This window comes from Phocaeicola barnesiae DSM 18169 = JCM 13652 (genome assembly GCF_000374585.1).
Taxonomy (GTDB): domain Bacteria; phylum Bacteroidota; class Bacteroidia; order Bacteroidales; family Bacteroidaceae; genus Phocaeicola; species Phocaeicola barnesiae.
In genome coordinates this window covers 115,344-173,014 of sequence record NZ_KB894646.1, presented here as the reverse complement: position 1 = coordinate 173,014, position 57,671 = coordinate 115,344, and the positions used below count along the sequence as shown (strand labels likewise).

Sequence of the window (57,671 nt, the reverse complement as noted above, 5' to 3'; positions counted from 1 at the left end):
CCGAATTCCGACCACATGCATATTACTACCGTTAATCTGGGACAGGGCGAACCTGTTCAGATTGTTTGCGGTGCCGCCAACGTAGCTGCCGGACAGAAGGTGATTGTTGCGACACTGGGTACCAAACTGTATGACGGTGATGAGTGCTTCACCATCAAGAAATCCAAACTCCGTGGCGTTGAATCGAACGGTATGATCTGTGCCGAAGACGAAATCGGTGTAGGTACCAGCCACGAAGGCATCATCGTACTGCCGCAGGATGTGGTTCCGGGTACATTGGCCAAGGATTATTACAACATCAAGAGCGATTATGTGCTCGAGGTGGACATCACTCCGAACCGTGCCGATGCCTGCTCACATTATGGCGTAGCGCGTGACCTGTATGCCTGGTTGATTCAGAACGGCTATCAGGCTACCCTGAAACGTCCGTCGGTTGATGCGTTCCAGGTAGACAACCACGATATGAACATCGACATCGAGGTGGAAAATACCGAAGCCTGTCCGCGTTATGCCGGGGTAGCCATCAAGGGAGTGACCGTGAAGGAAAGTCCGGCCTGGTTGCAGGACAAGCTCCGTCTGATTGGCCTTCGTCCGATCAATAACATTGTCGATATTACCAACTACATTGTACATGCATACGGTCAGCCGATGCACTGCTTCGATGCCGATAAGATCAAAGGTGGTAAGATTGTGGTGAAGACTGTTGCCGAAGGTACCAAGTTCGTGACACTGGACGAAGTGGAACGTTCGTTGTCGGACCGTGACCTGATGATCTGTAACGCAGAAGAGCCGATGTGTATCGCCGGTGTATTCGGTGGACTGGATTCCGGTACCACTGAAACTACCAAGGATGTATTTCTGGAAAGTGCCTACTTCCATCCTACCTGGGTACGTAAGACTGCCCGTCGTCATGGACTGAGTACAGATTCTTCTTTCCGTTTCGAACGCGGTATTGACCCGAACATCACCATTTATGCCCTGAAGGCGGCCGCTCTGTTGGTGAAGGAACTGGCCGGAGGTGAAATCGCTTCTGAAATCAAGGACAACTATCCGAATCCGATTGCCGATTTCCCGGTAGAACTTTCTTACGCATACGTGAACGGTCTGATTGGTAAGGAAATTCCGGTAGAAACCGTGAAGAGCATCGTAACGAGCCTGGAGATGAAGATTGTCAACGAAACGGCTGAAGGATTGTCACTGCTGGTCCCTCCTTACCGGGTGGATGTACAGCGTCCGTGTGATGTGGTGGAAGATATCCTCCGTATCTACGGTTACAATAACGTAGAAATCCCGACTTCTGTCAAGTCAAGCTTGAGCGTGAAGGGGGATGTAGACAAATCGGTGAAACTCCAGAACCTGGTATCGGAACAGCTGGTAGGTTGCGGATTCAATGAAATCCTGAACAACTCGTTGACCGCCGCTGCCTATTATGACGGACTGGAAACCTACAAGCCGGAGAATCTGGTTCGTATCATGAACCCGTTGAGCAACGACCTGAACGTGATGCGTGCGACTCTGCTGTTCGGTGGTCTGGAAAGTATCCAGCACAATGCCAACCGTAAGAATGCCGACCTGAAGTTCTTCGAGTTCGGTAACTGTTATCATTTCCATGCAGAGAAGAAAAATCCGGAAAAGGTGTTGGCCGCTTATTCTGAAGAACTGCACATGGGCTTGTGGATGACCGGTAAGCGTGTCAGCAATTCTTGGGCTCATCCGGATGAAAACATGTCAGTATACGAACTGAAGGCACATGTATTGAACATTTTCCGTCGTCTGGGTGTAAACTTCGGCGCTTTGGTATTCGGCAATCTGACTGACGATATCTTCGCCGCTGCCATTACGGTTCATACCCGTGGCGGTAAACTGCTGGCTACACTGGGTGTACTGCACAAAAAACTTCAGAAGAAGTTCGATATCGACAACGAGGTTTATTATGCTGACTTGAACTGGAAGGAACTGATGAAGGCTGTCAAGGGTAATGCCGTAACCTTCAAGGAAATTTCCAAGTTCCCGGCAGTAAAACGTGACTTGGCTCTGCTGATTGACAAGAAGGTTCAGTTTGTGGAAATCGAAAAGATTGCTTACGAAACCGACAAGAAACTGCTGAAGAGCGTTGAACTGTTCGACGTATACGAAGGTAAGAACCTGGAAGCAGGCAAGAAGAGTTACGCAGTAAGCTTCATGTTGCAGGACGAAAATGCGACACTGAACGACAAGCAGATTGATAAGTTCATGCAGAAGCTGATTGCCAACCTGCAGAACAAGCTGGGTGCTGTATTGCGCTGATCAGAGAAAATGATTCATTTTAAAAATAACATATTAAAACTATAATCCAATGGGAAGAGCGTTTGAATATAGAAAAGCTACTAAGTTGAAAAGATGGGGTCACATGGCTAAGACCTTCACTCGTCTGGGTAAACAGATTGCAATTGCTGTAAAGGCAGGTGGTCCGGAACCGGAAAACAACCCGACTTTGCGTTCGGTTATCGCTACCTGTAAGCGTGAGAACATGCCGAAGGACAACATCGAGCGTGCCATCAAGAACGCGATGGGTAAGGACCAGAGCGAATACAAAGGCATGACTTACGAAGGATACGGTCCTCACGGAATCGCTGTGTTCGTAGATACACTGACAGACAATACCACCCGTACCGTAGCCGATGTCCGTTCCGTATTCAACAAGTTCGGAGGTAACTTGGGTACTACCGGTTCACTGGCTTTCTTGTTCGACCACAAGTGTGTGTTCACATTCAAGAAGAAAGACGGTATCGATATGGAGGAACTGATTCTGGACTTGATTGACTATAACGTTGAAGACGAATACGACGAAGATCCGGAAGAAGGTACCATCACTATCTACGGTGACCCGAAGAGCTATGCAGCTATCCAGAAACATCTGGAAGAATGTGGTTTCGAAGATGTCGGTGGTGATTTCACTTACATCCCGAACGATCTGAAGGACGTTACTCCGGAACAGCGTGAAACCATCGACAAGATGATTGAACGTCTGGAAGAGTTCGATGACGTACAGACCGTTTATACGAACATGAAACCGGAAGAAGAAGCTGAATAATCTCTTCCATGCAAAAAGACAGGAACGGGGTGTCCGGACGCGGATGCTCCGTTCTTTTTATAGATAGATGACTAGCGTATGAAATACAGTTACAGAACATCGGGAACCTGTAGTTCCCAAATTGACCTGGAGGTAGAAGACGGCATTCTGAAGGAAGTACATTTTATCGGTGGTTGCAACGGAAATCTGAAGGGTATTTCTGCCTTGGTGAAAGGAATGAAGGTCGAAGAAGTAATCTCCCGTCTGGAGGGAATCCGTTGTGGATACAAGCCGACTTCCTGTCCCGACCAGCTTTGTCAGGCCTTGAAGACCTTGAAAGCTTGATTTTTTCCAGGAAAATCAGATAAACCTTGAAGAGTCCGGTATCTTGCCGGACTTTTTTTGTTGGAAAAGGTTGGATGCCTTGACTTTCCGACTTGCACTTGTCGGATATTCTTCCTATATTTGTCTATGCGGCCTGCTTGGGGAAGGCTGCGTACTGATCGAAATAACCCTTAAACCATACACCATGAAGTATCGAATGAAAATGACGCTGGCAGCCATAGCCATGGTTGTCGGACTGGGGAACGGAATTCCTCAGGCAATGGCACAGGACGCGCAGGATCCTGTGTCGTATGTAAATCCGTATATGGGGAATATCAGTCACCTGCTGGTGCCTACATTCCCGACCATCCATCTGCCTAACAGTTTGTTGCGGGCATATCCCGAACGGGCTGACTTTACGGGCGACCGTCTGAACGGCCTGCCTTTGATTGTAACCAATCATCGCGAACGCTCGGCGTTTAATCTGACTCCTTACCAGGGAGAAACCTCTGGCCTGAAAGCCGTTTTGCCGCTCAGCTACGATCGGGAGCAGATAGCCCCTTATCTGTATCAGGTGTATCTGGATGAACTGGAAGCCGAAGTGGAGTTTGCTCCTTCACACCAGAGCGCCATCTACCGCATCACGTTCGAAAAGGATGGTCCTTCGTATCTGGTCTTCAACAGCCGGAAAGGGATGCTGAAAGTGACCGGTAACGTGGTGCAGGGTTATCAGTTTGTCGACGACAAGACGAAAGTCTATCTCTATGCCGTATTGGAAGATCAGCCACAGGGAACCGGTGTCTGGAAAGACGGTCAGTTTGACAAGAGCCTGCAGACCGCAGAAGGTACCGATGCGGCTGTAGTCTGGGAATTGGGTAATCAGGCGAAGGCTTATACCTTGCGTTACGGCATCTCCTTTATCGATGAGGCTCAGGCGAAGAAGAACCTGGAGCGTGAAATCGCTTCCGCTTCGTTGGAACAGGTGGCCGAAACGGGTCGCCAGGTCTGGAACAAGGCGTTGGGAAAGATTCAGGTACAGGGAGGAACAGACGATGAGAAACGGGTGTTCTATACCTCGTTGTACCGTTGTTACGAGCGTCCCGTCTGCTTGAGTGAGGACGGACGTTACTACAGTGCATTCGATGGAAAGATACACGAAGACGGTGGCCGCCCGTTCTATACCGACGACTGGTTGTGGGATACCTATCGGGCCACCCATCCGTTGCGGGTACTGATAGACGGTCAGGTAGAAGGCGATATCCTGCATTCCTTCCTGCTGATGGCTAAACAGATGGGGAACAATTGGATGCCTACCTTCCCGGAAATTACCGGTGATACCCGCCGTATGAATTCCAATCATGGGGTAGCTACCCTTATCGATGCTTACCGGAAAGGAATCCGTTCGTTCAGCCTGGAGGACGCATATACGGCCTGTAAGGCAGGTATGGAAGAGAAGACATTGATTCCCTGGTCGGCCAAGCCGGCAGGCTGGTTGGATGAATTCTATAAGGAACACGGGTATATCCCGGCCTTGAATCCGGGAGAGAAAGAAACGGTACCGCATGTATCTATCTGGGAGAAACGCCAACCGGTAGCTGTGACACTCGGTACTTCGTACGACCAGTGGTGCTTGTCACAGATTGCGCAGGAACTTGGAAAACAGGATGATGCAAAGCATTACTTGAAGTGTTCCTATAACTACCGCAACCTCTTCCATCCGGAAACACGCTTCTTCCATCCGAAGAACAAGGACGGTGAATTCATCATGCCGCTGGATTACCGGTATGACGGTGGATTGGGTGCCCGCGACTATTACGACGAGAATAACGGGTATGTCTATCGCTGGGATGTCCAGCACAATGTGGCTGACCTGATACAACTGATGGGGGGTAACGAACGTTTCACTTCCGCTCTGGATTCACTGTTCAATGTTCCGTTGGGAATGTCGAAGTGGCAGTTCTATTCGTTCCTGCCGGACCATACCGGAAATGTGGGGATGTTCTCGATGGCGAATGAACCGTGTCTGCACATTCCTTACCTCTATAATTATGCCGGTAAACCGTGGATGACCCAGAAACGCATCCGTACCCTGCTGAACATGTGGTTCCGGAACGACCTGATGGGAGTACCCGGCGATGAAGACGGTGGCGGTATGTCGGCATTCGTGGTGTTCAGTCAGCTGGGCTTCTATCCCGTGACTCCGGGTATGCCTGCCTACAACATCGGCAGCCCCTTGTTTACGGATGCCCGGATAGACTTGGGTAACGGCAAATTCTTTGAAATCAAGGCACACAATGCTTCTACGGAAAACAAGTACATCCAGTCGGCTACCTTGAACGGAAAACCTTGGGACCGTCCGTGGTTCACGCATGCTGATATCGCCGAGGGAGGAGTGCTGGAAGTAGAGATGGGCCCGAAGGCAAACAAGCAATGGGGAACCCTGGTTCCGCCTCCTTCAGCCGACCCGCTGCCAGAGAAATAAAGGGGCTTGAAAGCGACGATGGAAACGAGCGTAGGCTTGAAGGCGGACAGGTGTTCGTTTTCCTTCAAGTGACCGTCCGTTTTTATCAGGTATAAAAAAGAAAGAGACTGCTGGGGAAATGCAGTCTCTTCTTTTTAGGGACAAACTCTTTTGTCTCCCTGACCCGGACTTTCACAAGCCCGGCATCAAGTGATAAATCTATTACTATGAAAAACATATATATAACACTGGGTTCAGTGTATTTGTTTGGATTGTTCCATCTTTCAATGCGCTGATTAACTTTTTTTAATGAATAATTAGCGTTTACAAAGCGCCTTAAAATCGCAATACTCACACTTTTCTTCCGTAATGGTTTGACTAAAAGGATGTTCCGGATTAAATACCTCTTCCAGGAGTTTCTTCAGTTCCTCACGGAATTCCGGCTCGTATTTTTCGAAGTCATTGACCGTTTCTTTAGATTTTCTTCCATCTTTTAACTCGATGACCGGCGAATAATTCTCCGTAGCTGCCCGGTGGATGAAGAGCAGGGCAGGAGCCACCTGCTGCTGTTTCCCTTTTTCGCGCAACTTCCTGCAGACGATGGCTGCATAGAGGAAGGTCTGGAATACATAATTGGACCGTTTCTTGTCCGGAACGAAGAGTGAGGCGACATTCGGTGGGGTGTCTGCCTGCCCGCCGGTCTTGTAATCGACGATACGCAGGATACCGTCTTTGGCATCCAGACGGTCGATGGTACCTCCGATACGGGATTTCAGGATGCCTTTCGGAGTCTGAATGTCTATCTCTTCACTGATTCGCTGTTCTGAACCTACAAAAGTGAACGGAGCATATTCCAGGTCCTTTCCCAACAACTGCTGGAGGTAGCGTACGATGACGGCAGCGTTGATGAGCTGAAGTCCGTTGTATTCCGGCCGTTCGTTCTCGGGAATGTGGAAGAAGAGACGCTTGAATCCGCTGTCTACATACTCGTTGAGGCGTATCTTGTCTTTCAGCAGGTTCTCGATGGCTTCCTTGTTGATGACCTTGTTCCGGTCGTGCAAATCCTTGTAGATGTGCTCGGCGGCATCGTGGAAGATGGTTCCGAACTTGGCGGAATCGATTTCGGCGGTAACCTCGTCCGGAGTCCGCAGGTTGGCCACATACTGGTAGTAGAACTTCAGCGGACAGTCCAGGTACGTATTCAGTGCCGAAGGAGAAAGCAATGCCTTCGGATTGACCCGTAGGTCGAAAACGCTTTGCAGGCGTTTCATGATTCCGGGAGTCTTGGCAATGCTGATGGGTGCGGTTGTCTGAGGAGACTGACCGGCTTCCAGTTGTTTCCGTTGGATGGGGTGTTCCCACTCGATGAGGAACTGCAGCAGGAAGCGGGAGAGTTCGCCCTGGCTAACTCCGTTTGAAGCGGTGTGGTACATCAGGGTGACGTTCTCGGCCCGTTGCAGCAGGCGATAGAAGTAGTAGGCATACACCGCTATCTTGTGGTCGATGGTAGTCATGCCGAAAGCTTTCCGCAGGTTGTAGGGGATGAAGGAGGAATCTCCTCCGCCTTTGGGCAGTTGTCCTTCGTTGACGGACAGCAGAATCAGGTGGCGGAAATCCAGGTTTCGGGTTTCCAGAACGCCCATTACCTGCATACCGATGGCAGGTTCGCCGTGGAAGGGAATATTGGAAGTACCCATCACCCGTTTGAGCAGGCGCTTGAAGGTACTGGTCTGTACCGTCAGGTCTTTGGCCTCTATCAGGGTGTGGAAACGGTTCACCAGGGTATAGGCCTTGAACAGCGATTCGCGGTAGAGCTGGTCGAACGCGTCGTGTGAGGAGGCTGCCTGGTCCCGGTAGCGGAGCGCTACCTGCTGCAGCACTTCCGACAGCATCCCGCAGAGTTCCAGGTTGGTGGAACGGGGGGTGAAGAGCAGTTCCAGCGTCGTGTCCTGTTTCAGTTCCGAGGGAAGCGGATAGAAACGGTTGTCGCGGGTCAGGGTAGCCTCCAGTTCGGCTGCCAGCGGTGAAAGCAGGCGTGTGTACGGATGCTTCAAGACACTCGTCACCTCATTGAACCGGAAGCGGCCGTTTCCGGCACTGTAACCGCTGGTATGAAGTTCTACCAGGGCGTTGATGAAGCTGTAAGCCGGAGTCTGCGACAAGGGAAATCCCATGGTGATGTTGGTGTGTTTCACTTCTTCGGGCAGGGAGTGGAGGACAGGTTGCAGCAAGGCCTCGTTACAGAGTACAACGGCTGTCTCCTTTTCGTCGGCAGTCAGGTTCTCCCGAATCCATTGGGGCAGGTAACGGGTCTGTCCGTTCTCTGTCGGCGATTCGATGTAGGTAATCTGTTTCGGCCGACTCAGGTTGTCGAAACAGGAAGCAGGGAGTTCCGAAGGAAAGTCGTTCAGGTTCCGGCGGATGAATTCTCCGGCTTCGTGAGGGGTCTTTTCGAGGTAGAAACGGTCGTAGTCCCAGTAGAAAAGGGCTTTCCCCGCTTCCTGCAGGCTGCTGAAGAGGTGATGTTCCACCTGGTTCAGTACGTTGAATCCCACAAACACATATTTCCGGCAAGGGAATTTGGCCAGGTCGAAATGCTCGATGACATCGCGGTAAAGCATTCCTTCGTAGGCCAGTTGCTGGGAAGCCAAGCGTTCCTTGTAGCCGGTATAGATATCTTTCAGCACGTCCCAGATGGAGATGAACCGTTGTTTCAGCTCCGTCACCTGGTCGATGGAGAAATTGCGGAAGAACTGGCTGAGGGCTTCCTTCTGTCCTTCTTCCAGAAAATCGAAATCGTCCATCAGGGCGTTCAGGTCCTTCAGGTTGCTGAAGAGGGCATCGGTCTTCACCAGATTCTTGTCGGCATCGTCGAAATCGCTGATGAGGAGCTCTCCCCAGAAATAGAAGTCGTCCAGGGTTTCCTTGCTTTGGGTTACTTCCTGGTATACCCGGTAGAGGTCGCAGACCAGTTTGATGGAATCTCCGGCCTGCAGGGTGGAAGCCTGACGGAACAGGTCGCTGATGCTGAGGTAGACGGGCGACCAGATGGGATGTTCGGCTTCACGTACCAGGTATTCGTTGAAGAACAGGCTGGCACGTTTGTTGGGGAAGACTACGGCCACGTGGGCGAAATCGCCTCCCAGTTTATGATAGAGGTCATGTGCTACTTGTTTCAGAAATGTCTCCATAAATGCAGTCGTTAAAGGGTTACTTCCTCCAGTTCGTTGGCGAATACATACCACAGGTAGCCCTGTATGCGGGTATATCCCATGGCTTCGAGCAGTTGCATGTAGGTCTGTACCTGCTCCCGGTAGGCTTCGTGTTTCTTGCCGAACTTGAAGTCTACTACCACGACCTGTCCGTCTTTCATCATGACACGGTCCGGACGTCGGGTCTGCAGCTGGCCGTTCTCATCGGTCGAGAGAATGGCACATTCGTTGAAGAGTTCCCAGCTTCCGTCGTACCAGCTTTTCACTTTCGGGTGTTTCAGGGCCCATTGGGCCAGTTTGGCAATCTGCTTCTCCCGTTCTTCCGATTCCAGGATACCTTCCTGGCGTAACTGTGCAATGGCCTGAGGCAAATCACTCTCCCGGCCGATGGAGGCGAAGAGGTTGTGCAGGAGTTGTCCCTGACGGATGTATTGGTTGCGCTCGTCCGGTTCTTCTTCTCCACGGATGAAATCGGCCGAACGGTTGGATTGCTTGAATTCGATGTCGTTTTCCAGCGATTCGATGTGGATGGCGATTCCGGTGGCGGGCAAGGTGAGGCGGTTGGTGGAGGCATGCTGTTTCTGCGGAACCGACGGGCAGACCGTTCCGAATTCATACTGGACAGGAACTGCTTCTGCTTCGTCTGCCGTTTCCGTATCTTCCGCTGCTTCTGTTTCGCTGCATTGCATGCCGATGTCCTCCATCGTGTTGAGCGCGTCCTCCAGCAGTCCCGAAACCGTGTTGGTCTGTTGGGCACGGCCTATGATGATGAGGTTCTTACAGGCACGGGTAAAAGCCACATACAGCAGGTTAAGGTTATCTATCCACAGCTGCAGCCGTTCGTCCAGGTAACTGTCTCGGTAGACGGAAGCCCCCATGGAGGATGAGTAGTTGATGGGAGCCAGGTCGAGCTCATTGAACGGCGGAATATCGGTATCTTTACCGGTTCCCTGTACCGAACACCACAGCAGGTGGTTGTTGGTTTCGTTCTCCATTTTCCAGTCGCAGTAAGGGATGAGCACCGTGTGGTATTCCAGTCCCTTCGATTTATGGATGGAAAGGATGCGGATACCGTCTACCTCTCCGGACGGGATGGGCTGTTCGTGCAGCTTTTCGTCCCAGTAGGTCAGGAAGGCGGTCAGCTCCGAAGAGTGGTCCTGCAGGTAGGTGGTGACAGCGTCGTAGAAGGCGCAAAGATAGGCGTCCTGTGCCGGGAGCTCTTGTAGCTGGAACAGGTCGAACAGGCGTTCCATCAGCTCGTACAGCGGCATCAGCCGTAGCTCACCGGTCTGTAGCAGGAAGCCGGCCGGCAGGTAGTTGTCCACACCGTCCAGTAACAGGGTGTTCAGGTCGGTTTCCCGATGGAGCACTTCCCGTTGGTAGTTCACGGCCAGTCTGGCCTGGGCAATCCGGTCTTCCGGCTGGGCCAGATAGCGGATGCCGTCAATCAGCATGCAGACAGCCAATGAGGCTTCCAGGTAGAAGGCTTCGTCCGATACCACCCGATATGCGGTATTCTGGTCGAAATAGTCGGCGACAGCCGGAATCTTGTTGTTCTTGCGCACCAGGATGGCGATGTCCTGTATCCGTACACCGGCAGCTACCAGCCGCTCCACTTCAGCAGCCAGTTCGCTCAGGGTAGTCTCCGGATAAGGATGTTCCTCGGTGTGGGGCAGGAAGGTCAGTTTCACGTAGCCTTGGTTGTCGGTCTTGGGAGTCTGTTGGCAGACATCGCTGTACGCTTCCTGCAGTTCTTTGCAGGGTTCTCCCTGTTCGGCTTCGTAGCGTTGGTCCAATACCTTGCAGGCAGCTGTGAAAAGCGCATTGTTGAAACGTATGATGTTGGCTTCACTCCGCCAGTTGGTATCCAGGGTACAGCTTCGGATGCGGAGGCTCCGGTCCTTTTCCAGTCCGGCCAGAATCTTCCAGTCACCGTTCCGCCAGCGGTAGATGCTCTGTTTGATGTCGCCTACAATCATGCTTCCTTCCTTCTGCGCCAGGCTTTCCTGCAGCAGCAGGCGGAAGTTTTCCCATTGCATGCGTGAGGTGTCCTGAAACTCGTCAATCATCACCGTATCGATGGTCGTCCCGATTTTTTCGTATACGAAGGAAGCGTCGCCTTCGCGGATAAGACCATGCAGCAGGGCATTGGTGTCGGCCAGCAGGAAACGGTTGTGTTCCTGGTTCTGCAGACGTACTTCCTGGTCGATGCTGTTCAGCAGACGGAGGTTGTTCAGGTAACGTAAGGAAAGGTCGCACGAGTTGACCAGTATATGCTGTTTGGAGCGGAACTGTTCGGCTTGCTCCAGCAGCCCCATAAGCTCGGTGGATGCCAGTTCGATGATGGTGGCCCGGTTGGCTGAAGTCTTGGTAGCCCAGTTCTCCGGTGCCGAGAGGCAGTCTTCCACCGTCTTGTTCCGGTTCTTGTCGGAGAAATCACCGTTGGCCAGCTTGTTGAAATAGCTGCCGATACCCTTAGTCCCACCTTTCAGGTCGGTAGGCTGGAGTCCGTGGCTTTCCAATACTTCGATGAAATGGTCGGAGAAACTTTTCATGGTGTCCAGCGCCGCTTTCCGCAGGTCCTGCAGTTGTTTGCGGTAAGTCGGAATGAAAGTCGGGTCAGTCAGTTTTTTTCGCAGTCCAGTTCCTTTTTCGATGTATCCTTCGTTGAAAATATTACTTCCGAATCCTTTGATTTCTTTGGACACATCCCATTTCTTGTCGTCGGCTATCCGTTCTTCGATGTACTCCAGCAGCCAGTATAAGATGGGGGAGTTCCGGTCCAGTTTCTCAATCATCCTGTCCACGGCATCGTTCAGTACGTCTGCCTGGTTCAGTTCAATGTTCAAGTTGGTACCCAGTTCCAGTTCGCGGGCCAGGTTACGCATCACCGACTGGAAGAAAGAGTCGATGGTTTCTATCCGGAATCGGCTGTAGTCGTGTATGATGTAATGAAGGGCCGTGTAGGCGGACTTCCGGATGTCGGCAACGCTTTTTCCGGTTTCTTTACGCAGTACGTCCAGATACGTTTCCGAGCCGGCATCGGCGGTTGCGATGCCGTATAGCTGGCTCAGGATACGTTCCTTCATTTCGGCCGTTGCCTTGTTGGTGAAGGTGACGGCCAGTATTTTGCGGTAGGCCGACGGGTTCTCTACCAGCTGGCGGATGTATTGCACCGCCAGGGTAAAGGTCTTGCCCGAACCTGCCGACGCTTTGTAGACAAGTAGTTGGGGAGGTTGTTCCATATTTCAGTAAGGGATGACCGTTCCGGTCTATTCTTTGATTTCCTGGTAGAGGAATCGTTTGATACTTTTCTTGGCTGTCTTTTCGAACTCTTCCGGATAAAGTTTCACGCTGGTTATCTGCGAATAGGCTGGCAGTATCTTGTTCAGCTCTACCCGGTTCGCCTCGATGGCGTCTTCCAGCTGCTGGCGGTTCAGGCCCTGGACAAAGGCTTCGTCGCTGTCCGGATAGACCAGTGCCACCAGTTTGCTGTCTATCAGGATTATCAGTGATTCGTTCACGAAAGGCATGTTGTTCAGACGGGCTTCTATTTCTTCCGGATAAATGTTCTGTCCCGAAGCGGTCAGCAGCATGTTCTTGCAGCGTCCCTTGATGTAGATGTTTCCTTCGCTGTCCTTGATGGCCATGTCACCCGTATGCAGCCAACCGTCCTTGTCGATGGTCTGTGCGGTAGCCGCTTCGTTCTTGTAATAGCCCAGCATCACGTTTCTGCCGCGGCAGACCAGTTCTCCCGGAATCCGTTCCGGGTCTTCCGAGAGTACCCGGGTTTCCATCCCCTCTACGGTCTTTCCGCAGGAAGTATATTTGATTTCATCCCAGAAGCTGTGGCAGATGAGCGGAGCGCACTCCGTCATACCGTAGGCGATGGTGTACGGGAAATTGATTTTGCGCAGGAAGGCCTCCACTTCGGGATTGAAGGGAGCTCCTCCGATAACGATTTCGATGAAATTTCCTCCGAACACTTCCATGGCCTGCTGGCGTATCTGTTCTTTGATTTTGTCGCTGATAATCGGCAGTTTCAGCAGCAGTTTGCCCAGCTTGTTGTCTACCTGGGGCAGGATGTTCTTCTTGAAGATTTTTTCTACAATCAGCGGTACGCAGGCGATGATGCGCGGGCGGATGACGGCAAACGATTCGGCAATGATTTTCGGACTCGGCATGCGGGTCAGGAACCACAGGTGGGCACCGGCAGTCACGCCGTACAGGAAATCGAATACCAGGCCGAAGATATGACCCAGCGGCAGCATCGATACTACGCTGTCGCCCGGTTTCAGACCTACCTTGTTGCGGATGTGAAGGACATTCCCCAGGATATTTTCGTAGGAGAGCATGACTCCTTTCGAGAATCCTGTGGTACCCGATGTATAATTGATGACGGCCAGTTCGTTCAGCGCTTCGCGGCGATAGGTTACATCTTCTGCCCGGAACCGGCAAGGATATTTCTTCCCGAATTCCTCGTTCAGGTGGGCACGGGCATAGGTCAGCCGTTCGGAGCGTGATACTACCAGTTCGAAATTCTTCAGTTCGATGATACCTTCCAGGTTCGGCATGGCTGCTTCATTGAAGTTTTCCCAGGACTGGTCTCCCACGAAGAGCATCCGCGATTCGGAATGGTTGACGATGTTATGGACGTTATCGGACTTGAATTCATGCAGGATGGGTACTGCTACGGCTCCGTAAGTGATGATTCCCAGGAACGAGGCGGTCCAGTTGGCGCTGTTCCGTCCGCAGAGGGCAATCTTGTCGCCTGGCTGGATTCCGGCATGGGCCAACAGGATGTGCATTTTCTCTATTTTACGGGCTACATCCCGGTATTGCAGGGTAGCTCCCTTGTAGTCTGTCAGTGCGTCAAGGTTCCAGTTGTTCCGGATGCTTTCTTCTACCAGCCGTATAAAACTATTTTCTGATTCCATTTCTATTGGTGTTGCACATTTTTAGTGTTAATGTGCGCAAAAGTAATAAAAGTCGGATGAAGTCCGTTCATTCTCAGTTAGATTTTTATCTTTATCTGCCTTTCAGGACATTCTTCCCGCTTTTTACGCGTCAGTTTGCGGGTTATCCGTGTAAATTTAGGTATATTTGTGCCGTATATTTTAAATAACTGTTTTTATATGTTGATTTACAATACGACGTATCACGTAGGGCTCGATGACGCCCGTAATTTTGTTATCTGGCTCAACGAATGTTATATCCCTGAAGCTGAAAAGGGAGGCGAGTTGACCAACCCCCGCATCCTGCGTATCCTGAGCCATCAGGAACCGGACAGCGAATGTTTCTCGTTGCAGTTCGAGGTGACCGACAGTGCCGCCTTGCACCGTTGGCATACCCGTTCCGGAGCTTCGTTGAACGAAGAAATGATGAAGATATTCAAGGATAAGGTAATCGGTTTTCCGACTCTGATGGAGGTAATCAAGTGATACAACCGGTTAAAGAGAAGATTATCCTGGGCATCGACCCGGGTACCAATGTCATGGGATACGGTGTCCTGAAAGTGACAGGTACCAAGCCGCAGGTCATGACCTTAGGCGTCATCGATTTGCGCAAGTGCAAGGACCCTTACCTGAAACTGAAGCACATCTTCGAACGGGTACAGGGAATCATTGCTTCCTATTTGCCCGATGAGCTGGCTATCGAGGCCCCTTTCTTCGGCAAGAACGTACAGTCGATGCTGAAGCTCGGACGTGCCCAGGGAGTCGCCATCGTAGCGGCTGTCAGCCGGGATATTCCTGTTACCGAATATGCCCCTTTGAAAATCAAGATGGCCATAACCGGAAACGGGCAGGCCAGTAAGGAACAGGTGGCCGACATGCTGCAGCGGATGCTGCACATCCCTGATTCCGAAATGGAGCCTTTCATGGATGCCACCGATGCCCTGGCCGCCGCGTATTGTCATTATTTGCAGATGGGGCGGCCGTCACTCCCGAAGGCTTATTCGGGCTGGAAGGATTTCATTGCGAAGAATCCTGATAAAGTTGTCAAATAAGTAGAAATTATGCGTCTCAAAATATTCCTGTTTATGTCTATCATAGCCTTGTTGGGCTGTACCTCCGGTCACCAAAGCGGATACAGCAGTTTTGACGAGTATCCGGTTTATAGCGGACCGTGGGAAGAAATGGTCTATACGCCGGCAGAGACACGGTTCTCTCTGTGGGCACCGACTGCCAGCGAAGTGCGGGTCATGCTGTATGAGCATGGCAGCGAGGGTTCCATGTACCGCATGATACCGATGGAGCCTGCTGAAGACGGGATGTGGAATGCCCGGGTAGCCGAAGACCTGAAAGGAAAATTCTATGCTTTCAATGCCAAGGTTGATGAGGTATGGCAGGGAGATACACCGGGACTGATGGCACGGGCGGTAGGAGTGAACGGTAACCGGGCAGCCATTCTGGATTTGCGGACAACCGATCCCGAAGGGTGGGCAAACGACCGGCGTCCGGTATTGAATCATTTCTCCGACATCGTGATTTATGAGTTGCACCACCGCGATTTCTCCATCGATACGGTTTCGGGTATCCGGCACCGGGGAAAGTATCTGGCACTGACAGAAGACAGTACCCATACCTATTGGGGGGACAAGACCGGTATCAGCCATCTGAAGGAGCTGGGCATCACCCATGTACATCTGCTCCCTTCGTTCGATTTTTCGTCGGTGGATGAATCGAAACCTGACAAGCCGCAGTATAACTGGGGGTATGACCCGAAGAACTATCAGGTACCCGAGGGCTCGTATGCGACAGACCCGTTTATTCCCGAAGTCCGTATCCGGGAATTCAAGCAGATGGTCATGGCTTTGCACAAAGCCGGCATCCGGGTGATTATGGACGTGGTGTTCAACCATACGGCCCAGACACATGGAAGCAATTTCGAACGTACGGTGCCGGGGTATTTTTACCGCCACGATGCGGACGGGAATTTCGCGAACGGTTCCGGTTGCGGAAACGAGACCGCCAGCGAACGTCCGATGATGCGGCGTTACATGGTGGAGTCGGTCTGTTATTGGGCCCAGGAATATCACATCGACGGTTTCCGTTTCGACCTGATGGGGCTGCATGACATCGAGACCATGAACCAGATACGTACCGCCTTGAGCAAGATAGACCCTACCATCTTCATTTATGGCGAAGGTTGGGCGGCGCAAGAACCGCAACTGCCGAAAGAACAGCTGGCGATGAAGGCCAATGTATCGCGCATGCCGGGTATTGCCGTGTTCAGCGACGAGTTCCGCGACAGCCTCCGTGGAAACTGGAAACATGAATCCAGAGGCGGTTTTGTTATCGGTAAGTTCGGTTATGAGGGAGGAGTGAAGTTCGGCCTGGTGGGGGCTGTCCGTCATCCTCAGCTGACTTCGAATGCCAGTAACCAGTATATTCATCCCTGGGCAGAGCAACCCACCCAGATGATCAGTTATGTGAGTTGCCACGATGACCTCTGCATCACCGACCGGCTCAAGAAAACCCTACCGGGCGCTTCGCCTCAGGAGCTGGGGGCACTGATGAAGTTGGCCGAGACGGCTGTATTCACTTCACAGGGGGTACCTTTCCTCTTTGCCGGCGATGAGTTCATGCGCGATAAGAAAGGGGTGTCCAATTCCTACAACAGCCCGGACAGCATCAATGCCATCAACTGGCAACTGAAGAACCAGCATCGTGATGTGTTCGATTACGTGAAAGGGCTGATTGCGTTGCGGAAGGCACATCCGGCTTTCCGTCTGGGAGATGCCGAGAAAATCCGTGCACACCTGGAATTCCTGCATACGCCTGCTGATAATGTGGTGGCCTTCTGCCTGAAGGGACGTCCGAACGGCGATTCATGGCTGAATACGATTGTCATCCTGAATCCGCGTACCGAACCCGTGACAGTGGATATCCCCAATGGGAAATACTGGATAGCTGCCCGTGACGGAAAGATTGACCTGGTGTTGGGGCTGGGCAACCTGGTGGGTAACCAGGCGGTTGTTTCTCCCCGTTCGGCGCTTATCATACATCAGTAAAGACAACTAAACAACATATACATCATGCAATACATTATTTCTGTAGAGAATGGCGTGACCCGTCATCCGCTTTACCGGCTGAACGAGCCGATTAACCTGAAGATTGCTGTCGGAGAACATATAGCTATTGTAGGTGACAACGGGGCAGGGAAAAGCCTGCTGGTCGATACGTTGATCGGCCGCTATCCCTTGCTCCTCAACGAAGTGGCTTATGATTTTTCGCCCTCAGCATCCAGACTGGTCTGCGATAACATCAAGTATATTACCTTCCGCGATTCTTATGGCGATTCGGACGGCAACTATTATTACCAGCAGCGGTGGAACTCACAGGACCTGGAAGAGACTCCTATCGTACGCAACCTGCTACCTGCCTGTACGGACGAGACTTTGAAACAGACCTTGTACGACTTGTTCGGTATTGAGCAGATGCTGGACAAGCACATCATCCTGCTGTCCAGCGGAGAACTCCGTAAATTCCAGCTGACAAAGACCTTGCTGTCCGGACCGCGCGTACTGATTATGGACAATCCTTTCATCGGGCTGGATGCCAAGACCCGCGATTTGCTGCATCAACTGTTGCGCCGGCTGACGGAAGTTACACCGTTGCAGGTGATTCTGGTACTTTCGAAGACGGACGATATCCCTACCTTCATCACGCACGTGGTTCCGGTGGCACACCGTACCTGTTATCCGAAAATCACGTTACAGGAATACTTGAATCAGCAGGAGCAAGTACCTGCCCACTTGTTGCCGGAGGAGAAATACCGGCGGATTCTGGACCTGCCTTATAGCGACCACCTGTATCATGCCGACCAGGTCGTGAAACTGAATAAGGTCAGCATCCGTTATGGAGAACGCACCATCCTGAAGGATCTGGACTGGACGGTCCGTTGCGGAGAGAAGTGGGCTCTGAGCGGAGATAACGGTTCCGGGAAATCAACGTTGCTGAGTCTGGTCTGTGCCGATAACCCCCAGAGTTATGCCTGTGACATTACGCTCTTCGACCGTAGACGGGGAAGCGGAGAGAGCATTTGGGAAATCAAGAAACACATCGGTTATGTCAGCCCGGAAATGCACCGTGCCTATCTGAAGAACCTGCCTGCCATCGATATTGTTGCCAGCGGTCTGTATGATTCCATCGGTCTGTACCGGAAGAAGCAGGAAAAGGATGTGGCCATCTGTGAATGGTGGATGGATATTTTCGGGATTGCCGATTTGAAGGACCGCAGTTTCCTGCAACTTTCCAGCGGTGAGCAACGGCTGGTACTGTTGGCACGTGCCTTCGTGAAGGACCCCGAACTGCTGATTCTGGACGAACCGCTGCATGGGCTGGATATGCACAACCGCCGGTTGGTGAAGGATGTCATCGAAGCCTTCTGTCAGCGGAAGAACAAGACCTTGATTATGGTTACTCATTATAAGGAAGAGTTGCCCGATGTCATCGACCATCAGCTTTACCTGCAAAGACACGGATGATGGAGGCTACGTAAAAAAAAGTACCTGCCCGGGGTAGGTAGGTGGGCAGGTACTTGTCCCGAGGTTAATGGGGATTTATCGGGACCTAGCATGCAGACATGCTTTAGACGTCTAGTCTGGTCTTTTGTTCCAATCACAAAGGTAAGTAGAAAATCTGAAAAAACCTAGGTAAAAGAAAGAAAATAAATCGCTTATCCGATTTTTTGAGCGATAAATGACCTTCGAGGTCTTCTGTTGCCGGAATCGGCGGATTCCCGTTACTCTTTTTCCCTGTTCCTCCGAAACACTCGTTTTCTGGACATAACCCGGTCTTAACGGGGATAAATGTTTGTCGGATAGTCTGTTAGAAGTTCGTGAGCCAATCGTGTCCTCCGTGGAATGGAGGTCGGAGTGACCTGAAAGTTCCGTTTGTTTCTTCCTTGGCGGAATAAATTGTTAGGTTTCTTCTTGCTTCTTCTGTTATTTTGCTATATTTGTCGCTCATATAGAAACACTATGAATAAAATGCTATGAAAACGACCTTATTGCAAAGAGATATCTGTTGGGCCAATCCCGAAGCCAACCGGCAACGATTGGAACAACGTCTGTCCGAACTTCCACCGGCTGATTTATATATATTCCCGGAAATGTTCTCTACCGGATTTTGCACAGACCCTGAGGGGATTGCCGAAGAGAATGTCAGTGAAGGTTCTTTGGCGTGGATGCAGCGGATAGCCAGTGCACGGGGATGTGCGTTGGCTGGAAGTGTCTCCATCAAAGAAGACGGAAAATTCTACAACCGCTTTTATTTCGTCTATCCTGACGGAACGTATTGTTCCTACGACAAACACCATCTGTTCACCTATGGAGGCGAACACAAGACGTTTACGGCAGGGAAGGAACGGGTCATCGTCACCTATCAGGGGGTACGTATCCTGTTGCAGATTTGTTATGACCTGCGTTTCCCGGTATGGTCTCGTAACCGCAAGGATTATGATATGGTCATATACGTGGCCAGCTGGCCTACGCCCCGTGTAGAGGTCTGGAGTGCCTTGCTTCGTGCCCGCGCCCTCGAGAACCAGTGCTATGTGGCCGGTGTCAACCGGGTGGGTGAGGACCCTTCCTGCCAGTACTCGGGTGGTACTGCCCTGATTGATCCCTATGGCCATACTTTGGGAGCCTGTAAGGATGGGGAAGAAGGCGAAGTGACCGCTGACATCGACATGGAGGAGCTGGAGCGTTTCCGTCAGAAATTCCCGGTATTGGACGATGCTGATGCCTTTGAACTTATGTGAAATGAAAAACAACTGAATAACCATGAATAAGAAACTTTTATTAGGAGACGAAGCGATTGCCTTGGGCGCGCTGCACGCCGGTATCAAAGGGGTGTATGCCTATCCTGGAACGCCGAGTACGGAGATAACGGAATTTATACAGAAATCACCACTGACCGCCGAGCGCGGAATCCATTCCAGCTGGTGTACCAACGAGAAAACAGCCATGGAAGCCGCATTGGGTATGTCGTATGCCGGATGCCGGGCCATTGTCTGCATGAAACATGTGGGACTGAACGTAGCGGCCGACGCGTTTGTCAATTCGGCCATTACCGGCGTGAACGGCGGTCTGATAGTCATTGTTGCCGACGACCCGTCGATGCACTCATCGCAGAACGAGCAGGACTCACGATTCTACGGTAAGTTCTCGCTGATGCCGATACTGGAACCTTCTTCCCAGCAGGAGGCTTATCAGATGATGGCTTACGGATTCGAACTTTCCGAACGGGAGAAGTTGCCGGTATTGCTCCGGGTGACTACCCGTATGGCGCATTCACGGGCTGCGGTCGAGGTAGCGGACACGGCGCAGGAGTTGCAGGCTTTGCCTTTTGCCAAGGACCCGTCTTCATGGGTCTTGTTGCCGGCGAATGCCCGTCGTCAGTATGCGGCTCTGGTCGAGAAGCAGTCGGCGCTCCAACAGTTGGCTTCGGCCTATACCCGTCTGGAACAGGACGGTCCTGAAAAGAAATTGGGTATCATCGCCTGTGGTATCGGATACAACTACGTGAAGGAAGCCGAGGAAGGTGCCGGAGGGTATCATGTCCTGAAGGTGTCACAATATCCGTTGCCGAAAGACAAGATACAGGAACTGGCGGCTTGCAGTACGGAAATCCTGGTGGTAGAAGACGGACAACCTTTTGTGGAAGAGCAGGTACCGGCCATGCTGGGTGCAGGTTATGTCGTGAAAGGACGTCTGACCGGCGATTTGCCCCGTACCGGCGAACTGACTCCCGATAGTGTAGCGGCTGCCATGGGGAAAGCCTCAAAGCGCTATTTCGAGACTCCGAAGAACCTGGTTCCGCGTCCGCCTGCACTTTGTCAGGGTTGCGGTCACCGCGATGTCTATACGGCCTTGAACGAGGTGGTGAAGGAATACCCCAATGCCCGTGTCTTTGCCGACATCGGTTGTTATACGTTGGGCGCATTGCCTCCGTTCCGGGCTATTGACAGCTGTGTGGATATGGGTGCATCCATTACCATGGCCAAGGGAGCTGCCGATGCAGGTCTTTTCCCGGCCATTGCGGTTATCGGCGACTCTACCTTTACCCATTCCGGTATGACCGGTCTGCTCGATGCGGTCAACGACCGTGCCAATATCACCGTCGTTATTTCGGATAATCTGACTACGGCCATGACCGGCGGACAGGATTCGGCCGGAACCAACAAGTTCGAAGCCATCTGCCTCGGATTGGGTGTGGAACCGGAACATGTACGGGTGGTGGTACCGCTTCCGAAGAACATGGAAGAGATTACCCGCACCATCCGCGAGGAAATCGAGTATAACGGGGTGTCCGTCATCATTCCGCGTCGGGAATGCATCCAGACCCTCAATCGTAAGTTGAAACAACAAAGAAAGAATCAGTAATCATGAAAACAGATATTATACTTTCGGGCGTGGGAGGACAAGGCATCCTCTCTATCGCCACGATTATCGGGGAGGCTGCTACAAAATCCGGCCTGAAGCTGAAACAGGCCGAAGTACACGGAATGAGTCAGCGCGGAGGCGATGTGCAGTCCAACTTACGCCTCTCCGACGGGGAGATTGCTTCCGACTTGATTGCGTTGGGTACGGCAGACATGATTTTGTCGCTTGAGCCCATGGAAGCTCTCCGTTACCTGCCTTACCTGAACAAGGAAGGATGGATTATCACTTCATCGGCTCCGTTCAAGAATATTCCGAATTATCCCGAAGAGCAGGCACTGATTGACGAACTGAAGGCACTTCCGCATGTCATTCTGGTGGACGTGGACGCACTGGCACACGAACACAACATGCCGAAAGCAGCCAATGTCATCCTGCTGGGAGCGGCTTCCCGTTTCTTGGGAATCCTGTCGGTAGAAGAACTGCGCGAAAGTATCGGCAGGGTATTCGGTTCGAAGGGCGAGGCTGTTGTGGAAATGAACAAGAAAGCGTTCGACATCGGTTATGCGGCTGCCGACAAACAAGGATAGGGAGGAAGACGTATGAAACATCAAGTATTCAGTGAAGAGTTGGTCGCTCAGGTCGTAGACGAGCTGAAGGTGGCCAACTTGGAACAGGCTACCATCGGCGAGGTGCTGCTGGTAGCTTCCCGTCTGGAAGAGCTGACAGGCGTTCCGTTCATCCGCATGGACCAGGGGTCTCCCGGTCTGCCGGCCAACCGTATCGGTATCGAAGCAGAGAAAGCTGCACTCGACAGGGGAGTGGGGTCTCAATACCCTGCCGCTGCCGGTGTGGCAGAACTGAAGGCGGCTGCTTCCCGCTTTGTGAAGGCGTTTGTAGACATTGATATTTCTCCGGCTGCCTGTGTACCGACTACCGGGTCGGTAGCGTCTTCGTTCGGCGCTTTTATCGCCTGTACGCAGCGCATACCGGGCAAGGATAAGGTACTGTTCATCGACCCCGGATTCCCTATCCAGAAATCGCAGTTGCGCATCATCGGTGTGAAATGGGAGTGGTTCGATATCTACCATTATCGTGGTGAAGCTCTACGGGCGAAGATGGAGGAATACCTCAGCAAGGGCGACATTGCCGCCATTGTCTATTCCAATCCGAACAATCCGGCCTGGATCTGTCTGGAGGATTCCGAGCTGAAGATTATCGGTGAACTGGCTACCCGTTACGATGCGGTAGTGATGGAGGACATGGCTTACTTCTGTATGGACTTCCGCCGGGATATGGGTAAGCCGTACGAGCCTCCTTATCCGCCTACCGTAGCCAAGTATACCGACAATTATGTGCTGATGTTGTCCTCTTCCAAGATATTCAGCTATGCCGGACAACGGATGGCGGTCATCTGCATTTCCGACAGGCTGTTCAATACCTATTATCCGGCTTTGGCCGAACGTTATGGCGACTCGGGTATCTTCGGACAGACCCTCATCGCGTCAATCCTGTATATGATTACGTCGGGATGTACGGCATCCACACAGTATGCCTATGCCGCCATGCTCGATGCGGCGGTAGAAGGCCGTATCGATTTCGTGGCAGATACCCGGGAGTATGCCCGGCGTGCCGAACGCATGAAGAAAATCTTTACAGACAATGGCTTCCACATCGTCTATGATTACGATGTGACCCAGCCGGTAGGCGACGGATTCTTCTTTACATTGGGGTATGGCAAGCTTTCCAGCGGACAGTTGCTGAAGGAACTGCTCTATTATGGGGTGAGCAGCATTGCGTTGGGAACTACCGGAAGTGAACAGCAGGGCGTACGTGCCTGCACTTCGCGGATGCGTGAAGAACTTTATCCGGTCATGGAAGAACGGATGAAGGCTTTCCGCATGGACCATCCGCTTGATTGAATAACCTGAATTTTAATACATAGACAAAACACACACTTATGATTTGGAACAAGAGTAAAGAATGCATGAGCCGCGAAGAGATGAGAGAACTTCAAGGCAAGAGACTGCATAAGTTGGTAGACCTGGTGTACCACAACACCCCGTTCTACCGGAACAAGCTTCAGGAGTTGGACATTACTCCGGATGATATACAGACAATAGACGATATCGTCAAACTGCCGTTCACGACCAAGCAGGATCTGCGCGACAATTATCCGTACGGCCTTCAGGCCGCTTCGTTGCAGGAGATTGTCCGTGTGCATGCTTCTTCGGGCACTACCGGTAATCCTACGGTCGTCGGTTATACCCGCCGGGACCTGGACATCTGGAAAGAAGCTACCGCCCGTTGTCTGGCGGCTTACGGCGTTACCCGTGACGATGTCTTTTCGGTAGGTTACGGATACGGTCTGTTTACCGGTGGTCTGGGACTTCATTACGGGGTGGAACACCTGGGAGCGACGGTAATTCCGACTTCTACCGGAAATACGGAAAAGCACCTGCACCTGCTTCGTGACCTGAAGGTGACAGGCTTGGCCTGTACACCGTCGTATGCGCTTTACCTGGCTGAGGCCATGGATAAATACGGCATGACGAAAGCAGACCTTCACCTGCGTGTCGGTGCCTTCGGTGCCGAACCTTGGACCGAGAACATGCGTAAGGAAATCGAATCGAAACTGGGGCTTCAGGCTTACAATATTTATGGCTTGAGTGAAATCTCCGGACCGGGCGTATCCTACGAATGTGAATGCAAGTGCGGTTCTCACATCTGCGAAGACCATTTCTATCCGGAAATCATCAATCCGGATACCGGTGAGGTACTTCCTTACGGTGAAACGGGAGAATTGGTATTCACTACCTTGACCAAGACCGGTATGCCGTTGTTGCGTTACCGTACCAAGGATTTGACTTCGTTGATAGCCGAGCCTTGTGATTGTGGCCGTACCAGCGTGCGTATGACCCGCATCATCGGACGTTCGGACGATATGCTGATTATCCGCGGTATCAACGTCTTCCCGTCACAGGTGGAAAGTGTCATCCTCGAGATGAAGGAATTCGAGCCGCAATACATGCTGGTAGTCGACCGTCAGGGTACCCTCGATACCCTCGAAATCCAGGTCGAGCTGCGTAAGGAATTGTATTCCGACGAAATGGGTATCCTGTTGGGCCTGAAGAAGAAGTTGGCCGACCGGCTGAAGAGCGTTCTGTCCATCAGTGCCAATGTCAAGCTGATGGAGCCGAACTCTATTCCACGTAGTGAAGGAAAAGGCAAACATGTAATCGATAATCGGAAACTTAAATAAAGAAATGGAGGTTACCATGACTATCAAACAGATTTCTGTGTTCCTCGAGAACAAGAGCGGAAGAATAAACGATGTAACCAAAGCCTTGGGAAAAGCGGGCATCAACATGCATGCGTTCAGCATGGCCGAAACGACTGACTTCGGTATCCTGCGGTTGATTGTTTCGGATGTGGAACGGGCGGTGGAAGTGCTGCGTGCGGCAAACTTCTCGGTGGTACAGACCGATGTAATCTGCATCAGTTGTCCCAATGTAGCCGGTTCGTTGGCGGTTATCCTCGAGCACCTGGCCGAGCATCAGGTATTCATCGAATACATGTATGCGTTTGCACAAGGCGACAAGGCCAACGTGGTGATTCGTCCGACCGACCTGCAGGCTTGCCTGGAGGTGCTGAAGACCGATCAATGCGATGTGCTGACAGGTAATAACCTGTAAGTTCCTGTAAGATAAACGAAGCGTCCTGGAAGAATGGCTGGGTAACAGTTTCTTCCAGGACGCTTTCGTTGTATCGGCTGAATCAGTCTTGTGAGAATTCCTTGATGCGTTGCTCTTCTTCCAGCCGGCAAATCAGCAGGTATCCGTCTTTTTCTGCTACGATATAGCCGTCCAGCCCCTGCAGGACTACTTTACGCTCTTCGCTGGTATGTACAACGCAGTTCTTGCAATCAAAAAACTTCACGTCCTGTCCTACCTGGGCATTTCCATCCGTATCCTGTTGCAGATGAGTATGCAGTGAGCCCCAGGTGCCCAGGTCGCTCCAACCGAATTCGGCAGGAAGTACATAGATGTTGGAAGCCTTTTCCATGACGGCATAGTCAATCGAAATCTTGTCGCAGGTTGGGAAAAGACGTTTCAGCTCTTCGGCTTCCCGGTCGGTATACAGACTGGGGGACAACTCATCCATTACTCCGGCGATTTGTGGCGCATATTGGCGGATGGCTGCTGTAATCGTATGTACATTCCATACAAAGATTCCTGCATTCCACAGGTAGTTTCCTGCGGCCAGGTATTTCTTGGCGGTTTCCAGGTCAGGCTTTTCACGGAATGATTCTACCTGGTGGATTTCCTGGTCGGGCAATTTTTCTCCTGAACAAATGTATCCGTATCCTGTTTCAGGCCGGTTCGGTTTCATGCCGAGTGTGACGATGGCTGTTCCCGTTTGGGTAAAGTCCAATGCCACTTTGATGCAACGTCTGAATTCTTCGACATCAAGAACAAAAGCGTCCGAAGGAGCGACTACGATGTTTGCCTCAGGATGACGTTGCTTGATTTTCCAACAGGCATACGCGATGCAGGGAGCCGTATTCCGGGCTTCCGGTTCCGACAGGATGTTCTGTTCCGGAATCTCGGGTAACTGTTCTTTTACGATGGAAGTATATTTTTGAGAGGTCACTACCCAACGGTTTTCCATCGGGCAGATACCGCTGAAACGATCTGCGGTCAGTTGGATGAGGGTTCTACCACAACCCATAATGTCGATGAACTGTTTGGGATATGCAGGGGTACTCATTGGCCAGAAACGACTGCCGATTCCTCCTGCCATGATGACGAGGTGATTATCTGCCATATTATATACCTATGATAAGTTTCTATTTCTGTTGTAGTTTTTTAGCCAAAATTCAGCTTATTATGCAAAGCTAATGTTATTTCTGCGGATTGCCAAGGAATCGGTCGTTTTTTCCATTCCCGGAGGAAAAGGATTTTTCCCAGGCTGTTTTTTGTAGACGTATCCCGTGAATATATGCCGGTAACTCTGTATCTTTGTGCTGTAGTCGTGTTTGGTGGAATCTATGTTCGAACGCTTGTATGTTTAAAGAGAAAGTATATCAATACATAACGGAGAAGCAGCTTTTCCAGCCTGCGGATAAAGTGCTGGTGGCCTTGAGTGGAGGCGCGGATTCGGTGGCTTTGCTGCGTGTCCTGCTGGAGTTGGGATTTTCGTGTCAGGCTGTACATTGTAATTTCTGTCTGCGAAACGATGAGTCCGACCGTGACGAAGAATTTGTGAGGGCTCTGTGCCGGGAACGGCAGGTGAATCTGGAGGTCAGGCATTTCGATACGGAAGGTTATGCGAATACGCATCGGATATCCATCGAAATGGCTGCCCGTGAGTTACGTTACGCCTGGTTTGAAGAAATGCGTTGCCGCATGGGGTGCGATGTCATAGCAGTAGCTCACCATCGGAATGATAGCGCAGAAACCCTGATTCTGAATTTGTTGCGCGGAACAGGTATCCGTGGATTGAAAGGAATCTCCCCTGTCAACGGAACCGTTGTCCGGCCGTTGCTGGGAGTCGACCGCGACGAGATACGTCGGTACCTGGCTGAGTTGAAACAGGCATACGTCACCGACAGTACGAATCTGCAGGATGAATACATGCGGAACAAGATTCGCTTGAACATCTTTCCGAAGTTTCAGGAAATCAATCCTTCGTTTGTAGAGTCCCTTTTGGAAACGTCAGAACGGTTGACGCAAGTCGAGGCCGTTTATCGGAAGGGAATCGATGAAGGTCTGAAGCGTGTCCTGAAAGACGGCAGGCAGATGGCTATCGGGGCCTTGTTGCAGGAAGTCTCGCCACAGGCGTTGCTTTACGAGTGGCTTCATCCGTTCGGATTCAATGCCAGCCAGTTGAAAGATATTTTTCAAGGGTTGAACGGTCCTTGCGGACGATGGTATCAGACGGCGGAATGGAGATTGTTGCGTGACCGTGAACTGCTGATTCTTTCGCCTAAGGAAGCGGCAGACATTCATTACCGGCTGGTAACGGAACGTTTCCCGGTGGAAGGGCCTTTCAGCGTCCCGCACGTACCGGATAAGGCTTATTTGGATGCCGATAAGGTTACGGCGCAGCTATCGCTCCGTAAATGGCAATCGGGCGACCGTTTCATCCCCTATGGCATGAAGCATTTCAAACGGGTACGTGATTACCTGCGCGACCGGAAATTCACCCGTTTCGAGAAAGAAGAGCAGTATGTGGTGACCGCAGGCGATACCATCGTCTGGCTGGTGAACGAACGTACCGACCACCGCTTCAGGGTGACGGAACAAACCCGAAATGTTCTTGTACTTTCGGTCGAAAAACACGTGTAATGTACTCAAAAGGGCCGGAGAAGTAAGGAAAAGGCACTCCATACATTAAAAAACATAAAAAATACGGATGAAAGTATATATAATTGAGCGATTTATATTTACTTTGAGTGATTTAACATTTTAATATTGATGGTAGAATGAATGAACTGATTGCTAAAATTAAGGAACTCAGCGCAGCTTTTATAGTTGATGCTGGAATGCAGGCTGAAAAAGGAAACAAAGCTGCAGGTACTCGTGCTCGCAAGGCATCTCTTGAACTTGAAAAAGCCTTGAAAGAATTCAGAAAAGTATCTTTGGAAGATTCCAAGAAATAATTGTTTCTACTTTTGAATGTAATTGAAAGAGGTTGTATCTTTCTTCCATAAGGAATGATACAATCTCTTTCGCATGTAAATAGGTAAACAAGCGTATGGACCGGAAACGATATGTCGGATGGATTGGCGCGGGCCTTGTGTGTGCGTCAATGGTGGTTTCTTGTACTTCTGCTGGTCAGAGGCAATCTTTGTTGCATACGGCCGATTCGTTGAATCAGGTTTCCTACGCGTTGCGTTATAAGGATTTGCCCAGGGCCGCACGGGCTGCCGGGCAGGCGTATGAATATTCTGCCGCTTCGCCATCCGTACGGGCAGAAGCCTTGAACAACATGGCTTTCTGTGCCTTTATGCGTATGGATTTCGAACAGGCCATCCGCTTGTACCGGAAAGCTTTATCGGCCAGCAACAACGAAGTGGAAAGTCTGATAGCCGATATCGGGCTGATGAAAATCTGCCAGCGTACATCGATGAACAAGGAGTTCTATGATTACCGGAACAGCGCATTGCGGCGGATCAGACGGATACGGGAGGACCAGATTTCTCTGGAGAATGATGCCGTCAGAAAGCGGATGGATTATGCCCTGTCGGAGTTCTATATCGTTTCAGGCATCTATTATTATTATTTGCAGCAGGAAGATGAATCATTGGCTTCCATAGAGGCCGTTTCGCCGGATTGGATCAAGGCCGATTCGGCGCAATGGCTTTATTATCTGTACATGAAGGGGTCCGGTGGCATGTACCGTGGAGCGACGGCTGCCGAAATAACAAAGGGGGAGTTCAGTTGCCTGGTGGAATGCCTGCAGGCCAGTCATGCGCAGGGGTATATCTATTTCGAGGCAAATGCATTGCAGGCGATGGCCGAGCTGTTGCTGTTCCGTTCGAATCGGGAGTTGCTTTCCAGGGAGCGCGAAGGTTTGATGCGACTGGTCAACCCGAATGATGTTCCGCTGGATTCTTTGCCTTTGCGTTTCGCCCGTGAAGCTTTGCGCTTGTTCAAGCGCTACGGAGACTGGTACCAGATTTCGGGGACCTATCGTACCATGGCCAGTTACTATAATTCCATGGGTGAACCGGAAAAGGCCTTGCGGAACCTGGCCGAGGCCTTGGGGTATGTCAACCGTCACCATGAAAAATATTACCATTGCGAAGATACCCTCGACCGGTTGTTTACTTTTGTGCCCGGTCAGGAACGGTCTACCGAGCTGACCTGGATTAATGATGAAGGTATCAAGACCGTACCGGAATGGATTGCCCGCTTGCGGGAGCAGCTGAGCCGGACGTATGCGGCTATGGACCGTAAGGTGGAATCGGATTTCAACCGGAACATTTACCTGGATATTCTGGATTATACCCGTCAGGACAAGGAACTGGAAAGCCGTTACGGGATGCTGGAGTCGGAATCGAGCCAATTGAACGGCTTGTTGTTGCTGGTGGGAATCAGTTTCATCCTGTTGGTACTGGTTTTTGTCTTCCTGAACCGTTACTGGAGAACCCGGAATACCCAATACGTAAACGAGTTGAAGAGGGTGCTGGAGGTCTGCCGGAAGATTACGTCTTCGGTCCCTCCCCAGGCATCGGGGATGGAGGAAATCAAGGAAGCCGTGTGCCGGACGGTGCAGGAGGACCTGCTTGCCATTTTCCGTTCCGGCGAACTTTGGATAGAGGTTGCCGGCGATGATGCCGAAGCGCGTCCCGATTGGACTAAATCGGAACAGGTGGTCAATTACGCATTGGTATCTCCCGGAAAACAGGACCCGGTGGGTACCTTGTGGCTCCATCCGCTGACACCCCTTCGAAAGGAAGAAAAGGTACTCGTCAGACTGCTGGTGCCTTATCTGGCCTGGACGCTCGAGAACGGGCAGAATCTGGTCTCCTTGGACGATGAGCGGCGCAGGGTGGAGAAGGAGCAGTATGTGCATGAGAAGCATTTGGTGGAGAACAAATGCGAGAATGAGGTGAAGAAGACATGCCTGGCTTTGGTGACCGGTATCTTGCCGTACATAGACCGGGTCGTGAATGAGGTGAACAAGTTGCGGACCTTGCCTTCCGCCCATTATTCCCTGAAAGCAGGGAAACTGCAATATATCGACGAACTCATCACCCGCATCAATGAATACAATGATATCCTGGCGCTATGGATTAAGATGCGGCAGGGTACGGTCAGCCTGAATATCGAAAGTTTCGAGCTGAATGAACTTTTCCAGACCTTGGCCAAAGGCAGACGCTCGTTCGAGTTGAAGCGTCAGACGTTCGTGGTCCCTCAGACTACGGCGGTAGTGAAGGCCGACAAGGCGTTGACGTTGTTCATGATCAATACCCTTGCCGAAAATGCCCGTAAATATACTCCCGCAGGGGGACGTATCGAACTCTCTGCAGAGGAAACGGAAACCTATGTGGAGATAGCCGTAACCGATAATGGACCGGGGCTTTCCGAAACGGATGTCAACCGCATTCTAGGGGAAAAGGTGTACGATTCCAAACAGATAGGGATGGATACAGCTATCGACACACAATCCCTGCAAAAGCAGAAAGGAAACGGCTTCGGTCTGATGAATTGTAAGGGAATCATTGAAAAATACCGGAAAACGAACGCATTGTTCCAGGTCTGTACGTTCCGGATAGAGAGTGCTCCGGGAAAGGGAAGCCGCTTTTTCTTCCGTTTGCCGAAAGGGCTCCGGCGTCTGGGAATATGGATGGGTATCCTTGTGTGCGGTATGCAAATGGGAGGATGTTCTCAGCACGCTTCCACGTCGCGGATGGCAGACTCCGGTCAGGACACGTTGCCTGTTCCCTCTGCCGTAGCTTCCTACGATAGCCTGTTGGCGATTGCCAACGACTATGCCAACCGGGTATATGACAACAACGTGAATGGTGATTATACCACCGCATTGACTTTGGCGGATAGCGTACTTTATTACATGAACAAACATTATCAGCAATATGCGGATAGTGAAGGACCTCTGGCGCGTCTGTATGGAGCGGGACAGGCCGCCGAACTGACCTGGTTGGCCAACGGATTCGATACGGATTATTACATCTTGCTGGATGTACGCAACGAAGCGGCGGTAGCCAGCCTGGCGGTCAAGGATTTCCGCCGTTACCGTTATAACAATGCTGCCTATACCACCCTCTACAAGCTGTTGAGTGAGGACAATTCGCTGGATTATTATTGCAAGCAGATGCAGCAGTCGGCCAACAACAAGCTGATAGCGTTGGCCATTTTCCTGTTGCTGGTACTTGGGGGAATAGTTGCCTATTACTTGTTATATATCCGGAAACAGTTGCGTTACCGGTACAACATGGAGCAGGTCTTTGCGGTCAACAATGCCCTCTTCCTTGCGTCGGCCGAAGCGGAGAAAGAACCGGTGTCGAGCATTCCCCACATCCTTGTGAACGGGGTGTTCAATGAACTCAACGAGTTGATACCCCTCACCAATTTGGCTTTGATGGTCTATAACGAAGAATGGAAGGCCTTCGAAACGGCTTATTACCAGGAAGTCACAGACGAGGAGCTGGAGGAACGGATGAAACGTGCCTTCGAGAAGGAGCAGGTATTCTGGTCCACCGATGCCGGCTGGTGCTTTTTGCCTTTGTGGAACGAGGCGGGAGGTGAGAAGCATTGCATCGGGTTGTTGGCTTTACAGACTTCCCGGCCCTATAATCAGGAGGAGGACCAGTTGCTGGTACAATTGATGTCCGGTTATTTGGGTAGTGTACTTTATCATACGTTGGTGACCGTGCAGGGTAAATTCCATGACATCGAGCTGGCTCAGGATGATGCACGGAGGACTTCGTTTGAGGAGAATCAGTTGCATGTACAGAATATGGTGCTTGATAATTGCTTGTCTACCATCAAGCATGAAACCATTTATTATCCGAATCGCATCAAGCAGATTGTGGACCGCCTGACGCAGGAGAATCTGGCCGGTCGGGAGGAGCAGGAACAGCTGGAGGCCATGTCGGAGCTGGTGGAATATTACAAGGAGGTATTTACCTTGTTGACTTCGTGCGCGTCGCGGCAATTGGAAGGAATCACCTTCCGGCGTTCGGATGTCAGTGTAGAAGAGCTTTCGGCCCAGGCTTTGCGTTATTTGCAACGGATGAACCGGAAACAGTCTTTCCGTTTGACGCTGGAGGTCGAGGCTGAACCGTTATGGGTGTCGGGCGACAAGGTCTTGCTGGCTTTCCTTCTGGAAAATCTGCTGGATGAGGCCATGCGTTTTCCCCGGGAAGGAAAGTTAATATTGAAAATTTATCGGACAGAAGCGTTCGTTCGTTTTGATTTTATTGATTCTCGTCGTAATTTTACGCGGTCGGAGCTGAACGAGCTGTTTTATCCGGATAAGAACCGGATGCAACAGGGAAGTCCGGGTGGGGGACTGACCGGTACTGAATATTTGGTATGCAAGCAGATCATCCGTGACCACGACGAGTTTGCCGGGCTGAGAGGATGCCGTATCAATGCCGAATCTGTGCCTGATGGGCAAGGGTTCATGGTATGGTTCACCATCCCTTACCGGGTAATCAAATGAAAAATGTATGGAAAAGTTTAAAGTAATTATTGTAGAGGATGTGAAGTTGGAGTTGAAGGGTACGGAAGAGATTTTCCGCCATGAAATTCCGAATGCAGAGGTGATAGGTACCGCTATGACCGAGGCCGAATTCTGGGAATTGCTGAAGCAGCAGACCCCTGATTTGGTGTTGTTGGATTTAGGTCTGGGGGGCTCTACCACCATCGGGGTAGACATCTGTGCCCGCCTGCACCGCGAACGTCCCGAACTGAAAGTGTTGATTTTTACCGGTGAGGTATTGAACGAGAAGCTTTGGGTGGATGCGCTGGATGCTGGAGCGGACGGAATCATCCTGAAAACCGGTGAACTCCTGACGGCGACCGATGTACAGGCCGTTATGGACGGCAAGAAGCTGGTCTTCAATTATCCGATCCTGGAGAAGATTGTAGAGCGTTTCAAGCAGACGGTGATGGCCGAACAGAGGAGGCAGGAGGCTTTCATCAATTACGATATCGATGAGTACGATGAACGCTTGCTTCGTCATCTGGCCTTGGGATATACAAAGGAAATGATCACCAACCTGAAGGCGATGCCTTTCGGAGTGAAATCCATCGAGAAACGGCAGAACGATTTGATAAACAGGTTGTTCCGCTCGGACGAACGGGTAGGGGTGAATGCTTGCCGCCTGGTGACACGTGCTTTCGAGCTCCGTATCCTGGACATCGATAACCTGGAACCGGATGAAGACTAGGCGATTCATACATCCGGCTACGGTATTCTTTCTGCTCACCCTGCTGGTGGTCTGTGTATCGTGGGTGGGGAGTATCTTTGCTTGGGAACAGGTGCAGAATCTGCTGAGCGCGGAAGGCCTGCGCTGGATGCTCCGGTATGCGGGCGATTGTTTTACGCGGTCGTCTCTGGTGGGAGCGGTGCTCCTGCTTTTTCTGGGCGGCGGACTCTGGGTAAACTCCGGCCTGCTGGAGTCATGCCGGCAATACTGGAAACATGAACGGAAGCTTTCCAGGAAAGAACGCCGGGGGCTGTTCCTGTCCTGGACAACAGGAGGAGTGTATCTGTTGCTATGGCTATTCCTGGCTTTCGGGCCGCTCAATGTGGTTCGGAGTGCTACGGGGACCCTGGCAGATTCTCCGTTGTCGGACGGTATCTGCTACGTGGTATCCTTAGGGCTGGGCCTGATGGGAGCCGTATACGGTTTCGTGACCGATTTCTACCGGAACGATGCGGATGTCGTACGGGGCATGTCGGGGCTGTTCCGCATCCTTCCGGAGTATTTCGTGACCTTGTTCTTTGTCATCCAGTTCTTTGCGGTATTCCAGCATTCAGGCCTGTACCTGTTTTTGGCTTTGCCGGCCTCCATCTGGAAAGGAATCTATTACGTCTGTTGTCTGTTCCCTTTATGGTATGGCAGGCCGCACAGAACTTTATGAGCGGTTTATATGTTGAACTATCAAATGATAAATGCAAATTGAAATGAAAAAAAGTATTTTTTGGGCAGCTGCCGGTCTGATGGCACTGGCTGCTTGCCAACAACAGCAAGCTGGTTTTACAATCCAGGGTACGGCGGTAGGTGCTGCCGACGGTGACACCATTTACCTGCAGAATTTCGACGGCACCAACATGGTGAAGCTGGATTCAGCCGTTGTGAAGAACGGAACGTTTGAATTCAAAGGAACTCCGGATTCACTGGTGACAAGCCGTTTTGTTACTTACATGAAGGGAGACAACCGTATGTCTACCATGCTCTTTGTGGAAGACGGAGTTATCAAGGTGACTTTGGACCCGGAAAACAGCAAGGTGTCTGGAACTCCCAACAATGACATCCTCCAGCAGTTCTCGGACACGTTTGCCGCTATCTCCAAGGAGTTGAACGAGGCTTACGAGAAGAGCCAGCAGGATTCTACCTTGACTGAGGCTCAACAGGATTCCGTGGAACTGGCACTCGACCAGAAGCAGGAAGAAGGACTTGCCAAGGTATTCGAACTGGTATCGGCCAATATAGACAAACCTGCCGGTGTATACCTGCTTTCTTCTTTCGGTCCGTCGTTCGATGTGAAGAAGGTTCAGCCGTTGTTCGAGCGTATTCCTGCCGCTTATAGCAACGATCCTGAAATCGTATCCTTGAAAGAATATGTAGATACGGCCGTAAAGACATCCGAAGGCGAAAAGTACATCGACTTTACGATGAACTCTCCGGAGGGAAAACCTGTCAAACTCTCTGATTTTATATCAAAAAATACATACACCCTGATTGACTTCTGGGCCAGCTGGTGCGGACCTTGTAAGCGTGAAATGCCGACGGTGGTAGAAGCCTACGATAAGTATAAGAATAAAGGTTTCGGAGTGGTAGGTGTGTCATTGGACAATAATGCCGATAGCTGGAAACAGGCCATCAAGGATTTGAATATAACCTGGCCGCAGATGTCCGATTTGAAAGGATGGCAGTGTGAAGGAGCTTCGTTGTATGGCGTACGTGCCATTCCGGCAACGGTGCTGGTTGACCAGCAGGGAACCATCATTGCACGCAACCTGAGAGGAGCGGCACTGATGAAGAAGTTGGGTGAACTCATGAAATAATCCTTACAAAAAATGGAGAAGCCGTATTTTACTCCCCGCAGGAGTGTAAATGCGGCTTCTTTTTATGAAGTATGGAAAATCTCTGGAACCTGTAATGAATCCGTTTTCAGGATATTCTTGGTTTATCCGATTTTGCTGATTCTTTTCAATTTCTCTTCTTCTATCAGTTTGATTTTGCGTCCGTCGATAATGATGAGTTTTTCTGCCGCAAAATTGGACAGGGTACGGATGGCGTTCGATGTGGTCATGTTCGACAGGTTGGCCAAGTCTTCGCGGGAGAGATAGATACTCAGTGTACATTGGTCTTCTTCCACACCGTACGTGTCTTTCAGGAAGAGGAGTGACTCTGCCAGACGTCCACGGATGTGTTTCTGGGTCAGGCTTACGGTCCGTTCATCGGAGATACCCAGGTCTTTGGAGAGTTGTCTGATAAAAAACATGGACAATTCAGGGTTCTCCTGAATCAGTTTGACAATCGTCGGCATCGGAATCAGACAGATGGTACAAGGCTCGAATGCAGCGGCGGCTGTTACATAATTCTCCTCTGCAAAATAGGCCCGATAGGCAAAGTATTCATGGCTTTTGATGACACGGATAATCTGGCTACGTCCTCCCACCCCGTCTTTGTAAATCTTTACTTTTCCGCTCAGCAGGCACATGAGGTAAGTGGGCGTTTCCCCTTCGCAATAGATGTTTTCGTTTTTCTTGTATTTTTGTATGGTAAAATCTTTTGCCAGGATTTCTTTCTGCTCCTGTGTCAGTGGTTGCCACAAATCGGGGATGCTTTCGGCAATCTCGAGTTCTGTTAGTTCCTTCTTCATCATTTGCAATGTTACAAAACCGTGTTATATAGCACAAAGGTAAAATAAAAAATCGAAATAGTGGTTTTAAGGTTTAAAAAATATCATCCTAATAGCTTTTTTATTATATATTTGTCCGATAAAATAGGTAGCATTGAAGTTTATTTACCGAGTATATGGCTTTTTTTTGTTGCTATGCTGTTTTGCAGGTGTGGCAAACGCTTCGGAACCGGGAAGTAATCTCTGGTCGGAAAAGGGTATAGCCGTACCCGATTCCATCCTGGAGTTGCTGTTTCAGGGCGCAGAGACCAATTCACACCGCATCAAGGAATACCAGAGTAGCCTGTATCTGAAAGGGAAGCTTACGGTACATAAGCGTAACCGGATCATCAAATATGTACCTTCCATGTTCAAGCTGGAGAAAGACATCGACCAGTATATGCATGAATCCGTCAGCGATCTGCATTATACGGCGCCCGATATTTATGACCGGAAAGTCAGGGCGGTTTCCACTACCTTCCCGAATCCTTATGGCGAAGTGTTCGACATCATGGATTACATGAAGTTCAACCTCTACGGCTCTTCTGTGATGGAAAATAAAATCCTGTCGCCCTTGAGCCGTTCTTCCCGCCGGCTGTACCAGTATTTTCTCGAGGATGTGCTGGAGCGTTCGGACAGCCGGACTTACCACATCAAGGTAGTTCCGTTGTTTCAAAGTACCCAGTTGCTGGAAGGTCATTTCTGGATTTCCGATAAGGACTGGACCGTCAAGCACCTTGATGTACATGGAAAATATGCCTTGATTACTTTTCATTTGTCCATGCACATGGGCGAAACGGAAGAAACCCGGTTCTTGCCCCAACTCTTTAACCTGGACCTCAATTTCAAGTTCCTGAAGAATCATCTGGAGATGAACTATACCGGATGGCTCAACTACGCGAAAGTGGAACTTTTTGACCCGGATGGCACGGAATGGCTGGACCTGCAAAAGACACGTTCGCATAACCTTTCCAATTCATATACGTTGACCTGCGATACGACCCAGCTGGTGCTCGACCTCGATTCCTTCAACCGGATTCGTCCGATTCCGTTGGACGGTGACGAAGAACAGCTGTACAAGAAGCGGAAAGAGCGTGTCCTGTTTCAGGCAGCCATGGATACAATCCAGAAGGCCATGCCGGTGACACGGCGCGAAAAGAATCTGGTCTTCTGGGGGCAGTTGGGCGATGCCCTGATCAGCAGTTACAACATTGACCTGTCGAAGGTGGGGAGTGTGAACTGTTCCCCGATCATCAATCCGCTGTATGTGAGTTACAGCCACCGGAACGGTATCTCCTACAAGCAGGTGTTCAAATACAACAAGTTGTTTCATGACGGCCGCCTGTTGCGTATCGTGCCTCAGATTGGCTACAATTTCACCAAGAAGGAATTGTACGCCAGTGCCGATGTGCAATATGTCTACAATCCGCGGAAACAGGGACGGGTGGAGATAAGTGCAGGAAACGGTAACCGGATTTACAGTAGTGTGGTGTTGGACCAGCTGGCCGCACAACCGGACAGTACGCTCAGTTTCGACGGGCTGGACCTGGATTACTTCAAGGATGTGTATGTCAATGTTTCCCACAACATCGAAGTGGTGAACGGTCTGCAATTGTGGACGGGTGTCGCCATGCACTGGCGATATACCAAAAGCACCCCTGAGGTGGAAGCCCGGGTCCGTTCGAAATACAATAGTTTTGCGCCTCGTCTGCGGGTGGAGTGGACACCGGGGATGTATTATTACATGAACGGCAACCGTAAGGTGAATGTCGGTTCCCGCTATCCGACCTTCATGCTCGATTATGAACGGGGGTTGCATATCTTGAACAATTCCGGAAAGTATGAACGTATTGAAGTGGCCATGCAGCAGATGATCCGCCTGAAACAGGTGAACTACATTGCCTACCGGATAGGTGCCGGATGTTTCACCAATCAGGACGACCTTTATTTCGTGGATTATGTGAACTTTGCCAACCGGAATCTTCCCCAGAGCTGGGATGATGAAATCGGCGGAACCTTCCAGATGCTGGACGGTCGCTGGTACAATGCTTCCAGCCATTACATTCAGGGGAATCTGACCTATGAATCTCCCTTTATCCTGCTTTATCCGGTTTCCCGGTTGCTTTCGTTTGTCCAGAAGGAGCGTCTGTATGCGGGTATCCTGTTTATGCCGTATCTGAATCCGTATATCGAATTGGGCTATGGAATTGCCACCCACCTGTTCGATGCAGGTATATTCATTGGAAATGAAAAAGGTAAATTTACCTCCATCGGCTGTAAATTTACCTTCGAATTGTTCAATGATTGAACCTTTGTTCCCGTTCGGGTTATTTGCGTAGAAAATCGGCTTTCGTCCGGCACCAGTAATGTATCTTGATCTGTAAGGCCCAGAGCGGACGGCACCAGTCGAAGAGCAGGAAGAAACAACAGGATTTCTCGCCGGTTGCCTTTGCCGTTTTCCGGAAATTGTTCATGGTCAGTACAAAGCGGAGCAACCAGAGGATAGCGATGATACCGGTATACATCCATTCATAGTACCGGATGCTCATGATGAGTCCGATGAGGGTACACAGGTGGAACAGGGCGCATGTCCAGGTCTCCAGCCCGTTCATGAACCGGGCCGCTCCGTGATAGAATTTACCGGTGACCAGTCTGTTCACCTTGTCCTCGAACCAGATGCGTTTGAAGGGAGGAACTTTCTGTTCCATGAAGCTATCCGGATGCAGGGCGACGGCTGTATTCCCGGAGTCTGCCAGGGCGTTGATGAACAGGTCGTCGTCTCCGCGTTGCAGGGTAAGTTGGTCGGCAAATCCTTTGTGGCCGTTGTACATGTTTTTCCGGTATGCCAGATTCTGTCCGATACCCATGTAGGGATGTCTGTTCAGCGCCGCTCCCAGGTAACGCATGGCCTGGAACAGGTTATCGGCCTTGACACGTTTGCCGAAAAGTCCTTTCCCGCCGGTATATCCGCAATATCCCAGTACGATGTCCGTTCCTTCCTGAAAGTGTACGGCCAGGTGTTTCAGCCATTGGTCACTAACGGGTTTGCAGGTTGGTTCCGTTACGACAATCCAGTCGTACCGGCTGGCCTTGATTCCCATGGCGATACCCAGCTTCTTGCGGCTTACATACCGGGCGGTCTGCGGAATGAAGGTGTGGTACAGGTTCGGATAATCGTTCTCCAGCAATTTCAGGATCTCCTCATCTTCGCCGGCGGACTGGTCGTTGACCACAATCACTTCGTAAGTAGGGTAATCCTGGGTCAGGATGGACGGAAGGTTCTCTTTCAGAAGCTGGCCGGAGTCCTTGGTGACGATGATGACCGAGAGGGGAGGACAGTTGTCGGGAACCGTTTCGGTCTGCGCCTGCATGCGTGAGGCTCGGTACATCTTGGCATATACGCAGAACAGGTACATCAATTGTATGAGGCAGAAAAGTCCGCAAGCGCCGGTCAGCACCTGGCAGATGAGTGTATAATCCATAGCTGTCATATCTTTCTATCTTTTGAAATTCCTTACAAAATTAGAAGAAATAGTTGAATGATGAACGTTGAAAGGGCATATAAAAACTCCTTTTCTTTCGTCGGAGCCGATAAAACGTGACGTTGGAAAGAAAAGGAGTCGTTATTTTTTCAAGAAAGGCAGGACCTTAAATCAGTTCGTCGGAGGTATATCCTTTCGGCAGGGAACGGCAGTTGTAGGCCGAAGCCATGATTTCGCCGTAGGCACCGGCCGAACGGAGGGCAATCAGGTCGCCGCGTTTGGTCTTGTTCAGGTCGATGGCCTTGCCGAACACGTCCGAGGATTCGCAGATAGGACCTACTACATCGTAAGTCTCGGTCGGTTCGTCCGAAGTGATGTTCTCTATCTTATGATAAGCCTGGTACAGGGCAGGACGGATCAGGTCGGTCATACCGGCGTCTACAATCGCGAACTGCTTGTTTGTTCCTTGCTTGACGTAGATGACCTTGGTGATCAGGCTACCGCACTGGCCCACTACCGCACGTCCCAGTTCGAAGTGGAGGGTCTGTTGCGGACGCAGACGCAGGTGCTTGTGATAAGTCTTGAAATACTCGGCGAAGTCCGGAATCGGCTGGCGGTTCGGATGTGCGTAGTCGATGCCGAGTCCGCCGCCTACATTGATGTGCTCGACGATGATCTGGCGGGCAAAGAGCTTTTCCTGCAATTCGTTCACCCGGTTACACAGGGCGATGAAGTCGCCCATGTCCAGAATCTGTGAGCCGATGTGGAAATGCAGGCCCACGAACTTCACGTTGTTCATCGCCAGCGCGCGGTCAATGATCATGTCCATGTCCTCCATGCTGATACCGAACTTGTTTTCGGCCAGACCGGTGGTGATGTTGGCGTGTGTATGTGCGCCTACATCCGGATTGATACGGAAAGCTACACGGGCAATCTTGTTCTTGGCGGCGGCCAGTTCATTGATGACCTCCAGCTCGGGAACAGATTCAACATTGAAGCAGAAGATATCGTAGTCCAGTCCCAGGTTAATCTCCCAGTCTGTCTTTCCGACTCCGGCATATACAATCTTGCTGGCCGGAATACCTGCCTTGATGGCCGCCTTGATTTCGCCGCCGCTCACACAATCGGCGCCCAGTCCGCTTTCACGGATGATGCCCAGAATTTTCGGGTTGGCATTGGCCTTCACTGCATAGTGTACGCAGAACTTGTTGTACTTGCCACTCTCTTCCTTGATTGTCTGCAGGGTTTGTCGGAGCAGGTTCGCATCGTAATAATAAAACGGTGTTTCCAGTTCACGGAATTTATTCAAAGGGAAGATACCTTTCATAAATTTACTTGATACTTTTAAAGGGTTTTCTGAATATTGAGGTGATTAAAAAAAACGGATGATGGGCGCTCCGCGAGGCCGTATCATCCGTTTTTCTATAGTGTCAGGGTTATTTCTTGCCGTTGAAGAGCACGTCGCTCAATTCCTGGAGTGCTTTCTTCTTGTCCGATTCGCGGATCAGGAAAGAAATGTTGTAGTTACTGCCTCCGAATGAAATCATACGTACCGGAATATCCTTCATGGCGTCGAGTGCGCGGGCCTCGAAACCTACGTTTTCCCATTCTAAATCACCCACTACGCATACGATACACATGTCATGGTCAACGGTTACCGTACCGTACTTCTTCAGGTCATTTACGATTTCGTTCAGGTGTTTCGTATTGTCTATCGACATCGATACGCCTACTTCCGAAGTGCAGACCATGTCGATGGCGGTCTGGTAGCTTTCGAAGATCTCGAATACCTTGCGCAGGAATCCGTGAGCCAGCAGCATACGGCTGGATTTGATCTTGATGGCTGTTATGTTGTCCTTGGCGGCCACTGCCTTGATTTTACCTTTTTCCGTTTCGTTGGAAATCAGGGTACCCGGGGCAGAAGGTTCCATCGTATTCAGCAGGCGTACAGGGATATTGGCATATTTAGCGGGCTGTACACAGGTAGGATGGAGAATCTTGGCGCCGAAATAAGCCAGTTCTGCGGCTTCTTCGAAGTGCAGCTGACGCACCGGAGAAGTCTTGTCCACCACGCGCGGGTCGTTGTCGTGCATACCGTCGATGTCTGTCCATATCTGGATTTCCGAAGCGTTGACGGCCGCACCGATCAGGGATGCCGTATAGTCGCTTCCACCGCGTTGCAGGTTGTCCACCTCACCGTAGGCGTTGCGGCAGATGAATCCCTGGGTGATGTAGATTTCCTGACCCGGATGAGCTTCCAGCTGCTGTGCCAGTTTCTCGCGGATGTAGTTCAGGTCCGGCTCGCTGTTCTTGTCTGTCCGCATGAAATCCAGTGCAGGCAGCAGTGTCGCCTTGATGCCCTGTTCGCACAGGTAGTTGGTCACCATGTTGGTAGAAATGATTTCTCCCTGGGCCAGAATGACCTTTTCTTCGAACAAGGTAAAGATATCTTTTGTATAGGAACGGATGTAGTCAAATACTGATTTGACAAACTCCAGTGTCTTCTGTTTATATTCTTCCGTAGAATAAAGCTCATCAATGTGCTGTTTGTACTTGGCCTCCAGATTATTGATGATTTCATTCGCACCTTCAGGATTTTTCTTGTACAGATAATCCGAAATTTCAACCAACGTGTTCGTTGTACCCGACATGGCAGACAGAACTACAATTTTCTGTTCTCCGTCAGTAATCAATTTGGCCACATCTTTCATTCTTTGGGCAGAACCTACCGATGTACCTCCAAACTTTAAAACCTTCATTTTACGTTTCGAATTTTAAATGTTCTTATTATTATATTTCAGTTTGCAAATGTAAGAATAAAAATGCAGATGTCTGATATTTTTGTTCTTAAATTCACGTATTCTTTTAAAATTTTAGCCTTCTGTCACCGGAACGAGGCGATGGCTCTCACAACGGTATACTTTTCCGGGGTATTCTCCCAGCAGGTTCAGGTTGTGGGTGGTCATGATGATGGCCGACCCCTGGGCGCAGATTTCGCGCAGCAGTTCCACAATCATCCGTCCGGTCTCCACGTCCAGGTTACCCGTCGGCTCGTCGGCCAGCAGGATTTCCGGTTTGTTCAGGATGGCCCGGGCGATGACGATACGTTGCTGCTCGCCGCCCGATAGTTCGTTCGGCATCTTGTAGCCTTTGTTCTCCATGCCCACCTGCTTCAGGACTTCGTTGATGCGTTCCTCTATCTCATACTTCCGTTTCCATCCCGTAGCCTGGAGGACAAACTTCAGGTTGTCGTGTACGGTGCGGTCGGTCAGGAGCTGGAAATCCTGGAACACGATGCCCAGTTTGCGGCGTAGGGGAGCGATGTGTTTCCGTTTCAGCTTGCGCATGTTGTTCCCCAATACGGTCGCCTCACCTTCGGCTATCTCCAGTTCCCCGTAGATGGTTTTCAGGAAGGTGGATTTTCCGCTTCCTACTTTTCCGATGAGGTAGACGAACTCTCCTTTCTGGAGTTCGAAGTCGACCCCCTTCAGTACACCGAGTTCCTGCTGGTTGATGTCTACACCTTTATACGAAATAAGTACTTGCTCTTCCATCGGTTATCAGTGTTTTTTCCAGGATGGGCTGTGGCGTTCTTTCAGCTCGCGGGCCAGGTCTTCGATGCGGTATCCTTTCGAGGTCAGCAGGACGATGAGGTGATACAGCAGGTCCGAGCCTTCGTAAATCAGGCGTTCGTCGGTACCGTTGCACGCCTCGATGACGGTTTCTACGGCTTCTTCGCCCACTTTCTGGGCCATCTTGTTCACGCCCGACTTGAACAGGCTGGTGGTGTACGAGCCTTCCGGCATCTCTTCGTAGCGCTTGTCGATGAAGTCCTGTAGCTCTTTCAGGAACATGATGTCCTGTTCGTTCTTGTCGCCCCAGCAGGTGTCTGTACCCGTATGGCACACCGGACCCACCGGGTTCACCATAATCAGCAGCGTGTCGTTGTCACAATCGGCCTTGATGGACACCACGTGCAGGAAGTTGCCGCTCTCTTCGCCCTTGGTCCACAGGCGGTTCTTGGTACGGCTGAAGAAAGTCACCTTTCCGGTCTCTACGGTTTTCTGGTAGGCTTCCTGGTTCATGAAGCCCAGCATCAGTACCTTCTGGGTACTGTTATCTTGTATGATGGCCGGTATCAGGCCGTTCATTTTCTCGAAATCCAATTCCATGGTTGTATGTCTTTTTAAGTTATAATCTTACGTTGATTCCTTCGTTGCAAAGATAATGCTTTAATTCGGGTATCGGAATTTCTCCGAAGTGAAAAACGCTGGCCGCCAGTGCCGCGTCGGCTTTCCCCTCGAGGAACGCGTCGCGGAAGTGTTCTTTCTTTCCGGCGCCTCCCGAAGCGATGACCGGAATGCTGAGCAGGTCGCTGAGTTCGGCCAAGGCCTGGTTGGCATACCCTGTCTTCACCCCGTCATGGTCCATGCTGGTGAACAGGATTTCGCCGGCTCCGCGGTCGTTCACTTCCCGGGCCCATTCCATCAGGTAGCGGTCCGTTTCCACCCGTCCGCCGTTCAGGTAGCATTTCCAGCCCTTCTCGGTCTGCCGGGCGTCGATGGCCACCACGCACACCTGCGAGCCGAAATGGCGGGCGATGTCGTCCACCAGTTGCGGGTTCCGGATGGCGGCGGAGTTGATGGACACCTTGTCGGCACCGGCATTCAGCAGGCGGTCTACGTCTTGAAGCTCGTAGATGCCTCCACCTACCGTAAACGGGATGCTGATTTCGGCGGCTATCCGCTTCACCAGTTCGGTGAATGTCTTCCGTCCCTCGTGGCTGGCGGTGATGTCCAGGTACACCAGTTCGTCGGCTCCCTGTTCGCTATAGGCTTTCCCCAGTTCTACCGGGTCGCCCGCCTGGCGCAGGTTCACGAAATTGGTTCCTTTCACGGTTTGTCCGTCCTTGATGTCCAGACAGGGGATGATACGTTTGGCAAGCATAATCAGATGGAATTAAAGGAAACGTTTCAAATCGGTTAATGAAATCCGCCCTTCGTACAAGGCCTTGCCGAAGACGACGGCCGGTATGCCGGCTTCGTCCAGGGCGATGATGTCATCGATGGAGCTGACCCCGCCGCTGGCTATCAGGTGCAGGTGCGGGTGTGCTTCCATGATTTCCCGGTAAAGCGGAACGGAAGGCCCTTCCAGCATGCCGTCCTTGCTGATGTCGGTACAGAGCACGCGGGTGACACCTTTCTTTATATAGTTGTCCAGGAAAGGCATCAGTTCCAGCGAGCTTTCTTCTTTCCAGCCGTTGGTGGCTATCTTCCCGTCCTTGGCGTCGGCTCCCAGGATAATCTTCGGGGCGCCGAACTGGTTCAGCCATTTTTCAAACACTTCCGGCTGCTTCACGGCGATGCTGCCCAGGGTAACCATCTCGGCACCGTTGTCGAAAGCGATGGCCAGGTCGTTGCTGGTCTTGATTCCGCCACCGAAATCGATGATCAGCGAGGTCCGCGAGGCAATCTGCTCCAGGGTGCGGTAGTTGACGATGTGATGCGAAGCGGCACCGTCCAGGTCCACCACATGCAGGCGTGTCAGCCCGTGGGCTTCGAATTCCTTGGCTACCTCTACCGGATTCTCGTTGTATACTTTCTTTGATTCATAATCACCTTGGGAAAGGCGCACGCATTTCCCTTCAATAATATCGATGGCTGGTATTAATTCTATCATATCGGATGTTGTCAGTTTTAAAGGTTCAGGAAATTGGTCAGAATCCGTTCGCCTGTCTTTCCGCTCTTTTCCGGGTGGAATTGCGTGGCGTAGAAGTTGTCCTTCTGGATGGCCGCGCTGAACGGATGGATGTATTGGGTCTGTGCTGCCGTACATTCGTTGACAGGTACGTAGAAACTATGGACGAAATAGACGAATTCTTCCTTGTCGAAACCTTTGAACAGGTCCCCCCGTGTCTCGGTCAGTGTATTCCATCCCATGTGCGGTACCTTGTCCTCGTGCTGCTGGGGGTGAAAACGCTTCACATCGGTCTGGAAGATGCCCAGACAGTCTACATCGCCTTCTTCCGAATGGCCACACATCAGCTGCATGCCCAGGCAGATACCCAGCACGGGCTGCTTCAAGTCCTTGATCAGCTGGTCCAGTCCGGTCCGGCGGAGGTAATCCATCGTGGTGGCTGCTTCGCCTACGCCCGGAAAAATCACTTTGTCGGCTCCGGTCAGTTCTTCGGCATCGGCGGTAATCACGGGTTCCACTCCCAGGCGTCGCAGGGCATAATCTACAGAGAAGATGTTTCCTGCATTGTATTTGATGATTGCAACTTTCATTTTTCTTTCTTTTTGTGTCGTATAGCACATTTTTGCAAAAGTAACAAAATATTGGCATTCTCCTACGCAATCTTACAAAAAGTTGAGGGAGCTCGCTCTTTTTCTGTTCTTCCGATATTTGTTTATCGCGGGATTACGGACCGTGCGTCCCTGTTTGGATAGGGGAACGATTGAAGCCTTATCAATTTTTTCAAAAAAAAAGTGATGAAAACGCTTGCAGGTTCCGGAAAAATGCCTACCTTTGCAACCGCAATCGAGAGAGAAAGCAACTATACAAACATTCTGGTGCGTTAGTTCAGTTGGTTAGAATACATGCCTGTCACGCATGGGGTCACGGGTTCGAGTCCCGTACGCACCGCCTAAAGCCTTGATTTTCAACGAAATCAAGGCTTTTTTATTTGTGCTTCTCCCGTATCCGAAGTCATTCCTCCGTATGCTTACTTTGTATCTCCCGAATCCGTTTTCTTCTGAAGAAGAATCTCCCACAAACAACATGTCCGCAGGCGCTCCCGGCATACGGCAGCACTTGCGGACTATTCTGTCCGTGTCGTCTGTAGGTATCAGACGGCGGACAGGGATGTCATCAGAACAGGATACCGAGGCGGAAACCTACGTTGCCTTGTCCGTCGATGTCTCCCGTCAGCGTCTCTGTGCGGTTGGTGGCATAGCTGTAATAGGCGGCTACGTGGAATCCCCAGTTCTTTTCCCGGTTCGGATAGATTTTCAGGCCGATTTCCGGCGATGCATAGAAGCCCCAGCTCTTGTCGTAGAGACCTCCTGTGCCGAAATAGGTCGTATTCCGGGCGAACATGGTACCTAGCTTGACGCCCACGTACGGACGGACATGCGAGCCGTTGCAGAACGTGTAGGCGCCCGCAATACCGAAAGGCACCTGGAAGGCCGAACGTTGCTGGTCGGTGGTCAGGCTTTCGGTCGGGGAGAGGTGAAGGGTCTGGCGGCCCACATAGCGGTGGTTGGTGTGGAACGAAACGAAGGCTCCGACCGAGAAGTTGGGAGTCACGTCGTAAGCCCCTTCCAGGTTCATACCCCAGCCGCTGATCTTATCGGCGAAGTCGGTGGACAGGGGAGCGTTCATCTGCCAGTCGATGGCGAAGTGTACTTTCCGTTGTGAGGCGCAGCATTGTGCCTGTGCCTGCGGGAGGACGGTCAGCAGCATGCAGCCTGCCAGTACCAGTGTCCTCAGTATGGTTTTCGTAAAGGTTGTTTTCATTGTTTGCCTCCGTTTCTTAGTTGTTGGACTGAATGTAAGGTGATTGTTCGAATGCCTGGTCTACGGCTTCCGTCATCAGCTGGATGTTATAGCCGGAATAGTATTGGTAGCCGGATGAGTGGGCGTACCATACCACGGGCAACTGGGCCTTTTCGTCCCCTTCTTTGCCGCCATCGGACAAGTCCACCATTTCCATCACCAGCGAGTTGGTGTCATAGCTGTAGCTTACGGTGTACGGGTAGTACCAGCCTCCCCACCAGGGGCCCCAGAACCCGTAGTCCCACCAGCCTCCCCACCAGCCGGTAGTGACGTTCACCTGCTGGGCGATGTACGAAAGCTGTACACCCAGGTCGGCGTCCGCCTTCTGTGCCGGGTCGGTGATGCGTCGGTATCCGCGGCTGTTCATTTCGGCTTCTACGGCGGCGATAATCTTTTGCGCGTTCTCGTCCTTCCAGTAGGTAGCGTGATGGCTTCCGGCCTCCAGGATGCTGTCCGGCAGGAAATACGTCTGGAACTTGCCGAAATCCGTTTTACTGTCGTAGTCCGTATAGACTACCATGTTTGTGTCCAGTTGCCCCAGGTCGGGGTCTTTCTCGCACGACATCATACCCAATGCCATACAAGTCAATACTAAAATCTTTTTCATCATTTCTTCTGTTTTTGGTGAATGGAGAGAGGCCACACACGTACCTTTCCCCGGATATGTTTGTCAGGCGGACCGGCCGCTTTTGCCCTTAGAATGCTTTCCTTCCCGTTTTACTGCATGCGGACCGCGGAAAGTCCCCTGCTTTTATACTTTTTTTATGGATCTTTGCGTTCCGGTGTCTGGCAAGTCCGGCGGTTGGGTATCTTCACGCCGGGAGTCTCCGGGTCGTTCCCGTAAGGGGCGGGTAGGGGGTTAACGTAGCAGAGGCTGCCTCCGCAATGCGGATACAGCCTCTGCAAGTGATTGATTGGTAGGTATTCAGTGTTTTCGGTTACAGAACCGTTTATTTCTGCCGCGGAACCTCTATCCGTTTGCCGTCCGCCTGTACGGCAAACAGCCCGGTCCCCGTCAGGTCCACGCCCTCGGGGATGGTGTAGGAGAACCGGTTGAAGAAATACACCAGTTCGCCGTCGGCGCCACCCTTGCGCAGCTCGAAGGCCACCGCGTTCTCGCCGTTCGTCACCGTATACGTCCGTCCGGACACGGTATGGCAGACGGCGGTGCTTACCGGCTTCACGTCGCCCTCAAATTGGGTATAGTAGCCCGTGTCCGGCGCCGTGATGTCCAGTCCCATATCGCCCTCCTTGCGGTCCTCGATGTACTGGAACGCGTGCTTCGGTTTCGGGAACTGCTTCATGTAGTCCTTCGCCTCCTGTATCATCGCCTCCGTCACCCGGTAGTTCCAGGTTCCGTACTGGTCGATGGTGTCCTCGCCCGGAATGAAGAATCCCCACAGGTCGAAGAAGTCCGTCAGGTCCTCTCCGGCGGCCTCGCTCGCCCGCATGGCGAACTTCAGTTGGGCGGCACCCGGGTCACTCTCCACGATGCGGTCGGCACGCAGCAGCTTGAACAGCGTCTGCCAGAAATCCTTCTTGTGTCCGCAACGGTGGTAATAGTTCCAGAGCTGCCAGTTCATGCGCATGTGTATCTCCGTGTCCTCGCCCTGGTGGGTGGCATCGCCCATGTTGTACCAGGCTTTGTGGTATACGAAGCGCGAATCCGCCAGGTCGTCCAGCTCGCTTCCCCTTGAGCAGTATTTCCCCAGGCGGTAGAGCACATAGTTGGAGAACAGGTTGTTCGACGATTCCGTGCTTCCCGGCCAGTTGATGGCCGCCTGGTGGATGTGGCCGATTTCGTGGGCCGGACCCCACGCGTTGTCCTTGGCCGCCATGACGTTCTCCTTCAGCAGGATGTTGTTCAGGTACGTGTGTACGAATCCGATGCAGTAGTCCGTAGCCCACATGTAGCTGCCCTCGGGCGAGATGGCGAACAGGTGGTTGTTCATCTGCGAGGGATGCACGTCCTCGATGCCCATCAGCTCCTGTTCCCAGCCGATGATGTCGTCCCACAGGTGGATGGCCGACAGGATCTGGGTCGGCACGAACTCCCGCATCTTGTCCGTATGGAAGTAGAACATGATGCGTTCGCCGCGCACGCAGAAATACTTGTGGGTGGCCTTGCTCAGCAGCTCGGCATATTTCTCGTCCGTCTGGTGTTCCTTCAGGTCGAAGAAGCCCGTTACCGTACCGCTACCCGGCAGGATGTGTATCTTCACGGGCTGTGCTTCCGGGGCGGTCAGGTCCGTGTTATACATCACGAAGAGCTGTCCCTGGTTGCGCATGGTGAGCTTGTTCACCCCCGGCCGCAGGAAATAGATGTCTCCGCTCACGTTGGTCTGCCTGTATTCCTCGCCGCTCTCCCAGATGCTCTGCAGGGAAATCTGTTGGCCGTGTGTGTCGCCCACCAGCACCATGATTTCGTCGCCCTCCTGCACCGAGATGCCCGTCGGGTTGTCCAGGTTCCCGTATTTGCGGGTCATCAGCTTCTCCGCCCATTCCTCGGCGATGCTGTACGGGGCATAGGTACGGATGCGGAACTCCCGTTCATGGCTGTCGTAGGTATTGTCGCGCAGGGCTTTGGCCAGTGCAGCGAAATACTCCGGCAAGGCGTTTATCTCCTTCTCCGTCACCCCCTCCTTCAGGCCCGAGCAGGTGATGTCGCTGAATACCCCCAGCAGTTGCTTCTCCAGGTCGTTCTGCTGGTTGTAGCGGTAGAACTCCATCTCGTCGCAGCTCACGAAGTTGCCGGCCCCCGATTTCACGACGAACCTGATGCCCGTCAGCTTCTGGGTCTCCTTGAAGGTGATTTTCGAGGGGGCGTTCTGCATGCGGAAGTTGTACGATCCGTAAGGCTTCCAGTCCGAGTGTTCGGCATCCGTGGCTATCAGCAGGTCCAGTTCGCCGAAGTTCCCGTTGCCCGAGCGCGTATAATAGATAAGGTAGTCTATCTCGGTCCCCTCTTCGAAATAGTATTCCAGGGTCACCGGGAAGGCGGCCGACTGGTTCCAGACGGAATGGTAGGGTACACCCCCGTCCGAAGAGAATTTGCCGTCCCAGGTATTGTCGATGTCCTGTCCCGGCTGGCATTCGCTGGCCTTTCCTTCCGTCGGCTTGACCGCCGTATCCTGCACCACGGCGATGTCCGTATCGGGAACCGTCGGCGTTTCGTCGGGCAGCTCGTCCGTATCCTTACAGGCGGTGACCGACAGCAGTAGCAGGAACAATAAGGTGATAATCGTAGAATGATGTAGCGATTTTTTCATAGCATGTAGGTTGTAGAGGTTTTGATAATAAGGTTAAGGTTGGTAAAAGTGTTTGTCGTCCGGATGCGTTTCTCCGCCGACCGTTCAACACCCCTTTACCGCACTCGCGCAGGTAAAGCCTCCATTCTCTCAGTCTGCGCTCCTGGGCAGACCCTTTCATTTGCTTCTTTAGCATGGCTTTGTTAGTTAAGGTTATTAATCAGCGGACGGCACTTCGGCGTGTCCGTCCTTCAGGTTTAGTTTTCATGTATCCCGGTCGTGTCCGACCGTCGGTCCGTCAGACCCGTTCATCGGTTGCCGGTAAGTACCTGTCGGTAAATAGTCCGGACAACGCATCTGCTAGTCATTTGTGTCGGGTGTAAAAATAGCAGAACTTTCTGATAAAAAGAATGGATTTATCTGAATAAAAGATAATATTCCTTTAGCGGCATGTGTCAGAGGTAGGCAGGGCGACAAAAAAAGGGGAGCCGGCATCCTGTCTCCCCCCCAAAAAATGGTTCTGCCGTGACACCCGGTCCGTCCCGGTGTCCGGTATAAATGGTCAGATGGAATCCGTCGCCAGCGAGTCCAGTCCCGAGAGGCGTTTCACCAGCGAGTCTCGCAACACCTCGAAAGCCGGCATGTTGGCCGGGCTGATAGGCTTCTTCGGTTGCGACTTGATGAGCAGCGGGTTGATCGGCTTGCCGTTCTCGAACACCCGGAAATCCAGGTGCGGACCCGTCGACAGCCCTGTAGACCCCACGTAGCCTATCACCTCCTTCTGCTTCACTTCCGAGCCCACCTTGATGCCCTTGGCGAAGCGTGACAGGTGCATGTAGGTAGTGACGTATACACTGTTGTGCCTTATCTTCAGGAAGTTTCCGCCCCCGTTGGCCTGATAGCCCTTCGCGATGACCTTTCCATTACCGATGGCATACACCGGAGTCCCCGTGGGAGCCGCATAGTCCACCCCGTGATGGGCACGGTACCGGCGCAGTACCGGGTGGAACCGGCTGTTCGAGAAGCGTGAGGTGATGCGGTAGAAGTCCAGCGGAGCCTTCAGGAACGCCCCCTCCAGGCTGTTGTCCGTGGCGCCGTAATACAGCTCTTCGCCGTCCTGTACGAAGGGGATGGCATAATACACACTGTCCGAGTAGCGGAACGAAGCCGCCAGGATGTGGAAGTTGTCCAGTTCCTTGCCCTCCACGCATTCCTGTTCGTAGATCACCCGGAACTCATCCTCCTTCTGCAGGCTGAAGAAGTCGATGGTCCATCCGTAGATGTTCGAAAGCTCCATGGCGAGCAGGGGAGAGGTGTCCAGTTTCTGCATGGCCACCCACAACGACGATTCCACCTTGCCTCTGATTTCCTTCCGTTGCCATTCCACGGGGTTTTCTCCGCGGTATACCCGGCGTTGGTCGCGCAGGTCGAACACGATGTACGATTTCGGGTTCTCCTCGTAGACGAAGAAGCGTACCTGCCGCGTGCTGTCCTTCCGGTAGAATACGGCATACGATTGTCCGTCGCGTACCTTCCTCACATCGAACACCCCTTCCGATTTCTGGTTCAGTTCGTGGATGGTTTCGGTCGATACCCCGTGGTCGCCCAGGATGACGGAGAGGTTCTGTCCCGGCTTGACGATGCCGTAATTGATGTCATACCTGTCTACGGGGATGCCGTATTTGCAGACGATTTCTTCCACTTCCACCGAGTCCGTCACTTCCACCTCGTCCAGCGAATCGTTCACGCGCGGTTTCGGCCGGAAGATGAGCAGCAGGCCAACCACCCCGATGACTACGGCTGCCCCTATGCGTATTTTCTTGTTTTTGAATAGATTGTTTTTCATGGGTGCAAAGATAGGGTTTTCTGCTTTATGCCGGATAGAATCGGTCGTTTCTGTCACAGATTTTTTCTTCGTCCGCTTTCCCGTTTCCCTTCCGACTCTCTGTCGGCACCGTCAGTAACTTGCCTGTTAACATTTTAACTGAAAAAATACGGGCTTTTCCGTTGATGAAAACGAACGCACAAACAGCTGAAAACGAACTCATGTTTTTGTATAAACGAACTGACGTTTTCTGTCTTTAACATTTGGATATGGTTGTGTTTAGTATAAAATAATTACATTCATGAAGAATGTAATTGGATGCTTCCGATGGAGTCAGGGTTCACAAGGTTCATAGGTTCACTTGAGTGACCCTTTTTCGAACAGAAAAGATACGGAGCGGTAGTGGAACACGTGCTGCGTGAACTCTTCTCCGCCACCGACAGACCCGCAGAAGTCTATTACCGGTCAGCCCAAGGCATACTCGCCCTGGCACGTGATACCGAACCGGAAGTCTTCCTTCTGGCATGTCAGATAGCCATACAATACGGCAAGTGCAACTATCCGTTCATCAGCAATCTGGTAAAATCCAAATGTCAGGGTTACCTGGCACTTCAGAAAAAGGAGGATGGAGCCCGGCAGGCCGCTATACCTCTACATGCCAACATCAGGGGATCGCAAGCATACAAGTAACATATCATACCAGCTATTAAAACGGCACATCAATGGAAAAAATTCTATCATACCTCAGGGCCATGCGGCTGCTCGGTATGGCACGCACATGGCAGAACCTCATGGAAGCGCACAAGGCTGATTCAATTTCTCTGACCGACGGGATACGTCTGCTCATCCAGGGAGAGAATGACATGCGCATGTCCAACCGTACCCTTCGGCTCATCAAGAATGCCCACTTCCGTTATACGGTCACATTGGGCGAGATAAGGGCCGATTCGGTACGCGGTATCGAACAGTCACTTCTTAATGAAGTTGCCACATGTGACTATATCACACATGGTTACCCCATCATTATTACCGGACCGACCGGCACAGGAATGAGCTGGCTGGCTTCGGCTCTCAGTCACCATGCCTGCCTGTGTGGATACAAGGTCCGTTACTACAACGTGGTGAAACTCTTCGAAGACCTGACCATGGCACGTATCGAAAGCAGGCTGCCGAAACTCTTCGAACGGTTGTCGCAGTTCGACCTTCTCATCCTGGATGACTTCGGCATCAAGAAGCTCTCGACAGAACAGGTGCTGGATCTGATATTATCGAATATTACCTGACACGATTCCAGATTGAGTTTTGTTTTCGGGATTCCAAGCAGTTCACCGGACTCAGTGATTGTCAGGCGCGAGACTTGAAGAAGCTCGACTTCGCTTTCAATGCGTCACTGGCTTCAGTCAACATCGCCAAGGTTATGCAACAGCAATACCGTCCATCGCTTTCCATAGGACTGCTAAAAGCCTATTTGAGTAACATTTACATGCCTAGAAGAATTTTTAGCAAGTCCGGATTACGACCGAACAGAACGTTTAATACTAAACTTGTCAAAGAACCCTTTGGCATAGTGGCAGAAGCTGCTTAGCCGATATGATGAATCTTTAACGGACTATTGTCAGGAAGAAAGGCTGTAGAATTTACAGTGTTTGTCTGGTAAAGGGTCACTAAAGTGGACCCATGAACCTTGTGAACCCTAAACTGCATCTTCCGGTGGCTACCCGTTCAGCATGGCACGCATATCTCGTTTCAATTCCATAAGGTACGATTAAAAGGATGACAGCGAGAACTACCGGTTCCAGTTTGAACGTTTCAATTCCATAAGGTACGATTAAAAGTCGCATTCTTCCCGTACTGTGCGTAATCCTCCTTGTTTCAATTCCATAAGGTACGATTAAAAGTTAAAATTTTTTTCTATGGTCAAAAGGTCTCTATTTGTTTCAATTCCATAAGGTACGATTAAAAGAGAGAGGCGATAGGGCACCCTATACTGATAACTAGGTTTCAATTCCATAAGGTACGATTAAAAGGTATCAACAAAATCGGCCTTGAACTCCAGCGTAATGTTTCAATTCCATAAGGTACGATTAAAAGTACGGGAAAGACAGAGAGAATGTGCGCAAATGTTCGTTTCAATTCCATAAGGTACGATTAAAAGTCGCCCACTCCCGAAGTATGCGAAAATCTCTACTGCTGTTTCAATTCCATAAGGTACGATTAAAAGATAAAGCTATATCCTCATCAGTCCAATCAAGTATGTTTCAATTCCATAAGGTACGATTAAAAGGCCGCATAGAAATGGAACAGTTTTTCTATTTGTTCCGTTTCAATTCCATAAGGTACGATTAAAAGCGAAGTATTCATCCACGACTGGCTGTTTGAGTCTTTGTTTCAATTCCATAAGGTACGATTAAAAGTTCCTCACGCAACCGCATCCAGCAGGCTGCGGATGCGTTTCAATTCCATAAGGTACGATTAAAAGTAAAGAACTTTTGTTCTCAAAGAGACCTGACTATAGACGTTTCAATTCCATAAGGTACGATTAAAAGTGAACTGGAGATTATCAACTACTTGTTTCTTCCGCGTTTCAATTCCATAAGGTACGATTAAAAGAGTGCCATGATACTCGATGACAAGACAAAAAGTACCGTTTCAATTCCATAAGGTACGATTAAAAGGAATCTGGCTTTGCTCCTGTTCGCAGTACCTAACGGGTTTCAATTCCATAAGGTACGATTAAAAGGATCTTAGAAGTACATTCTATGATGATTTACCTTTGTTTCAATTCCATAAGGTACGATTAAAAGAGGACTTCTCAACATGCTGGATAATGCTTATTTCAGTTTCAATTCCATAAGGTACGATTAAAAGCCCGTGTTGGTGGCTGCTGACCGGTCGCCCGTGTTGGGTTTCAATTCCATAAGGTACGATTAAAAGATGTATACACAAACACAAAATAATAGCTATTATGATGTTTCAATTCCATAAGGTACGATTAAAAGATCGTATCGACGGCCGCAGAAACAGGAAGTGAGCTTCGTTTCAATTCCATAAGGTACGATTAAAAGTAACAGGTATTGAAGGTAAAGCGAAAGGTTCATTGTTTCAATTCCATAAGGTACGATTAAAAGTCCAGCTGCCGCGATGAAAGGGGCAAAATTATCTACGTTTCAATTCCATAAGGTACGATTAAAAGCAAAAAGAAAAAGACGTACCCTATCCTTACATTCGTTTCAATTCCATAAGGTACGATTAAAAGAAAGAGAAGAAGACAATGGTCATGTTCGGATTCAATTGTTTCAATTCCATAAGGTACGATTAAAAGTTAGGTGCCGCAGCCGGACTTGCATCCGGTGTCTTGTTTCAATTCCATAAGGTACGATTAAAAGTAGTATGCTATCAGACATTTCTGTTACAGATATGCGTTTCAATTCCATAAGGTACGATTAAAAGTCTGAAGAAGTGCAGATTAACCCTCCTATAGAACTGTTTCAATTCCATAAGGTACGATTAAAAGATCGACCGGAATCGTGTCGTTGGTGACAAGCGAAGTTTCAATTCCATAAGGTACGATTAAAAGCTTGTCCAGATAGTCTTGTCTGGCCAACAACTTAGTTTCAATTCCATAAGGTACGATTAAAAGGTGGCCGGACAATCGAAAGCATGAAGGTGGAAAGGAGTTTCAATTCCATAAGGTACGATTAAAAGATACGGGCAATGTCACAATTAAAATTGAGAATTAGTTTCAATTCCATAAGGTACGATTAAAAGATACCCAGGTCAAACCCGTGCTGCACAAACGATTTTCGTTTCAATTCCATAAGGTACGATTAAAAGTACACAAATATGTAAACCTGGTGAATTTTATGCAGTTTCAATTCCATAAGGTACGATTAAAAGGAATATACTTACAAGTTGGAGTTCCAGACCGGAGAACGTTTCAATTCCATAAGGTACGATTAAAAGTAAACGTATATCCGGATGATACAACCCAGATACCGTTTCAATTCCATAAGGTACGATTAAAAGATTGTCTGCTCTAGTTAAGGCTCACAAAGATGATTGTTTCAATTCCATAAGGTACGATTAAAAGATGGATTGCTTTCTGACAGGCATTTACTTCATCTGTTTCAATTCCATAAGGTACGATTAAAAGTAAGTCGTTCTCCCACAACTGTTGCAAGAGCATTTGTTTCAATTCCATAAGGTACGATTAAAAGTAAGGTGTGCAGAACGGCCCCCATACCTTGTCGTTCGTTTCAATTCCATAAGGTACGATTAAAAGGAAACTTGCACCGCACCTGTTTCATCCGTTTTTTCGTTTCAATTCCATAAGGTACGATTAAAAGATTAAAAAGGTTACAAGAACTTGTAGGTGCACATGAAGTTTCAATTCCATAAGGTACGATTAAAAGTTTCTTAGGCGTAAGCGAGACCTTCCAGGTAGAAGTTTCAATTCCATAAGGTACGATTAAAAGCAAACTGAAAGGATATACTAGTGCCGGTATACCGTAGTTTCAATTCCATAAGGTACGATTAAAAGACGAATATAGATATTTCTCAACAGCGTCGATAGCATGTTTCAATTCCATAAGGTACGATTAAAAGATACCTGATACAAGCTCTAATGATATAGGGACAGAGTTTCAATTCCATAAGGTACGATTAAAAGACCGAACAAGCTGCAAACATCGTACAACATCTTTAGTTTCAATTCCATAAGGTACGATTAAAAGAAGGTGGATGTAAACGCATGGCCAAGGCCATGGGTGGTTTCAATTCCATAAGGTACGATTAAAAGGCCGCATCGGCGGCCACGTGCTCCCGTCAGACGTATGTTTCAATTCCATAAGGTACGATTAAAAGTCAGACGAGCACGCTGGATTGCTTGTGCCTGTGTCTTGTTTCAATTCCATAAGGTACGATTAAAAGGGGACAACCTTCCCGGCCACCTGCAGGTATAGCTCGTTTCAATTCCATAAGGTACGATTAAAAGCTCTTTAAGTCCTAACAGGAACCTGTCCAACTTTGTTTCAATTCCATAAGGTACGATTAAAAGTCCGTGAGTCCCGCTTTCGGCTCCAGGTATAGCCTGTTTCAATTCCATAAGGTACGATTAAAAGTATGTTTAACAGCTTTATCATGTAATGCTTTATGCGTTTCAATTCCATAAGGTACGATTAAAAGCAGCCAGCAGGCATACAACCGCCTGCTGAAATGTATGTTTCAATTCCATAAGGTACGATTAAAAGAACCTCCTTCCCGGCACGGTCTAACATATCCTCCAGGTTTCAATTCCATAAGGTACGATTAAAAGTCCAAATCCGGTAACGTATCAACCTGTGCGGATTTAGTTTCAATTCCATAAGGTACGATTAAAAGACATGAAGAAAGTCAGCACAGGAGCTGATGTAACATGTTTCAATTCCATAAGGTACGATTAAAAGTGTGTTCCGAAAGTTCGTCCAGATCTTCCTTTATCGTTTCAATTCCATAAGGTACGATTAAAAGCGTCAGCG

At 50.6% G+C, this 57,671-nt stretch carries 39 protein-coding genes, 1 tRNA gene, 1 pseudogene and 1 CRISPR repeat array (2 of these 42 cut by a window edge); of the genes and pseudogenes, 24 read left to right on the top strand and 17 right to left on the bottom strand.

Annotated elements, in window-relative coordinates; translation table 11 throughout:
* The 4 genes from pheT to C510_RS0105685 form a co-directional block, all read left to right on the top strand.
* On the top strand, window positions 1-2,286 hold the 3' portion of the coding sequence (gene pheT, locus C510_RS0105700; protein ID WP_018710377.1) for a phenylalanine--tRNA ligase subunit beta. 177 nt of this gene lie to the left of the window's left edge; the window shows 2,286 of its 2,463 coding nt (coding positions 178-2,463); its start codon lies off the left edge, out of view; its stop codon occupies window positions 2,284-2,286.
* Window positions 2,287-2,335: 49 nt separating this feature from the next.
* Window positions 2,336-3,073, top strand: coding sequence for a YebC/PmpR family DNA-binding transcriptional regulator (locus C510_RS0105695; protein ID WP_025892570.1), 738 nt, complete (start codon window positions 2,336-2,338; stop codon window positions 3,071-3,073).
* Between the two features lie 78 nt (window positions 3,074-3,151).
* On the top strand, window positions 3,152-3,397 hold the full coding sequence (locus tag C510_RS0105690) for a TIGR03905 family TSCPD domain-containing protein (protein ID WP_018710375.1): 246 nt from the start codon (window positions 3,152-3,154) through the stop codon (window positions 3,395-3,397).
* 184 nt (window positions 3,398-3,581) lie between these two features.
* A complete protein-coding gene (locus tag C510_RS0105685; RefSeq protein WP_026320120.1) occupies window positions 3,582-5,858 on the top strand; it encodes a GH92 family glycosyl hydrolase in 2,277 nt (758 codons plus the stop codon).
* Between the two features lie 296 nt (window positions 5,859-6,154).
* Here C510_RS0105685 and C510_RS0105675 read toward each other — a convergent pair whose 3' ends face one another.
* Genes C510_RS0105675 through C510_RS0105665 form a run of 3 tightly spaced genes read right to left on the bottom strand, consistent with a single transcriptional unit; the run spans window position 6,155 to window position 13,986 of the window.
* The gene (locus C510_RS0105675; RefSeq protein ID WP_018710372.1) at window positions 6,155-9,028 is read right to left on the bottom strand and encodes a PD-(D/E)XK nuclease family protein; all 2,874 of its coding nucleotides are present in this window, start codon (window positions 9,026-9,028) and stop codon (window positions 6,155-6,157) included.
* An 11-nt stretch (window positions 9,029-9,039) separates the two neighbouring features.
* Entirely contained in the window at window positions 9,040-12,294 is a 3,255-nt protein-coding gene (locus C510_RS0105670) for a UvrD-helicase domain-containing protein (RefSeq protein ID WP_018710371.1), read from the bottom strand.
* A gap of 27 nt (window positions 12,295-12,321) precedes the next feature.
* Complete coding sequence (locus C510_RS0105665; RefSeq protein WP_018710370.1) at window positions 12,322-13,986, bottom strand: AMP-binding protein; 1,665 nt, start codon at window positions 13,984-13,986, stop codon at window positions 12,322-12,324.
* A 198-nt stretch (window positions 13,987-14,184) separates the two neighbouring features.
* Between C510_RS0105665 and C510_RS0105660 the strand changes: the two genes are divergently transcribed.
* The 10 genes from C510_RS0105660 (at window position 14,185) to C510_RS0105615 (ending at window position 25,129) form a co-directional block, all read left to right on the top strand.
* The gene (locus C510_RS0105660) at window positions 14,185-14,490 is read left to right on the top strand and encodes a DUF4286 family protein (protein ID WP_018710369.1); all 306 of its coding nucleotides are present in this window, start codon (window positions 14,185-14,187) and stop codon (window positions 14,488-14,490) included.
* Window positions 14,487-15,056: a crossover junction endodeoxyribonuclease RuvC gene (gene ruvC / locus C510_RS0105655; RefSeq protein ID WP_018710368.1), complete on the top strand. Its 570-nt coding sequence runs from the start codon at window positions 14,487-14,489 to the stop codon at window positions 15,054-15,056. Before C510_RS0105660 ends, ruvC begins: the two co-directional genes overlap by 4 nt.
* Window positions 15,057-15,065: 9 nt before the next feature.
* A complete protein-coding gene (pulA, locus tag C510_RS0105650) occupies window positions 15,066-17,063 on the top strand; it encodes a type I pullulanase (RefSeq protein WP_018710367.1) in 1,998 nt (665 codons plus the stop codon).
* 24 nt (window positions 17,064-17,087) lie between these two features.
* A complete protein-coding gene (locus tag C510_RS0105645) occupies window positions 17,088-18,539 on the top strand; it encodes an ATP-binding cassette domain-containing protein (RefSeq protein ID WP_018710366.1) in 1,452 nt (483 codons plus the stop codon).
* Between the two features lie 509 nt (window positions 18,540-19,048).
* Window positions 19,049-19,813 (top strand): amidohydrolase, encoded by a 765-nt coding sequence (locus C510_RS0105640; RefSeq protein WP_018710365.1) that lies wholly within the window; start codon window positions 19,049-19,051, stop codon window positions 19,811-19,813.
* A gap of 22 nt (window positions 19,814-19,835) precedes the next feature.
* A complete protein-coding gene (locus tag C510_RS0105635) occupies window positions 19,836-21,437 on the top strand; it encodes a thiamine pyrophosphate-dependent enzyme (RefSeq protein WP_018710364.1) in 1,602 nt (533 codons plus the stop codon).
* Window positions 21,438-21,439: 2 nt separating this feature from the next.
* Window positions 21,440-22,024: an indolepyruvate oxidoreductase subunit beta gene (locus C510_RS0105630; protein WP_018710363.1), complete on the top strand. Its 585-nt coding sequence runs from the start codon at window positions 21,440-21,442 to the stop codon at window positions 22,022-22,024.
* Between the two features lie 12 nt (window positions 22,025-22,036).
* Window positions 22,037-23,356 (top strand): aminotransferase class I/II-fold pyridoxal phosphate-dependent enzyme, encoded by a 1,320-nt coding sequence (locus C510_RS0105625; RefSeq protein ID WP_018710362.1) that lies wholly within the window; start codon window positions 22,037-22,039, stop codon window positions 23,354-23,356.
* Between the two features lie 38 nt (window positions 23,357-23,394).
* On the top strand, window positions 23,395-24,696 hold the full coding sequence (locus C510_RS0105620; RefSeq protein WP_018710361.1) for a phenylacetate--CoA ligase family protein: 1,302 nt from the start codon (window positions 23,395-23,397) through the stop codon (window positions 24,694-24,696).
* A 16-nt stretch (window positions 24,697-24,712) separates the two neighbouring features.
* A complete protein-coding gene (locus tag C510_RS0105615; protein WP_025892572.1) occupies window positions 24,713-25,129 on the top strand; it encodes an ACT domain-containing protein in 417 nt (138 codons plus the stop codon).
* Between the two features lie 82 nt (window positions 25,130-25,211).
* Here the strand turns inward: C510_RS0105615 and C510_RS0105610 are convergent, their stop codons facing one another.
* Window positions 25,212-26,261, bottom strand: a complete 1,050-nt coding sequence (locus C510_RS0105610; protein ID WP_018710359.1) for a mannose-1-phosphate guanylyltransferase — start codon at window positions 26,259-26,261, stop codon at window positions 25,212-25,214.
* Between the two features lie 239 nt (window positions 26,262-26,500).
* Here C510_RS0105610 and tilS point away from each other — a divergent pair, with 239 nt between their 5' ends.
* The 6 genes from tilS to C510_RS0105580 all read left to right on the top strand — a co-directional run bounded on the left by tilS (window position 26,501) and on the right by C510_RS0105580 (window position 35,204).
* On the top strand, window positions 26,501-27,784 hold the full coding sequence (tilS, locus tag C510_RS0105605; protein ID WP_018710358.1) for a tRNA lysidine(34) synthetase TilS: 1,284 nt from the start codon (window positions 26,501-26,503) through the stop codon (window positions 27,782-27,784).
* A 137-nt stretch (window positions 27,785-27,921) separates the two neighbouring features.
* Entirely contained in the window at window positions 27,922-28,098 is a 177-nt protein-coding gene (locus C510_RS0105600) for a histone H1-like protein Hc1 (RefSeq protein ID WP_018710357.1), read from the top strand.
* A gap of 95 nt (window positions 28,099-28,193) precedes the next feature.
* Window positions 28,194-32,630 carry a DUF5112 domain-containing protein gene (locus C510_RS0105595; protein ID WP_025892573.1) on the top strand — a complete coding sequence of 1,479 codons (4,437 nt, stop codon included), beginning with the start codon at window positions 28,194-28,196 and terminating at the stop codon, window positions 32,628-32,630.
* Between the two features lie 7 nt (window positions 32,631-32,637).
* Window positions 32,638-33,360, top strand: a complete 723-nt coding sequence (locus C510_RS0105590) for a DUF5932 domain-containing protein (protein WP_018710354.1) — start codon at window positions 32,638-32,640, stop codon at window positions 33,358-33,360.
* The gene (locus C510_RS0105585; protein ID WP_018710353.1) at window positions 33,350-34,057 is read left to right on the top strand and encodes an AbgT family transporter; all 708 of its coding nucleotides are present in this window, start codon (window positions 33,350-33,352) and stop codon (window positions 34,055-34,057) included. The genes C510_RS0105590 and C510_RS0105585 overlap by 11 nt, the downstream gene beginning before the upstream one ends.
* Before the next feature lie 43 nt (window positions 34,058-34,100).
* Window positions 34,101-35,204 carry a TlpA disulfide reductase family protein gene (locus C510_RS0105580; RefSeq protein ID WP_018710352.1) on the top strand — a complete coding sequence of 368 codons (1,104 nt, stop codon included), beginning with the start codon at window positions 34,101-34,103 and terminating at the stop codon, window positions 35,202-35,204.
* Between the two features lie 122 nt (window positions 35,205-35,326).
* Here C510_RS0105580 and C510_RS0105575 read toward each other — a convergent pair whose 3' ends face one another.
* Window positions 35,327-36,028: a Crp/Fnr family transcriptional regulator gene (locus C510_RS0105575; RefSeq protein ID WP_025892575.1), complete on the bottom strand. Its 702-nt coding sequence runs from the start codon at window positions 36,026-36,028 to the stop codon at window positions 35,327-35,329.
* A gap of 130 nt (window positions 36,029-36,158) precedes the next feature.
* Between C510_RS0105575 and C510_RS0105570 the strand changes: the two genes are divergently transcribed.
* On the top strand, window positions 36,159-38,351 hold the full coding sequence (locus C510_RS0105570; protein ID WP_018710350.1) for a DUF5686 family protein: 2,193 nt from the start codon (window positions 36,159-36,161) through the stop codon (window positions 38,349-38,351).
* Window positions 38,352-38,370: 19 nt separating this feature from the next.
* On the opposite strand, the gene C510_RS0105565 is transcribed toward C510_RS0105570, so the two are convergent.
* The 8 genes and pseudogenes from C510_RS0105565 to hisH form a co-directional block, all read right to left on the bottom strand.
* Complete coding sequence (locus C510_RS0105565) at window positions 38,371-39,534, bottom strand: glycosyltransferase (RefSeq protein ID WP_018710349.1); 1,164 nt, start codon at window positions 39,532-39,534, stop codon at window positions 38,371-38,373.
* A 157-nt stretch (window positions 39,535-39,691) separates the two neighbouring features.
* The gene (lysA, locus tag C510_RS0105560; RefSeq protein WP_018710348.1) at window positions 39,692-40,852 is read right to left on the bottom strand and encodes a diaminopimelate decarboxylase; all 1,161 of its coding nucleotides are present in this window, start codon (window positions 40,850-40,852) and stop codon (window positions 39,692-39,694) included.
* Window positions 40,853-40,961: 109 nt separating this feature from the next.
* Window positions 40,962-42,284, bottom strand: coding sequence for an aspartate kinase (locus C510_RS0105555; protein ID WP_018710347.1), 1,323 nt, complete (start codon window positions 42,282-42,284; stop codon window positions 40,962-40,964).
* A 114-nt stretch (window positions 42,285-42,398) separates the two neighbouring features.
* A complete protein-coding gene (locus C510_RS0105550) occupies window positions 42,399-43,079 on the bottom strand; it encodes a cell division ATP-binding protein FtsE (RefSeq protein ID WP_018710346.1) in 681 nt (226 codons plus the stop codon).
* 6 nt (window positions 43,080-43,085) lie between these two features.
* Window positions 43,086-43,703 (bottom strand): annotated as a pseudogene (gene hisIE, locus C510_RS0105545) (bifunctional phosphoribosyl-AMP cyclohydrolase/phosphoribosyl-ATP diphosphatase HisIE); the annotation flags it as partial.
* A gap of 13 nt (window positions 43,704-43,716) precedes the next feature.
* Window positions 43,717-44,472, bottom strand: a complete 756-nt coding sequence (gene hisF / locus C510_RS0105540; protein WP_018710344.1) for an imidazole glycerol phosphate synthase subunit HisF — start codon at window positions 44,470-44,472, stop codon at window positions 43,717-43,719.
* A 12-nt stretch (window positions 44,473-44,484) separates the two neighbouring features.
* Entirely contained in the window at window positions 44,485-45,204 is a 720-nt protein-coding gene (hisA, locus tag C510_RS0105535; RefSeq protein ID WP_018710343.1) for a 1-(5-phosphoribosyl)-5-[(5-phosphoribosylamino)methylideneamino]imidazole-4-carboxamide isomerase, read from the bottom strand.
* A gap of 17 nt (window positions 45,205-45,221) precedes the next feature.
* On the bottom strand, window positions 45,222-45,812 hold the full coding sequence (gene hisH, locus C510_RS0105530; RefSeq protein ID WP_018710342.1) for an imidazole glycerol phosphate synthase subunit HisH: 591 nt from the start codon (window positions 45,810-45,812) through the stop codon (window positions 45,222-45,224).
* Window positions 45,813-46,096: 284 nt separating this feature from the next.
* Here hisH and C510_RS0105525 point away from each other — a divergent pair.
* Window positions 46,097-46,170: transfer RNA gene (locus C510_RS0105525), tRNA-Asp, on the top strand.
* 225 nt (window positions 46,171-46,395) lie between these two features.
* Here C510_RS0105525 and C510_RS0105520 read toward each other — a convergent pair.
* The 4 genes from C510_RS0105520 to C510_RS0105505 all read right to left on the bottom strand — a co-directional run bounded on the left by C510_RS0105520 (window position 46,396) and on the right by C510_RS0105505 (window position 52,176).
* Complete coding sequence (locus tag C510_RS0105520) at window positions 46,396-47,043, bottom strand: outer membrane beta-barrel protein (RefSeq protein ID WP_018710341.1); 648 nt, start codon at window positions 47,041-47,043, stop codon at window positions 46,396-46,398.
* Window positions 47,044-47,059: 16 nt separating this feature from the next.
* Entirely contained in the window at window positions 47,060-47,689 is a 630-nt protein-coding gene (locus C510_RS0105515) for a DUF4136 domain-containing protein (protein WP_026320118.1), read from the bottom strand.
* Between the two features lie 343 nt (window positions 47,690-48,032).
* Window positions 48,033-50,351, bottom strand: coding sequence for a M60 family metallopeptidase (locus C510_RS0105510; protein ID WP_025892577.1), 2,319 nt, complete (start codon window positions 50,349-50,351; stop codon window positions 48,033-48,035).
* Window positions 50,352-50,892: 541 nt separating this feature from the next.
* Complete coding sequence (locus C510_RS0105505; RefSeq protein ID WP_018710338.1) at window positions 50,893-52,176, bottom strand: peptidoglycan DD-metalloendopeptidase family protein; 1,284 nt, start codon at window positions 52,174-52,176, stop codon at window positions 50,893-50,895.
* 381 nt (window positions 52,177-52,557) lie between these two features.
* Here C510_RS0105505 and C510_RS0105495 point away from each other — a divergent pair, with 381 nt between their 5' ends.
* Both C510_RS0105495 and C510_RS0105490 read left to right on the top strand, forming a co-directional pair.
* Window positions 52,558-52,845 (top strand): hypothetical protein, encoded by a 288-nt coding sequence (locus tag C510_RS0105495; protein WP_018710336.1) that lies wholly within the window; start codon window positions 52,558-52,560, stop codon window positions 52,843-52,845.
* A gap of 32 nt (window positions 52,846-52,877) precedes the next feature.
* Window positions 52,878-53,438, top strand: a complete 561-nt coding sequence (locus tag C510_RS0105490; RefSeq protein ID WP_025892579.1) for an ATP-binding protein — start codon at window positions 52,878-52,880, stop codon at window positions 53,436-53,438.
* Between the two features lie 460 nt (window positions 53,439-53,898).
* Window positions 53,899-57,671: direct repeats of the CRISPR family, unit length 29 nt; unit sequence GTTTCAATTCCATAAGGTACGATTAAAAG (it continues 4,317 nt past the right edge of the window).

Coding starts and splice junctions, on each gene's coding strand:
- C510_RS0105695 (WP_025892570.1), top strand. CDS start 2,336: ATGGGAAGAGCGTTTGAATATAGAAAAGCTACTAAGTTGAAAAGATGG.
- C510_RS0105690 (WP_018710375.1), top strand. CDS start 3,152: ATGAAATACAGTTACAGAACATCGGGAACCTGTAGTTCCCAAATTGAC.
- C510_RS0105685 (WP_026320120.1), top strand. CDS start 3,582: ATGAAGTATCGAATGAAAATGACGCTGGCAGCCATAGCCATGGTTGTC.
- C510_RS0105675 (WP_018710372.1), bottom strand. CDS start 9,028: ATGGAGACATTTCTGAAACAAGTAGCACATGACCTCTATCATAAACTG.
- C510_RS0105670 (WP_018710371.1), bottom strand. CDS start 12,294: ATGGAACAACCTCCCCAACTACTTGTCTACAAAGCGTCGGCAGGTTCG.
- C510_RS0105665 (WP_018710370.1), bottom strand. CDS start 13,986: ATGGAATCAGAAAATAGTTTTATACGGCTGGTAGAAGAAAGCATCCGG.
- C510_RS0105660 (WP_018710369.1), top strand. CDS start 14,185: ATGTTGATTTACAATACGACGTATCACGTAGGGCTCGATGACGCCCGT.
- pulA (WP_018710367.1), top strand. CDS start 15,066: ATGCGTCTCAAAATATTCCTGTTTATGTCTATCATAGCCTTGTTGGGC.
- C510_RS0105645 (WP_018710366.1), top strand. CDS start 17,088: ATGCAATACATTATTTCTGTAGAGAATGGCGTGACCCGTCATCCGCTT.
- C510_RS0105640 (WP_018710365.1), top strand. CDS start 19,049: ATGAAAACGACCTTATTGCAAAGAGATATCTGTTGGGCCAATCCCGAA.
- C510_RS0105635 (WP_018710364.1), top strand. CDS start 19,836: ATGAATAAGAAACTTTTATTAGGAGACGAAGCGATTGCCTTGGGCGCG.
- C510_RS0105630 (WP_018710363.1), top strand. CDS start 21,440: ATGAAAACAGATATTATACTTTCGGGCGTGGGAGGACAAGGCATCCTC.
- C510_RS0105625 (WP_018710362.1), top strand. CDS start 22,037: ATGAAACATCAAGTATTCAGTGAAGAGTTGGTCGCTCAGGTCGTAGAC.
- C510_RS0105620 (WP_018710361.1), top strand. CDS start 23,395: ATGATTTGGAACAAGAGTAAAGAATGCATGAGCCGCGAAGAGATGAGA.
- C510_RS0105615 (WP_025892572.1), top strand. CDS start 24,713: ATGACTATCAAACAGATTTCTGTGTTCCTCGAGAACAAGAGCGGAAGA.
- C510_RS0105610 (WP_018710359.1), bottom strand. CDS start 26,261: ATGGCAGATAATCACCTCGTCATCATGGCAGGAGGAATCGGCAGTCGT.
- tilS (WP_018710358.1), top strand. CDS start 26,501: ATGTTTAAAGAGAAAGTATATCAATACATAACGGAGAAGCAGCTTTTC.
- C510_RS0105600 (WP_018710357.1), top strand. CDS start 27,922: ATGAATGAACTGATTGCTAAAATTAAGGAACTCAGCGCAGCTTTTATA.
- C510_RS0105595 (WP_025892573.1), top strand. CDS start 28,194: ATGGACCGGAAACGATATGTCGGATGGATTGGCGCGGGCCTTGTGTGT.
- C510_RS0105590 (WP_018710354.1), top strand. CDS start 32,638: ATGGAAAAGTTTAAAGTAATTATTGTAGAGGATGTGAAGTTGGAGTTG.
- C510_RS0105585 (WP_018710353.1), top strand. CDS start 33,350: ATGAAGACTAGGCGATTCATACATCCGGCTACGGTATTCTTTCTGCTC.
- C510_RS0105580 (WP_018710352.1), top strand. CDS start 34,101: ATGAAAAAAAGTATTTTTTGGGCAGCTGCCGGTCTGATGGCACTGGCT.
- C510_RS0105575 (WP_025892575.1), bottom strand. CDS start 36,028: ATGATGAAGAAGGAACTAACAGAACTCGAGATTGCCGAAAGCATCCCC.
- C510_RS0105565 (WP_018710349.1), bottom strand. CDS start 39,534: ATGACAGCTATGGATTATACACTCATCTGCCAGGTGCTGACCGGCGCT.
- lysA (WP_018710348.1), bottom strand. CDS start 40,852: ATGAAAGGTATCTTCCCTTTGAATAAATTCCGTGAACTGGAAACACCG.
- C510_RS0105555 (WP_018710347.1), bottom strand. CDS start 42,284: ATGAAGGTTTTAAAGTTTGGAGGTACATCGGTAGGTTCTGCCCAAAGA.
- C510_RS0105550 (WP_018710346.1), bottom strand. CDS start 43,079: ATGGAAGAGCAAGTACTTATTTCGTATAAAGGTGTAGACATCAACCAG.
- hisF (WP_018710344.1), bottom strand. CDS start 44,472: ATGCTTGCCAAACGTATCATCCCCTGTCTGGACATCAAGGACGGACAA.
- hisA (WP_018710343.1), bottom strand. CDS start 45,204: ATGATAGAATTAATACCAGCCATCGATATTATTGAAGGGAAATGCGTG.
- hisH (WP_018710342.1), bottom strand. CDS start 45,812: ATGAAAGTTGCAATCATCAAATACAATGCAGGAAACATCTTCTCTGTA.
- C510_RS0105520 (WP_018710341.1), bottom strand. CDS start 47,043: ATGAAAACAACCTTTACGAAAACCATACTGAGGACACTGGTACTGGCA.
- C510_RS0105515 (WP_026320118.1), bottom strand. CDS start 47,689: ATGAAAAAGATTTTAGTATTGACTTGTATGGCATTGGGTATGATGTCG.
- C510_RS0105510 (WP_025892577.1), bottom strand. CDS start 50,351: ATGAAAAAATCGCTACATCATTCTACGATTATCACCTTATTGTTCCTG.
- C510_RS0105505 (WP_018710338.1), bottom strand. CDS start 52,176: ATGAAAAACAATCTATTCAAAAACAAGAAAATACGCATAGGGGCAGCC.
- C510_RS0105490 (WP_025892579.1), top strand. CDS start 52,878: ATGGAAAAAATTCTATCATACCTCAGGGCCATGCGGCTGCTCGGTATG.